A 57,671-nucleotide genomic window follows, 5' to 3' on the forward strand; every position below is an offset into this window, starting at 1 on the left:
ACAAGCGGTGAAAAAGTTAAAAATAACTTGGGATTTAGGCGAAAATGCTATTTACGACACCAAAGAATATAAACAGCAACTGGTTAAAAATGTTGAAAAACCAGCAACGTTAGCCGCTGAACGTGGTGATATTGAAAAAGCGTTTGGTGCAGCAAAACATAAAATGTCAGCCACTTATACCGGAGGACATCTTTCACATGCACCGATGGAGCCTAATGCGAGTGTCGTATGGGTGCAAAAAGACTCCTGTGAAGTATGGGCGTCAACACAAAGCCCTGCCGATATTCAAAAAGTATTAGGGCAATACTTAACACGCGAGCCAAAAGATATCGTGGTGCATGTAGCAATGGCCGGTGGTGCTTTTGGTCGTAAATTTAAGTGTGACTACGTTCATGAAGCCGCTGTTATTTCAGAAAAGACTGGTGTGCCAATTCAGCTAACGTGGACCCGCGAAGAAGATATGCGTACGGGCTATTATCACTCGATAAATGCCCAACACATTGAAGCATCTATGGACGACCAAGGAAACGTGACCGGTTGGTTACATCGCGCCGCCTTTCCGTCAATATCAACCTTATTTGACCCTTCGTTAGTTAGAACACCGGCGAATAGTTTAGAAGATATTACTAATCATTTATTTGGTATTGAGAATTGTCGTGTCGAATCAGGCGATGCCAAAGCTCATACGCGTATTGGTTGGTACCGGGCAGTTTATGCTATTTTCTATGGTTTTGCTTTTAGTACCTTTGCCGACGAATTAGCGTACAAAGCAAATAAAGATCCTTTGTCTTTTGTTAATCAACTTTTTGATAACAATAAAAATAAAGAACAGCAAGCAAACGTCAAACGAGCTAAAGATATTCTCGCCATTGCTGCTGAGAAATCAGGCTGGGAGAACCGTAAATCACTACCAAAAGGCCAAGCTATTGGTTTAGCGGTGCACTATAGTTTTCAAAGCTTTGTTGCCATGGCAGTACATGTTGAAGTCAACGGTGATGATATTAAAGTATTAAATGTAGACTGTGCGATAGATTGTGGCCAAGTACTTAACCTTGATGGCGCAACAGCGCAAATGGAAGGCGCCGTTGTTATGGGCATGTCATTAGCATTAAGCACCGAGATAACCTTTAGAGAAGGTGCCGTGGTTAATTCAAATTTTCATGATTACCCCGTTATGCGTATTACCGATATGCCAAATGTTAGGGTTCATATTCCTGATTCAGATGAAAGCCCAACAGGATTAGGCGAACCCGGTGTTGCTCCTTTTGCACCCGCATTAAGCAATGCTGTCTTTGCCGCTTCAGGTAAGCGCTATAGAGATTTACCTTTTAAACCGATGTCAGTGTAAGGATTAAATGAACGTTTTATTGTTAATTTTTTTATATTGTTGTAGCAATTTCGAGCAACAACACGTATTGCTCAGCAAGGACTTTTTCCTATGAGCAATCATTTATCGCACTTATTAGCGCAATGGTACCCGCATCGAGATAACGCTGATTGGGTACTTGCTACTATTTACCAGACCGAAGGCCCGTGTTACCGAAAACCCGGAGCTATGATGTTATTTAGTAGCCAAGGTGATCAATTAGGTATGCTAAGTGGTGGCTGTTTAGAGTCAGATATCGGTGTTAATGCCAGAAAAGTTATGCAAACAAACAAGTCAATGTTGGTTTGCTATGATGGAACTGACGAAGATGATTTATCTTTTCATCTGGGTATTGGTTGTGGCGGCACGATTTATATAATGTTGCAGCAAGTCCATGCCGCTAATGACTATTTATCATTGGCGCAAGTTTACGACGCACTTAAGCATCGTATTTCTGGCTACCTTTATCAAAGTATTGTCGAGCAAGGCAATGATGCGCAAGCTTATTTCGAAGCGAAAAAAGTCACGAATATAGCGGCAACAGCGACATTAATTCCCTCCCCCTTAAATAACGATGACAAAACAAACTGGTTAGCAACCCCGATTGTACCCGAATCTCATCTGCTTGTTGTTGGCGGAGGTATTGACGCACGTCCGCTGGTCAATATGGCTGAACAGTTAGGTTGGAAAGTATCGTTGTGGGATCCACGTCCCGCCAATGCTCGAAAAGAATATTTTTCAAATGTTAGCCATATTATAAAAGGCGAAGCCGAAGTACTGACCACCTTTGCTGCAGAAAAAGATGTTAACGCCGCCATATTGATGAGCCATAATGTCTCGATTGATGCCGCGGCGTTAAAGGCTTTAGCTAACACCAATATTCAATATTTAGCTTTGCTTGGTCCAAACAATAGAAAACAGCAAGTTATTACTCAGGCTGAAGTTGTCGAGCAATCTTTATCGTTTACATTCGCCGGCCCTGCGGGTCTTGAAATCGGTGGAACCTTGCCTGAGAGCATAGCCTTATCGATACTTGCCGAGTGCCATGCCAGCCTATTTAACAAAAGTGCTCAGTCGATTAGCCATGTACTTTAGTCGTCGCCATCGAACAATAACACCATGAAACGCCCCGATTATAACTTGAAAATAGTGCTACTGGCGGCAGGTAAAAGTGAACGCTTTAACGGTATCAAGGTACTCGCAAAAGTACAGCGACAAGAAACGTCAATAACTTTACTCGAGCATGCTTTACAACAACTGTTTTTAGCACTTAAGACACTGAATATCAGTAACAAAAATATTCGTGTCGCCACAGGGCGTTATCATCAAAAAATAAGCGAATTATTAGACGACCCCGACCTCTTATATTATTGCGAAGCCGCACATTTAGGCTTAGGGCATACTATTGCACAGTCTGTTGAACACATGCTAAATGATGCACAGGATGATGAAAGTAGCATCAGCCATATTTTGATAGCATTGGCTGATCAAGTTGCTTTAACTGCAGATGACTATATCGCATTAATAAAACAGTCTTTAGCGTTACCAAACACGTTAGTTTGTGCAAAAGCAGGGCAAGAATTCATGCCACCAGCTATTTTCCCCTCAGTTTATTTTACCGACTTAATGCTCTTAAAGGGTGATAAAGGCGCTAAGTCCGTTTTATATACTAATAAAGAAAACCTTCAAACAGTAAACCTTCCTCATACCGAAAAAGATATCGATACCCAGCAAGATTTGGCTGATTGGTATAGCAATACATAAACGTTCTAATATTTAAAACACAACCTCTTACATTATAGAAGCCTAATTTTTCGACAATTTAACGCTTTGCTGTTTTAATAAACTCATCTATTGGTTAGTTTAGAGTAAACCGATTAATTAGCGGGCCAGCCAAAACAGCAGGAAAATTTATGAACGCTTTTATAAAAATAATATCTGCCGCGTTATTTGCAGTTACCGCATCAAGTCAGGCAACTGACCTTACGTTAACCACCGACCAAGGCTTTGAATTAAAAGCGAGTTATTACCCGAGTAATAAAACCAGTGATCGCGCGGTATTGTTATTGCACCAATGTAATTATAATAGAACCATGTATAACGACATCGGCCAGCAATTATCAGACAAGGGCATTCATGCCTTGAGTTTAGATTTCAGAGGCTTTGGTGACAGTGCTAACGATGAATTTAGTGTTGAAAAGGTTCAAGCATTACCAAGAGAATCACGAAGTGCCGCTTGGCAAAAGGTGTCTAAACATTGGCCTAGTGATGTTCAACTCGCTTATGTTCATTTGAAAAGTAAAATGTCAGACAAAGGTATAGTCGGTGTAGTTGGCGCAAGTTGTGGTGGCTCTCAAGCCATTATTTTAGCAGAAAATAATCCTGTAAATCTCATTGGTTTTTTCTCATCAGGTCAGTCTGATGAAAACATTACGCGCTATAAAAAGATGCTAGCGGACAAACCTACTCTGATCATCGCTTCAGAAATAGATACCGGCACTTACCTTAGTGCGCAAAAATTATTTACGGCGTCTGAAAGCATGAATAGTAAATTTATTGCTTATAAAGGGTCTGCACATGGTTACCCTTTACTTGACAGTGATACGCAACTAGCCAGTTATATGGTGAGTTGGTTAGATAGTAATTTAGTGAAATAGCTTAAGAATAATTATGACAACAACTTTAAAAAAAATAACGATATTTATCGTTGGAATAACACTGATAGTTGGATGCAGTAACAACACCACAGCTAAAGATTTAACGAGTCAAAGCGTTAAAGAATACACCAAGTGCGTTGTTCATAAAAACAGTATTTGTAAAACTGATTTACACCCAAATAACGAACTTATTGCCACAGGAAGTTCAGGACCTAACGTTGAAATTTGGCATAGATATACCGGCAAAGTATTACAATCGCTTAAACACCCAGAAGGAGTGCCTAGCGTTAAATTTAGTCATGACGGCAAAATCCTCGCTACTGGCAGCTATGATAATAACGTAAGAATTTGGCAAGTTTCCAGCGGAGCGTTACTTAATACATTTTCTGGTCATCAGGGCATGGTCGTTAAATTAGCCTTCAGCCCCGATGGAAAAAGCTTAGCCAGTGTAAGCGCTGACGATACCGCCCGTCTTTGGAACTTAACGTCTGGTGAATCAAAAACCTTATCTGCACACGAAGGCGATGTATGGGGCGTGGCCTTCACTCCTGATAGTAAATCTCTGTTAACCGGTGGCGAAGATAACATTATTAATGTGTGGAATGCGTTCACTGGTGAGCATGTAAGAGCATTAAAAGAACATAACCAAGCGGTTTTAGATTTAGCCTTTAGTCACAACGGTAAGCTTCTAGCTTCCGGCGGCGATGACTATACGATAAAAATATGGGATACCACTAATTGGCAAGTACTCAATACATTAGAAGACGATTCATATTCTATCTACGACTTAACATTTAGTCATGATGACTCCTTTTTAGTAAGCGGTGGTCGCGACAAAGGCATGTTCAGTGAATTTCTTCAATATCAATGGGCATACGAGACTGATGAAAATGACATTACCGTTCGAATTTGGGATGTTAAAACAGGGAATGTAATACAAAGACTTAATGGCCATAAAAACGATGTTAGTAATGTAAATCTATCGTCTGACAGTAAAGTGTTGATCAGTTCAGGCGCGGATGGAAAAGTTGTGATTTGGGATACAACATCATTGCTAAAACGTTATTATTGAGAAGGCAGTGTGATATGAAAATTTTATCACACTGCACAATTATGATTTAGCGATGGACTTAACCTTCAAAATAGAGATTATTTTCGGCTAGGTTCAAAAGCATCGTATCTTGGAAGGTTTTCATCAAGATCTTCCCAGTTTGCTTTTGAGGTAGCAAAGTTATGCGAAATAGGTCTTTCTGAAATATCAGAATCAACTATACCTAAACGAAGTCTCAGCCTTGTTGGGTCTTGCTCATTTGAACTAAAAACAGGCGAACCACATTTTGAGCAAAAGTGACGGTTTCTACCAGGCTTGAAGGCAAAGGTTGTTAAAAACGCTTCACCTGAAGTGATCTCAAAATCAGCGGTATTAATAAAACCGTTGGTAGCAAAAGCCGTCCCGCTATTCTTTCGACATAATGAACAATGACAGTGAATGATATCACTTATTGCCCCACTAATTTTAAGGTTTATCGTGCCACACAAGCACTGACCTAAATACATATAATCCACCCTTTGGTTTGTTTTTATAAGACACTACATTCGCCTTGAGTCTTGGCAATCGTTATAGATTCTATCAATAAGTTGTGATTATTATCATCTAAAAAACAAGCAATATAGATAAATGGGCCGCTTTATCCCAAACCCAGTAATTATCTGATTATTATTACCGATATAAACCACAGATAGGGTTCACCTCCTCATAAATAACACGGCTACAAATAGCGCATTATTCATCGTGCTTTGTTAATGCATAAAAATGCCCTAATAAAAAAGCACTTAACCTTATCGGCTATTTATATTAAAATTGTTAGCTTAAGCAGCGATTGCCTGCACGTTTTATGCTTTAGGATTTTAATGCGTTTTTTTAAATTATTACTACTTTTCATCTTTATTTCAGGTTGTGCAACGATGACTTATATTGAGCTTGATGACCGTTACGGCTTTTCAAACCCAATTCATCGCAGCAATGTTACGACTATAACGCCACAACAAAGCGAGCTGTTTCATAATCAAGTGCGACCAATTTTAGAAAATCGCTGTATTGTTTGTCATGGCTGTTACGATGCACCTTGCCAATTAAAAATGGAATCTATTGCCGGTATTGAACGAGGCGCCAATAAAACTGTTGTTTATGATGGTGCCCGTTTACAAGCGATCCCGGTAACTAATATCCAAGGTAATCCTAAAACAATTGACCAATGGCGTAATGAAGAGTTTTATCCTGTTTTAAATGAACGCCAGCAATCACCACAAGCCAACTTAGCCAGCAGCTTGATGTATCAAATGCTACAGCTAAAGCGTAATAATCCCTTACCTGACGAGGTGATTTTATCGAAAGCATTTGATGTTAGTCTAAACCGCCAGCAAGAATGCCCCACCATAGATGAATTCAAACATTATCAAGAAAATAACCCTTTAGGTGGCATGCCTTACGCTTTACCTAATTTACCTGATGATGAATACCAACAGTTAACGCTATGGTTAGCTGAAGGTGCAAAAATGCCTGCGCCTACTGCACCAAGTGCGACTGAGCTTGTTATGGTTGAAAAATGGGAGACTTTTTTAAATGGCGACTCTAAAAAAGAACAGCTCGTTGGCCGATATCTTTACGAACACTTATATTTAGCCAATTTATATTTTGACGCTAGCCAGCAAAGCTTTTTTAATATCGTTCGTTCAAAAACACCACCCACACAAGCGGTGCAAATTATTACCACTCGTCGCCCATTTGAAGACCCTAACGTTGAGCGCGTTTATTACCGTTTACAGAAAAAACAAGCCACCGTTTTAGCAAAACGTCATATGCCTTACCGTTTTGATTTAGCGAAACTTACTCGCTATAAAGCGCTGTTTTTTAGCCCCGATTACACGGTAGAGAAACTCCCTGGCTATAAACTAAAATATGCATCAAACCCTTTTATTACCTTTCAGGCATTGCCTCTTGAATCTCGTTATCGTTTTTTGCTTGATGAAGCGCAATTTTCAATTATGAATTTCATTAAAGGACCGGTTTGCCGAGGTCAAATTGCCCTGAATGTTATTGAAGATCAATTCTGGGTGGCTTTTGAGAACCCAGAGAATATTGATATGTTTGGTATTAACAAGTTTTTAGTTGAACACAGCAAACTCTTACAATTTCCAGCAGCAACCAGCAGCAGCGTATTATCGATTCTAGATTGGCGCGAATATGCCAGTCGACAAAAAGAATATGTCGCAGCGAAAAAAGCCTTTATTGAAAGCCTTGATCTGCGAGCTGGCAATATTGACCTTGATTTAATTTGGAGTGGTGAAAATAATCCTAACGCTGCACTGACTATTTTCCGGCATTTTGACAGTGCTTCAGTGGTTAAAGGTTTTGTTGGCAAGCCACCCAAGTCTGCCTGGGTGATTGGTTACCCACTACTTGAGCGCATTCATTACTTATTAGTTGCTGGATTTGATGTTTATGGCGATGTTGCTCATCAATTAAAAACCCGTTTATATATGGACTTTTTACGTATGGAGGGTGAATCAGCTTTTTTAATGTTATTGCCCCAGAAAGTTCGAAAAGAGACCCACGACCTATGGTATCGCGAGACAAGTTCGGATGTTAATGACTATAATTTTTTAGCTAACTTCGCTGATTTGCCCGATTCGGGGATTGAATACCAAACTGACCAACCCCAAGCAGAGTTATACCAACTACTCAAAGAGCATACCGCAACAACACACAATAATAGTCATCAATTAACGTCGTCAATTAATGACTATAAATTCAAACGCCTGGAAAATTTAACTGGTGAAAGTGTTTCTTTACTACCAGAAGTCAGCTTTGTTGTCGTAAATGATAGCAACACAAGTCAGGTATTTACCCTGTTAAGAAATTCTGCCCATAGTAATGTAGCGCATTTGTTTGCAGAGAAAAAGCGTCGGCTACAAGCAGAAGATACGCTCACCGTAGCCAGAGGCGCCATAGGGACTTACCCGAAAGCGTTTTTTAATATTAGTCAGCAAGAAGTGGCTGAATTTATTGTTGCAATAGAAAATATGAAAACAAAAGATGATTACTTTAATTTGAAAAGTCGTTATGCGGTCAGACGTACCAATACAGACTTTTGGACGTTTTCCGACAAACTACATCAGCAACTAAACAATGATCAAGGTATTGAGTTTGGTTTATTAGATTACAATCGTTTGGAAAATAAGTAATAGCACTGAAAAAAAGGCAAAAAAAAGGCGTTTCTTGAAACCAAGAAACGCTTTATAAAAACATAAACACTAAGGGAAATAAACTCTCGTATAATAAGAGCCCCTATTGCCTGATAAGTTCAAATTAATTTAAATAAATTATTTATTTATTTCAGCGTGAAATCAAAAATAATTTCATAGCCCTCTTCACTGTATATTCCTCGACGATAACGCCATTTTGATAACGCTTTTCTAGCAGAGATATTAAGCTCGCGATTAACACTCGACTCGACAGTGCTAATATTTAAAACTTCACCTTGTGGCGAAATACTATAAGCCAGCTTTACGGTACCTGATTGTTGGGCTCTAATTGCGTCAACCGAATATTTTGGTTGCTCTTGATAGAGTGGCACCAAAGATAACGTGGGTGGTTTAATATCGGCGGTCACTGAAACAGTGACAACATCAATAGGCAGTGAAACAATTAACGTCTCCGGTCGATTATTAGCTCCCAGAGCAATTTCATTCTCAGACTGAGCAGGAACAACATAAGGTTGTTTCGGTGCTAATGGCGGTATAACAACCGCAATAAATTCATCTTCTGGGGTTATTTCTTGATATTCAACGACACTCAGCTCTATTGGCGATTTTGGCGCTGTTTGGAGGTTCGCTTGCTTAGAAAAATGACTTATCACGGCTAAAATACTAAATGAAGCCACAGCTCCTAAAAATAATAGGCTCAATAACTGCATCAGCGTATATCGCGATTTTTTACTTTTTTGCAAAGCTGACAAATGAATTTCTGGTGCAATGACTTGTTGCTTTCTTTGTTGATAAAGTGAGGCGATCTCTTCGTCACAGGATGGGTGTTTCATGATTTATCTTCCAATAAATTTTTAATATAAGTTCTGGCATAACGCAAACGGCTTTTAATCGTTTCAAAGCTTTCACCGGTTAATTCGGCAATTTGTTCAAGTGAAAAACCTTCTTGTTGAAAAATAAAAGCTTCTCGCTGGTAAAAAGGCAATAAGGTAATTGCTCGATTAAAAAGGGCTAATCTATCAATATACTCAAATTGTTGCTCCAGTGAGTGATTATTGGTCTGCGACAATAGTTGTATATCTGTGGCCGCACCCTGCTCATCAAGGGATTGTGTTTGCCAACGGTTTTGCCTTCTTAATTCATCAATTAAGGTATTTCTAGCAATGGTAAACAACCAGCTTTTAACATTGCTGTGTACTGGATGGCTCGCCTTAATGTTCATCACCTTTAACCACATCGACTGAATAATATCTTCAGCGGTTTCTTTATCAGATTGGCTCAATAGATAATGATAAATTGGCTGATTAAATTGCTTAACCAGCAAAGTAAAATATTTATCTTTGCTGGTGGCAATATAACGCGTTATTAATATTTCAGGGCTGATAGTTGGATTAAACCAACCCTTAACCATAGAAGGTAACTTCAAAGGCGCATCCTAACTTTGTTGGTCCATAGAAAAATCTAATTGTACGGTACGACCTTTTTGATAGACCGCTGCTCCATCAACCGATTTTGCCTGATATTTCCATTTTCTTAAAGCATGTCTAGCCGCTTTATCAAAAATACGTTTTGGCTGAGCGTCAATCACTGAGATATTAACAACTTTACCGACTTCATTAATATCAAAAGCTAATTGCACCCAGCCTTCAGTTCCTTTTCTCATGGCTTCTATTGGGTATTTAGGATTAACACGCACGATGGGGCGAGCCTCATTATTATTCATCCCTTGGTATTGCTTAAAGCCAGTACTACCTCCCGTCATTGAGATTGGAGCTGATTGGTAGGATAAATTGTGCGTGTCACTTGCAACATCAATCGTCACAACATTTCTTGGCATAGGCTCTGGTGGTGCTGGTGGTTCAAGCTTTACCTTATCGATTTCAATAACTTTTGAATCTTCAGGTAATTGTGCCACTTCAACAATAACATCGGTTAATGGCTTGGTAATATTTACACTGTCGCTACTGATTAAATACGCCATAAAAGCAAATAAACTAAAAGTAATAATAACTGCCAAGCTGATATAAGATAATAATTTAGCCATAGTAATTCCTTTATTTAACAAACAAAAAACAGATATAAGCGCTAAATTGCGACTTATACAGGTAAAACGTTTGGAAAAAGTAAAAGGGGTTAAATTATTTTTAACTAAAGGGATATTTATAAATAACCTGGTGATTACTCATCATTAACTATATTGTAAAATGAGGTTGGTTGGTTCCATAAAAATTACATTAGCTACTGTTCAAAATAGAAATAAAGAGTATAGTTAATGAGCGCTTATTGTTCTTTTATCTACCAAAGCGCTTTATTTAAGACAAGGAGCAGTTATGATGAATTCAAATATTTTCCTAGTAAACCTACCCGATCAGGTCTCTAAAAGTTTGCTTCCCGTATTACAGGGCGAAAATTTAGGACATGTTGAATCATTCATAGCTGATGACCTAACCCAACCTCTAAAAGTTGCTATAACACACACTGATTATCTCATTCTTTATATTGAAAAAATTGATGAAGAAAGTATTAGCAGACTTAAATTAAAACAAAATGTACCCACTTTATTGATAACCCGTTTTCTTAATTTTGAAATGGAAAGAACCGCTAAAGAACATTACATTGATATGGTGGTCAATGAAAATGATAGCGAATTAAGCTCTCTTATTTACGGTTTTATTAGACAACACGATATTTATCGTTTTCAACACGCACTGGTTGTGGATGACTCAAGAGTTGATAGCCGTATTGTTGCCAATATTTTGAGTAGTGAGTTTATTCATAACGACACTGAGCTTAATAGCGAGCAAGTAATAGAGCGTTTAAGATTAACACCCACAATTAATATTCTGATTCTTGATTATGAAATGCCCTCTAAAAATGGCTGTGAATTAATGCAAGAAATAAAGGAAACTTTTGTAGATCGATCTTTTATTTTTATTGGCTTAACCGGTAATAGAAATGGTGCGATTAAATTTTTAGCCAATGGTGCTGATAATGTTTTTATTAAGCCAATCGATAATGAACTCTTTATCTTAACGCTTAGAAGACTGATCTTTAATGCGCATAAAATGAATAAAGATCAATGTACTCTCAACGACTATAAAAAAATCATTAATAATATGACTAAAGAAATTTCTGACCCTATTTACGTGTTAACAACGGTGAACGATTGTTTATTAGAGGGAAAAGTCAGTAAGGCACAATACCAAAATTTTAAAGAACTTAGCCAGTTATCCAAAGAAAAATTAACCCGTACTTTTGACAGTTTTTTAAATTATTTTGCCATTTCTAACTATATGCAAAGCTCTGCTTTAAAGTCATCTTCGTTGCAATCAATGATAGCAACACAACTATACCTTGAATCAAGCAGAGATAAATTGCGTAATATTATTGTCAAAAAATCGATTGATGACGACATTAAAAACTTATGTGTTCCTGAAAAAATTGGTCAAGTTATCAATCAATTGACTCATGATGCCGTGATGCGGTCACAAAACGGTGGTGAACTTAAAATTCGACTTTATACAAAAAATGAGGATATTGTTTTTGAAGTAGAAGACGCCTCACCTTTAGATAAAGCCAATCCGCTGTCATCTGTAGGAATAGAAAAGTCCCCTGAAGGTCTAATACAAACACCTATTTTAAATCAATTACTTTGCCAAAAAATTATCAATGAATACGATGGTTCTATAGGGGTTCATCATGAAAATAGTGGCGACGTACATTTTTTTAAAATTCCCAAAAAGACATTTTATTTAGGTGAAATATATCATTAGCTTATGGCTTTATTCGTTAATCTTCTTGCTAGTAAAGTAATAAATTGATTATTTTACTATTTATTATCAACGAACAACGACAACCCACTCTGATTTTACTATAACGGTATCACCATATTTTGATGACAACATTTATAACAAATAGCTAAAATAGTTTATTTTATGTTGCTATATTGTTAAAGTGCAAACTCTTTAATACCACTTAACGTTTATACAAGTAACGTTAAACAACAAAATATAATTTATGTGTGTGCAGTCGATGAGTCGTAGTCGTAATCGTAATAAAGGTTTTACTTTAATTGAACTGGTCGTTGTCATCGTGATATTGGGCATATTATCTGCCACCGCATTACCTAAATTTATCAGCATATCAAAAGACGCAAAAATAGCCGTTTTAACCCAGTTTAGTGTCAGCGTAAAAGCCGCTAATAATTTAATCTTTTTAAAATCGAAGATGCCAAGCTATTCTACATTTCCAGTTCCTAGCCGCGCGGATTTAATTGATATAGATATAGACCGTAATGGCGTTATTGATCTTAATGGCGTTGATTTAAGGCTGTTGCACTCTTACATTGATAATCATGAAATTTACAAGCAGATTGATGTTTCTGAGGAGTTTAAGCTCTCGGGGGGCAAGGTTTTCGAAGAGCAAGGCGCAAACTTCGTCTTTATTGGTTACGATGTCAATGGCAACAATAAAGTCAGTGACGATAATTGCTATTTTAGATATACCCAAGCGCAATCTGCAGCAATAGGTCCGGCGTACGATATTATTGCTGACGGTTGCTAATTTAGGCAATCAGTAGACTCAATAATTCACTTATGCATTTGATTAATTAATTTCTTCAAATGCGACCACATAATAACCGTCCATTAGCGCGCTTTTCAATTCGGTATAAACTTTAAATCGCTTAACGCCATGGGCCTTGGTCTGAATATTCACTGTCACCGTAACAAAGCTATCTTTTTCAGCATCTATTGATTCCATACTCAGTTCCCATAAGCTTTCAACGACCTTCTGATAATGGGGATCTGGATAGGCTTTTTGCCACCAGTGATTTTTATCCGGTATATCGGTTAAATCCCAACCAATGATGTTAGTAAAGCTTTGGTTCAAATAAACAATAGTATGATTTAGCGCTTCTTTATTAAGCTCAACAACCATAATAGGCAGTGGTAACAGATCAAAAGATGTTGTTGGAATTGGCTTAAACAAAGTAGTACCTCTAACCTAAAAGGTTATAAAATTAATAAACAGGAAAATGCCACAGCTCTAAAACGCCATCACTATTACTGGCATTAATAAACTTGATCGTTTTGGCATCTTTGATGGTTTCGCTATCCCCATCATTCATTGCGACACTTAATACCGATGCTCGGCCATTTTCCATGACTGATTGCCACTGGGCAAGTAATGCGCCATCAGCCACTCGCCATAACTGTAATACTTGCCTGGGTGAGCCAGTTAAAAATAGTTGTTTGTCGGCAGAAAAAACAGAGTCATTCACTTCCATAAATTTTAAATAAGTATCTAATTCAGCAATGAGCTGGCCTGTTTGTAGGTTCCAAAACTTGCGATCTTTAACCGCGTCAATGCTAAAGCCAACCAAACCGTCGCTACTGATATCAACATGATTAACTCGACTGGCATGACTAAATTCAAACAGGGTTTTACCCGTTGAAGTATTCCATAACTGGGCCACTTTATCGCTTGAGCCGGTAAAAGCAATTTGACCGTTTTCAGACAGACTCACCGCGTTTATATCTAAACGATGTTTTTGAAAAGTAGTGACCTTATTCGCTTTGGTATCAATAATACTGGCTTTACCGCTACGAAATCCTAATAACAGTAACTGACCATTTTTAGATACTGACATATCATTAATTATATTATCTGCGACTTGCCACTCACCGACTATTTCAAGATTATCAAGAGTATATTGCTTTACAGACACACGATTAGAAAGATATAAGAACTGATTGTTATTACTGATATAAGCGATTTCAATATGTTGTGCATGATCCGCGGGAAGGCATTTAGGTAATATTGATTGCTGACTGTTTTGCCAAAGACAGACTCCATTACCATTAATAATCGCCGTTAACTTACCATCATCTGAAAGTGCTGTGGTTGCTATCGCTGATTTACTGTAACTGCTTTTGCTAACCGCTGCAGAATTATAGACGTCTTGTTGACTACAGGCTGATGCAAGTAAAGAAAGCATCAGTAATATCAGAATTTTCATTGCCTAATCATTTTATTTCATCTGTATGATACTGCTACTATCGCACATATTTAATAAAAAGCGGATGATTTTTGTTCACTGGCGATCAAGGGTATATGGCAACATTAGCAATCATTAAGATATGGCCATTAATCATTGGCGACCACAGGCTGACTGTTATTTCGACAAGCAAAGTTACATTAGTAACCAGTCATCAATCGGAAAATAATCATCCGCCGCGTTAATTAATGAGTTAGCGGTTAAAGCTGATACACCATAAACATGTGTAGTTACTCCATAACGCTCTTTAACTTTGCGAAGTAGTAAATCAAAGTCGCCATCGCCAGATAGTAATATAACGGTATCAACATCGCCGGCACTTTCCATGACATCAATGGTAATACCGACGTCCCAGTCACCTTTGGCAGAGCCATCTCGACGTTGAATAAACGGCTTAAGCTTTACCTCAAATCCAATATGTTTTAACGCTTTTTGAAATTTATGTTGAGCATCGTCACTGCGTTGAATGGCATAGGCATTGGCGATAACAATATCGCCCTGCTCACTAATTTGTTGCCAAAACTTTCGGTAGTTAAACTGCCTTTGAAAGCTATCACGGGTGGTATAGTAAATATTTTGTACATCTACAAATATAGCTATTTTGTTCAGTTGGCTTGTCATTTATTACTCGATGATAAAGGAAGGGTGTTGGTGATGGCCACCATTACCAAAAACCATAGGCAACATGCTACAATAAAGCTACTATTAAAAACATGTCTAAAAGTATAATAATTCAGAGAAAATTCGATGTCAGCCATACGTTCATTATTCTATTTCTTATTACGTTTCCCGATAAAATTGCTTGTTCGCAGTAAAATTGTTCCTGACAACTATTTAGAGTCAGAAGAAGTAAAACTTGAACAGCCACAGTTTTATGTTATTCGTCATCAATCTGCCAGTGATCTACTTGCCCTACGAAAGGCCTGTAAAAATTTAAAATTACCCGATCCACTAAGCCTGGTAACTGTTAATGGACAAAGTTTTTCACGTTTATTGTGCTTAGAAAAACCTACACCGCTTTTTCGTTGGCGAAAAGCAGGTCATACCGAAGCGATTACCCAAGGCTTCGAATTATTAAAGCAGCACAGCATCGACGAAAAATTAGATGCTCAGCTCATACCTGCTCATGTTATTTGGGGCAGAACACCAACCAAAGAACATAATAATGCCAATATAGGGACTGTTTTAGCGGATCAAGAATCACCTTCGTGGTTACGTAAGTTTTTCATTGTATTATTTTTAGGGCGTAATTCTATTGTCCGATTTAGTGAAGCGATTTCTTTTCGTCTTATGGCAGACAGGCATGGTACTACGCAAGCAAGTGCACAAAAATTAATGCGTATTGCTCGTTTTCACTTTTACCGCCAAACGATTGCAGTAACGGGCCCAAGGTTAATGCACCGTCAACAAATGTTTGCGACACTGCTTGCTAATCCATCGATAAAACGCTTAATCAGCGACGAAGCCAAAAGCAAAGCGATTAGTGAAGAGCAAGTGAAAAAACAAGCCCTCGCCATCATGGATGAAATTGCCGGTGATTACCGTGACTCTATGGTTCGCTTAGGCGCACGTATTTTAACTTGGCTGTGGAGTCGCTTATACAGCGGTATAAACATCAATAATGCAAAAGTGCTGCGAGATCTCGCTCAAGAAGGCCATGAAATTATTTATGTGCCTTGTCACCGAAGCCACATGGACTATTTACTACTTACCTATGTCATTTTCCAAGAAGGCTTAGTGACTCCTAGAATAGCCGCTGGTATTAATTTAAATTTTTGGCCAGCAGGCCCTATCTTCCGCAAAGCCGGTGCGTTTTTTATTCGTCGTAGCTTTAAAGGCAATCGCTTATATTCCACCATTTTTCGCGAGTATTTAGGCTTATTATTTGAACGTGGCTACTCAGTAAAATATTATTCTGAAGGCGGGCGCAGTAGAACTGGCCGTTTACTACCCCCTAAAACGGGTATGCTTGCCATGACGATACAAAGCTTGCTTCGTGGCATTGATCGTCCATTAACCTTAGTGCCAGTTTATTTAGGTTACGAGCATGTTATGGAAGTCGGCACCTATCATAAAGAATTAAGTGGTAGCCAGAAGAAAAATGAATCTATCTTTGGTGTTATTAAAGCGATTAAAAATTTACGAAATTATGGAAAAGGTTACGTTAATTTTGGTGAACCTATCAATATTAACCAGTTCTTAAATAAACAGGTCCCTAGCTGGAAAGACGATATCGACCCTATTGATCCACAAAAGCCAACATGGTTGACACCAAGTGTTAATATTCTGGCTGATCAAGTAATGACGCATATCAATAAAAGCGCCGCCATTAATGGTACGGCTTTAGTCGCACTTATTCTGCATGCTTGTAATAATAAAGCACTCGCTAAAACAGAATTAATAAGCCAGCTTGATTTATTTTTAAACTTACAGCGCAATGCGCCTTATAGTCAGCAGTTGACCATCCCCTGTGAAGATGGCCAGCAACTGCTTGAAGAGGTTATCTCTCTTAATAAAGTCACCGTAAATCAAGACAGTTACGGCGACATTATTTCATTATCTGAAACAGCCATTTTAGAAATGCGTTATTACCGTAATAATATTTTACATAGCTATATATTACCTGCGCTCATTTGCCGGATATTGGAACGCCATAGCAAAATAGATATCGACACTTTATTAGAACAGGTGCAACGGATCATCAGTTTAGTGAAAATTGATTTATTTTTATGGCAAAGCGAAAGTGATGTTGTGGAACAAACAGAGCAAATAATAAAATTTTTAATGGCCGAAGGTCTTATTCAAAAAAGTAAAAGTGGCTTTTTAAGCGTGGTAAATGACGTTGAACTGACCAGTAATATTCGTTTAATCGGCGAATGTATTAATGAAACCGTACAACGTTTTACCATTATCTGTTCATTAACACATCGTTTATCACCCATTAGTAAAAATGACCTTGAAGACAAAGTTGTTGCTATTGCTAAGCGCTTATCGGTATTAAATGATATTAATGCTCCTGAGTTTATTGATAAAAAAGCCCAGGGAATTTTAATTAAAGCCATGATTGAGCAAGGCTATATTAATAAAGATGAAAACGACCAGCTCGTTGACAGCAGTACTTTAGGTTTGTTGAAGTCGTCGGTCACTCAACTGATAGATATTGAAGTTTTACAGAGTATTATTCGTTAACTCTTGCACGAATAAAACGGGCTACATCGTCATCCTGAACGATTATCAGGATGACGCACCACAAGCATAATGTTGGATCTCATGATTATCGGACCCGTAGTAACTAGAGGTACTCTATTGATATGCCAATAAAAATCACTAAACCTACAAAATGATTATTCAAAAAAGCTTGAAAGCATTTATCACGCTCTCTATCGACAATTAAAATTTGTTGATAACAAAAAAATCCGGCCGCAATAACAAGACTCAGTTGATAAGGCCAACCAAATGCGAGCATTTCACCCACGCTCATTAACAAAGCTAGTGTAGCCAGTTGAAGAAATAGAATAATACGTTTGTCATGGCGACCAAATAGAATGGCCGTTGATTTTATGCCAATTTTTAAATCGTCGTCGCGGTCAACCATCGCATACATAGTATCGTAAGCTACCGTCCATAATAAGTTAGCGCTAAAAAGTAGCCAAGCAACTGTGGGGATTTCACCCATACCTTCGGCAAACGCCATAATCATCCCCCAGCTAAACGCTGCACCTAATACCACTTGGGGTAACTGGGTATAACGTTTCATAAAAGGGTAACTTGCTGCCAGTAACACCGCAACCACTGACAATTGAATGGTGAACCAACTTAAGGTTAAAACTAAGCCGAGCGCGATGCCAATCAACAAACCAAATAACGATAACGCATCGTTTGGCGTTAATATGCCAGTAACTAATGGCCTATGCTGGGTACGTTTTACTTGTCCGTCTACTTTACGATCTGCCCAGTCATTAATAACACAACCTGCGCTGCGCATAACAAAAACACCTAAGGTAAATACAGCTAGCCAATGTAAGGGTGGAAAACCATCGCCGGCTATCCATAATGCCCAATATGTTGGCCATAATAGTAAGTAGGTACCGATCGGCTTGTCGGCGCGAGTAATTTTTACAATGCCTTGCCACTTATCTGCAAAAGAATTTGTCATGTATTTTCCTGAAGATTTTTTATTTCTTTTTTATTTATCATAATTGATCAGTTTGATTAGTTTGATTAGTTTGATAAGCGAAGGCATTCGGTAAAAATATTTCAGCAACTAATAAAGGTTTATCATGCAGCATAAACGTTGAACGGCGTCCCCAGAGCTCGGTTTTAACTGGTAATTTAAGATGTTGTGCTAATGCTGATACGGTAGATATTGGAGAAAAAGACGAGATTTCAATGCATTTACGGGTTAACTCTTTTTTGCTAAACAGCACCTGTCCTAACGATTGGTTACCTAAGTGTGCTAACTGCTGCTCTTCACCGGTTAAGCTTTTTAAAGGCAGTAAGCTGCGGGCAAAGACTTGTGGCACATTGTCGCAATATAATATCACCTCACGCACTAACACTTGTTCACCTGCATTAATGTCTGCCGTTGCTTCTTCTCTTGTGCAAGGCTGAATTTTTTGCCCTAATACTTCAACACGAAAATGTTGGCAACATTGACTTAATCGAGCAGTCAACGAGCTTGGGTCGAGTAACCAACTTAATAGCGTTTCATTAAGCGATACTCCTAAAGGAGACTGCCATGCTGTATCGATAGTAATGGGAAATAATGGATGCGACTGGGTCATAACAACTAATTAATAACTATTTTATTAGACAATAACCTGCATATCATATCAGTATTGTTTAATTTATGCCGCTGGTAATTTGGTACACCTTGCCGACCAAATTCAAGTGGTGATTTCAAAGGTAGAAGAGCTCGCATCAATAGGCCACACGAAATAAGTTAGCCTATCAAACGGGTTATCCTTGAGGGGGTTTTAGCGCTTAGCGTTATAAAAATAAATAAAGCGAACAAATTTGCTAATAAAAGCTAATGATTCATTGTAATATAGTCGATAGTCTTTTCAATTCTCCAGTTAAATAGAGCGGCAAAATGAAAAATACCTTATTAATATTAGCGACATTATTGTCGTTCTCTTTTCCTTTATCTTCAGTAAAAGCGGCGGACTATGCTTACTTTGGTTTTGAACCCGCTATTATCACTAACTATGTAGCGGTAAAAAAGAAACTAGGCTATGTTCGTCTCACCGTTGAATTGATGATTGAAGATTCGGCAAATTATGAAACGGTTGAGCATCATGCACCGTTATTGCGCGATGCTATTATTGCTATTATTGGTCAGCAACCTGAAGCAAAAGTAAAATCGATTAATGGTCGCCACGAAATCCAGCGTTTATGTGAAGAAAAAGTGAAGAGTCTTTTGACACAAGAAACAGGTCAGCCGCTAATTAAAAAATTATTATTTACCCAGTGGCTAGACAACTAACAGTATATTAAAAGATCCCCGTAGGTCGGTAAAACTCAACCTACGGTTTTTTAATAAAGACCTAATGCCTTTTCATCAATAACACGTTGACTGCCGCTAACAAACAGCCACTTACTAATCCTAATCCGAATGAGCGCGCAGTATTTGCCATCATATTAACCGGCAAAACATTAGCCTAGCCCTGTTGATACAGACCTAATGCCTTTTCATCAATAACACGTTGACTGCCGCTAACAAACAACCGCTGACTAATCCTAATCCGAATGAGCGCGCAGTATTTGCCATCATATTAACCGGCAAAACATTAGCCTAGCCCTGTTAATACAAAACTAATGCCTTTTCATCAATAACACATTGACTGCTGCTAACAAACAGCCACTTACTAAGCCTAATCCGAATGAGCGCGCAGTATTTGCCATCATATTAACCGGCAAAACATTAGCCTAGCCCTGTTAATACAAAACTAATGCCTTTTCATCAATAACACCTTGACTGCTGCTAACAAACAGCCACTTACTAAGCCTAATCCGAATGAGCGCGCAGTATTTGCCATCATATTAACCGGCAAAACATTAGCCTAGCCCTGTTGATACAGAACTAATGCCTTTTCATCAATAACACGTTGACTGCTGCTAACAAACAGCCACTTACTAATCCTAATAAGTGCGCTGTATTTGCCATATTAACCGGTAAAACATCGGCATAGCCCAGTAAAAGCCAAAACAGTAAAAAGCCAATAATGGGCTTAGAGATCATTAAACCTTTTTCAGGTGCTAGCCAGCCATACCACCAAACATAACCCACTAAGCCATAAACCACACCAGACAGGCCGCCAAAGTTAGGACCTGAAACCATAAACTGCCCGAGATTAGAGAGCAGTGCGGTGATCAAAAATAAATTAATTAACGCCCCCTTCCCTAAAGTACGTTCAACACTGCCACCTAATTGCCACCACCACATAGTATTAAAGACAATATGTAACCATGAAAAATGAAACAGGGCGGGCCCTAAAAGACGTAATGGATAATCAAAAAAGGCCTCCATCGTTAACTTAGGATAGAAATGTAATAATTCAAAAGTAGGTCGAGCGAAACCCAACAAGCTCGCGATAAAAACTAACCAGCACAAAGCAAAAACAGTTAAGGTTACCACACCGGCATGAGCCAAAAACTGCTGTTTAAAGCTTGTTATTAATGACGGAGAGTTGTCTTGAACTTGTGAAACTTGTCCACTTTGCCATGCAGCTTGTTGATATTTTTCTTGGTAAGGGTCGGCAATAAATTCAGCAAAAATTTCTTTTGCTTGAGCTATTTTATGGCTTGCACAATAAATAACATAGTCGCTGTCATCCTTTTGCACTTTAGCATCGATATCTAAACTGGTTAAATAATTCGCAAACAACAAGGCAATGTTATGTTGTTTAACTTGTACTAAGGGACTTAGCTCATTTGCTGAATTATATTCCGACATTATGCTCAACTATTTAGTGTTCTATATCTTGTGGAAAACGTAATTGCCAATCAGTAAAGCCGCCATCGAGTGAATAAACATCACTGAAGTCTTGGCTAATAAGAAACTGTGCAGCTTGTTGGCTAGAAATACCGTGATAACAGCAAACAACAACGGGGGCATCTAAGTCGGCTTCACGAATGAAGTCGGCAAAGTTTTCATTACTCAAATGAATAGCACCAGGAATATGATTTGCTTGAAAAGAAGCCGCGTCACGAATATCAACAATGACATGAGTTTTATCAGTTAAACTCTCGTGTAAGGTGGCCAGTTGCATATGTTTGAAATTGGTTTGTTCAGTCATTTTTTATTTCCCTAAAAATTTACGCCGTTAATGTAGCATAATTTTACATCTAGACGTTACCATTCAAAACTCAGCAAAATACATATTGATTGGTAATAGCGATAAGACAACAAATATATTCTTTGTTGTTTACCATTTAAAGCATGTGCACTTATCGGTAACATAGACAATTAATAGCTTTATCGCTAACAACAATTTAATACAGGAAAACCCATGGGCTTTAAAATAGCAAATAATTCAATTCTCCGTTCAGATAATTACGCAGAGTTAGTACGTGGAAAAACCTATCCCTTTGAGAGAAAGGGCCATCAGCATCTTGCTGACAATGTTCCTCTATGGTTAACAGGTACTGACTGGACTGCTCGAGCAGAAATAAGCGTTGTAAGTCAGGCTATTGAAAATAACAATATTAAAGGGATATTTCGTGTTGACTACCTTTACCAGAAAGATGAGCAACAAATACTAACGAATACTTTTATTCGCATGTATGCAGGGCTAAATGATCCGTCTATCTATTTACTCTCATCAAATGCTGAATATCAACAAGCACTAAGTGCAGGTAAGCTAACGCGTGATTCGCTAACCAGCGAAGGTTTTATTCATGCGACGCCAAAAAGTCAGTTAAACCGTCTTGCCAATAAATATTATAAAGACAAAGAGCAGCCACTTATTTTGATTGTTGATAAAGAGTTAGTTATACCAGAAATAAAATGGGAACCTGCAAGCGGTGGCTTATATCCTCATATATATGGTCCATTAAACATCAATGCGGTCACTCGGGTTGAAAAAATATCACTTAATGAGGATGGAAATTTTTACCTCTAAAGATAGCCGCTTACTCACATTATCAATTGGCTAGTTAACCAAAAACAATAAAGCCAAAACACCGAGATGTTTTGGCTTTAACTCTTTCTTAAGCTCTAAAGCTGTTAACGAATCTTAGCGCCTATAGAACTTTCGCGATAGATTTTGCTAAGTAATCAACATTACTATTCGCAATACCCGCAATACTCATACGGCTTGAACCGACCATATAAATACTATATTCATCTTGTAACTGTTGCACTTGCTCAGGGGTTATACCTAAGAATGAAAACATCCCCATTTGACGGGTAATAAAGCTGAAGTCACGAGTCACACCGTTTTCGACTAACTTATCAACCAATAGTTGACGGTTACCATTAATACGGTCTCGCATTTCTTTTAATTCTACATGCCACTGGGTACGTAGTTCATCAGAACTTAAGATTGTTTCAACCAATGCGGCACCATGTGCTGGAGGCATAGAATAAATAACACGGATCACATAAAGTAATACGGACTGTGCAACATCAACTGCGGCAGATGTTTCGCCAATAATAGTACAAGCGCCAATACGTTCGCGGTATAAACCAAAGTTTTTCGAACATGAACTACAAACAATCATTTCTTTCGCGTGTTCGGCCATTAAACGCAAACCATAGGCATCTTCGTCTAAACCAACACCAAAACCTTGGTATGCCATATCGATAAGGGGTAAAAAACCAATGTCTTTAGCCACTTCAACAACTTGTTGCCACTGCTCATTGTTTAAATCCATACCACTGGGATTATGACAACACGCATGTAACAACACAGCATCATCGCTGCTGACTTCTTTTAATGCCGCTAACATGCCATCAAAATCAAGCGTTTTGTTTTCGTGGTCGTAATACGGATAGGTTTTAACGGTTAAACCAGCGGCTTCAAACAAACCGGTATGATTTGCCCATGTTGGGTTACTCACCCAAATAGTGGCACCAGCTTTACAAGACTTAATAAATTCAGCCGCAACACGTAATGCCCCAGTTCCACCGGGAGTAGAAACCGTGCGAGCTCTATTTTCAAGCAGCACTTTATGGTGACCGAAAATTAATTTACTCATCTCTTCATTGAATACAGGTGAGCCGGTAGGACCAATATAAACTTTGGTATCTTCGTGATCGTTACGATATTTTTCCGCCGCTTTCACACAGTCTAAAATCGCTGTATGACCTGCTTCATTTTTATAAACGCCCACACCCAAATCAATTTTATGTGGGTTTGAATCTTCACGATATTTAGCCAACAAGCCTAAAATAGGATCGGCTGGCAAAGCCTTTAAGCTACCAAACATGTCTCCGGTTACCTTATTCAATGACGGGATGTTCTTAATTGGGCGATTTCGCTCAACAAGAGAAATAAATCCCTGTGTTTAAAGCGCAAGCATAGCCCCAATAAGGTGAAATTTAAAGCGTTTAAACTAAAAAATTGCAGGAACTAATAGCACAAAAGGGACTAAGGAATAACAAGGATAACCTTGTTGTCTGTAATGACAAGTTTCGCAACAAATTATATCCAGCGTTTGTTGCGAAATAATCGCTGATAAAATCTTAGAAATTATTAGTAACTGCGGCGATAAAGCCAATAATACCACCAAATACACCTCCCCAAACAACCAACCAACCTAAGTGTTTGCGGATCATCGCTTGGATAATTTCCTTGACCAGTTGTGGTGTTAGTTCATTTAACCTTTGATCAATAATTTCACTGACTTTATCACGCATATCCGCCATAACACTCGGTTGCTCTAACTCATCCTTGAGGATATTGTTAAATTCTTCACTTTGTGAAATTTTACCGACGGTGATTTTCATTTTTTCAATAAACGGCTCTCGTAACGGCTGTAATGCTTCGCTGCCACCAACCATCGCTAACATGCCACCAAACGATGACTTTTCAATAACATCAACTAAGTCATCAAAAGCAGGATTCAAGTCTATTTTTTCAATGACGGGTGTTAAGTCTAAAGACACTAAACCACCTGAACCACCCGACAAAAATCGGTCAATATTTTCTTCAGTGAAAAACTGTTCCATCATCAGCTCTTTTATGGCTTTTTTAAAATCTTCAAAGCGCGCAGGAATAACACCAGAGCCATATAAAAAGGGTACTTTTTCAAAAAGCATATGTATAGCAATCCAATTAGTAAATGCCCCCGACAAGGCAAATAAGCCTATGGTAAAGAGTAAAGACTGCTCGAAAAAATAACCCGCTAAAGTAGCAAGCAAGGCGATAATATTAGTCATAAAGCTTTTATTCACTGAGTACCTCAAAATTAGTGTTGGTTTCTATCGCGCTATATTAACAATTGCATGGTTTTGCGCCAACTCTTTTACTGTATAGTAGCGGGTAAACAATAAAGATTAAGGAAACGTCATGAAAATCAGACTTATTTTAGCCATGAGTACATTACTGACTATTTTTAGCGCTGCTGCACAAACATCAAAAGTAGCTGATGAATGGCGAGCTTTAGATGTTGCAAGAACCGTATTACTGACACTACCACACGGAAAAGTTGTCATAGAACTGGCACCACAGTTTTCGCCTAAGCATGTCGAACAGTTTATAAAACTGACCCAATCAGGTCATTATGATGGTAATAAGTTCTATCGAGTGATCGACGGTTTTGTGGCGCAAGGAGGTCCTGAAGACGGCAGTCGTCAAGATAAGTTAGTACCAACATTAATCATGGAAGGTGACTTTACTACCGATGAAAACTGGCAGTTCACTAAAATTCAAAACAATGATTTATTCGCTGAACAAACAGGTTTTAAAGACGGATTTTCATTAGCTCATAACCCGAGTGAAAAAAAAGCTTGGTTAACGCACTGCCCTGGTGTCATTGCAATGGCTAGGGGGAATGACGCCGACTCCGGCACCAGTCATTTTTATATTGTTAATGGTCAAGCCACTCGCTATTTAGATCGAATTATGACTATCTTTGGTCGTGTGGTTTATGGCATGAACCACGTACAAGCCATAACTAGAACATCGGTTATTGAGGGTGATAAGCCTGTTGCTGAAAAAGATTATACCACCATGACAAGTATGAAAATGATGAGTGATGTGCCCAAAGAACAACAAATTTTATTAGCCGTAAAAAATACCGAGCACCCCGCTTTTAGTCAAATGATAGAAAAACAGAAAAAACGAGAAAATGCATTTTTCTACAAAAAACCACCACCCGTTTTAGATATTTGCCAAACGCCAGTGAAAAGCCGGATAATTAATTAAACCTTATCTAAAAGGTGGGGATGGCTTTGACCTTGAAAATGTTTTGCTATAAATTAACATGCAATGTAATAAATAATCTTGGTGAAATATGGACATAGCTAGATTAAAAAAACTATTATCTCATCAACAAGATATCTTATCTAAAATTGCCTTAGGTCGGCCTTTAAATGATGTGCTAAATGATATTTGTTTATCTATAGAAGAGCTTCTCGATGACAAGTCAGCGAGGTGCTCAATATTATCGATAAAGGACGAACAACTTTTTCACTGCGCTGCGCCAAATATTGATGATAAGTATTGTCAGGCTATTAATGGCGTACGCATTGGTCCAAAGGTAGGCTCTTGTGGGACGGCAGCATTTAGAAAGTCTCGAGTCATTGTTGAAGACATCGCAATATCCCCGTTATGGCAAGACTTTAAAGCACTCGCATTGAGCTATGGTCTTAAATCGTGTTGGTCAACCGCCATTATTTCCACACAGTCCAAAACTCTTGGTTCACTTGCCATTTATCATAGCTCTTCTAAATCCCCAACGGATAAAGATTTAGAGTTAATCGACTACTTCGTGCATTTTTCAAGCATCGCCTTAGAAAAAAATGTTGAATCACTTAACGCCAAACGACTGATTGCGGATCTACAAAAAAGTAATCAAAAATTCCAAGCTTTTACTCAGGTTATGCCTGATTTAACCTTAATATTGAGTGAAGATGGCGTATATACTGATATTTATGGCTCAGCTGATGAATTGTTATATGGTTCAGTTAACAAACTCATTAATAAAAATGTAAATGACGCCTTACCTAAAAAAGATGCACAGCCAATCATGTCGGTCATTGAAAAGACCTTAGCCACCAATGAAGTGCAAATTTTTGAATATCAGCTTGACGTTCTAAAAGGTAATATGACTTTCGAGGGGAGAACAGCCCCCCTTGACCATTATCAGCCAAACTTTCCTAATAAAAGGCATATCGTCTGGATAGCTAGAGATATAACGGTGCGTAAAGAGGCAGAAAAGGCGATTGAAAAACTGGCCTTTTTTGACCCATTAACCAACCTTCCTAATAGACGAATGCTCAACGAAAGATTGACAATGTGTATTGAAAGAATAAAACGTTCAAGCAAGACCGGCGCTTTATTATTTTTGGATATAGATAACTTTAAAAGGATTAATGACTCACTAGGACATAGCGCCGGAGATCAAATTTTAGTCGAATTATCGACAAGGCTTAGCGCCACTATAAGGGCATCGGATACTTTAGCTAGAGTGGGTGGCGATGAATTTATTATTTTATTGGAATATGTCGGTGAAAATAATGAGCAGGCCATTATAGAATCTGAAAAGGTCGCTCAAAAATTACACAGCGTATTCGATGAAAAATTTGAGTTAGGTGAATTAGCATTTCAGGTCAGTTGCAGCATAGGTATTAGCCTAGTTAACAATGGTAACTCATTAGTAGATAACATTTTGAAGTTTGCAGATACCGCTATGTATCGCGCAAAAATGAAAAAAGGTAATAGTTATAATTTCTATGATCCCGAATTACAAACCTTACTAGAAAAGCAGGCTGAACTCGAAACTGACCTTGTTAGAGCAATAGCTAATGATGAATTTTGTGCCTATTTTCAGCCGCAAGTAAACACCTCGGGTAAAGTCATTGGAGCAGAGGCACTTATTCGATGGAATCATCCCAGTAAAGGGCTGATCGCACCCAATGAATTTATACCTATTGCCGAACAATATGGGCTTATTCAAAAATTACAAAACATTGTTTTACTTGATATTTGTACATTAATTGCGCAACTGCGTACCGATAATATGATTGACGAGTTGTTCAGTGTTTCAATCAATATAAGTCATTGCCAATTTAACTCATCTACTTTAAAAACTGAGTTACTTAGTGCCATGGCTGGCTTCGATATACAACCATCACAGATTAAGTTAGAGATTACTGAGTCGATGTTGGCTGGAGATATTGATAATACCATTCAACAAATGCAAGAAATTAAAGCAAAAGGCTTTACCTTTTCCATAGATGATTTTGGTACTGGCTACTCTTGTTTAACACACTTAAGTGCTTTCCCGGTCAATGAACTTAAAATTGATAAAAGCTTTATCGATAAAATCTTAGATAATGGCACCGGCTTTAGTATCGTTAATACGATAATAACCTTAGCTAAAAGCCTTAACATAACCGTGGTTGCTGAGGGTGTAGAAGCGTTAGAGCAGCACGAGTTACTCAAAACGCTACATATTGATTCAATTCAAGGTTATCTAATTGCTAAGCCTATGACTAAAGGTGACTATCTAGCGTGGCATAAAATTAATATTAACCATCTCCAGCCGTTTATTAACACCACCCACTGATTTATAGCTGTTGATTCTACTTAAATTAATGCCGCTAAAAATTTATTTTTTTAGCGGCATTTTTACAATAGAAGCGATAATTCTGGTATCTAGGTCGCTAATGTAAACTACAAAAATTACCAGCCTTTAATAATAGACTACGTTTTAAAAGCTCGTTACCAGACGTTTTAACAATAAAAGTGGCGCTATTTTATTTGTATTTAATAACGATTAAACATTACCTTAGCCGTTAAACGCTTGCCCTAAAGCGCTAAGCGCATTGGCTCTTTTTTTAATGTTAACCGTCTCACGTTCAACCGTATTTGTTTGTTGAAGATTATTTTGAGAAGCATCACTGATGTTAATAATATTGCGGCTAATTTCCTGAGAAACCATACTTTGCTCTTCTGATGCTGTCGATATTTGTATGGCTAAATCAGAAATATCAGTGATCAATGAATATACCTTATCAACAACATCATGAGCTTCTGTTGCTTTTTCCACACAACTGTCCGCAGACTCTTTGCCTTTTGTCATAGTTTGCACCCATGATAAAAGTGTATTTTGCATTTCTGATATTGAGCTTTGTATTTGCTCTGTTGCCGCATGGGTTCTGCTTGATAACGCCCTAACTTCATCGGCCACCACCGAAAATCCTCGACCATGTTCTCCTGCGCGTGCGGCTTCGATTGCCGCATTAAGTGCTAATAAATTAGTTTGATCAGCAATGCCTTGTATTTCATGCATTATGCTGCCAACTTTTTCAACCTCACTGGCGAGCTCTGTTGCCGAAGACGCTGAATTTGCGACTTCTTCAGCCAATATATTGACTGTTTCCATGGTGGTGTGCATGGCTTTTGTGGCAATTTCACAATCTGAATGTGCTTGATTAACTTTTTGTGAAGTAAAGGTGGTGTTCTGGGCAACCTCGTCGATTGTTGCAACCATTTCTTCAACAGCTGTCGCGACTTGGTGTAATTCAGCCGTTTCTTGTTCAACACCTTCTTTAGCTATTCTCGCCGCTTGCTCAAGCGTACTCGCGCCTGCACTGAGTAAATCACTACTGTCGGTAATACGGCCTAAAATTGTTTTAATTTTACCTTCAGCCATTTTCAAATGAAAATCGGCAATACCTTGAGGTTTGCTTCCACAATAAATTAACCGTGAAAGACTGTCATAGTCTCTGCTGAGTTTTTTGAAATATTTAGGCGTATCGATAATTTCATTTTTATAAATTATAAAGGGTAGTAAAGGTAATAAAAACATCATGTATGGATAATAAAGAGCACTGAACAATGTTGTTATACTTGCGCCAAAGTAGGCTGCATTTTTAATACTGGCATTTTCGTACCACTTATTTAAAGACTTGCCCGCTTGTAGTGCTTGATAAGATAATATGGCATTACTTTTAGTTTTCTCGTCTAAGCGTGTTCTTACTGATTGAAAACCAACTAGCTGACCTGACTCAAAAATAGGGGTAATAAAAGCATCAACCCAGTAATAACGGCCATCTTTGCAGCGATTCTTAACAACACCTCGCCAAGGTAAGCCCGATTCTAAATTAGTCCATAAATCTTTAAAGGCAGCCTTAGGCATGTCTGGATGCCTTACAATGCTATGATTTTGTCCAACGAGTTCATCAAGGGAATAGCCGGCAATTTTACAAAAGTCTGGGTTCGCGTAAGTAATGACACCCTTTTTATTTGTTGTTGAAATTAACTCTACACCGTTTTCAAAATTAACTTCTTCATTAATAATCGATTGCTTTTGTCTTGTCATAGATAAATCCTTTTGTATGAATTTGTTGTTTTTATATTTTAGTTAATAAAATGATAAGATCAACAATATCAACAAAATATACTGATTTTGAAGGGATATTACATAAAAAAATAGGAAATTGAGCCACCTTGGCGTTTTAATAAAGGGAAATAGAGCAATCGATAGTTAGAGCACGATAAACCTTAGTACTTTTGTCTGCTGGTTATTTATACCAAATTTTTAAAATATCAAAAACACGCTCACCTTCGGGTGTCTGTACTACGACCTCGTCATCAACACACTTACCTATTAATGCCCTTGCCATTGGTGAATCAAGACTTATTTCACCTTTTTTAACGTCCCATTCATCAGGCCCCACCACTCGATAGGTGAGTTCTTTGTCGTCTTCATTAATTAGCGAGACCCAAGCACCAAAATAGACTTTACCTTCTTGCTTAGCATCATAATAGACAATCGTTAAGTCCTCGGTTCGCTTAACTAAAAATCTTACGCGTCGGTCAATTTCACGTAAACGCCTTTTACCATAAATGTATTCTGCATTTTCACTTCGATCGCCCAGAGCAGCGGCTTCTGAGACAGATTTAGTGATAAGAGGACGCTCTTCCTTCCATAAATATTTCAGTTCTTTATCTAAGCGATCCCAGCCTGCGCGGGTAATATAGTTACTTCGTTTCATATTTTTTAAACACGGATAAGCAGAATATTTATTGTGACAGGATTAAGCTGATCTGGCCATACTCAGCAATAAAAAGATAGCAGGTTTAAAATAAGCATCATCGCTCTTTGTAATCCGTAGCAACCCGACATTGTCTACATGGATCTAGGACTATGATTTGTCTAGAATAAAATGACGTGCAATAAGCACTAATGCAGCGAAGGCGTGGATGCCTAAGAGCTGTTATGAACGTTCATCCTGAACATAAAAAAGCCTTAACGTTTATCGTTAAGGCTTTATATCAATCACTCAAAGAGCAATAAGTCAGATTAGATTTCGTAATCAATCACTTCATAACCTAATGCTTTTAGTTGGGGTTTCAATGTTTTAGCATCACCAACAACAACCATTAACATTTCCGCTAAGTTTAAGTGTTTCTTTGCTAGCGTATTTATTTCTTCTGCACTGATTGTTTCAACAATCTCTGCTCGCTCTTGCACAAAACTTGGCTTTAAATCGTATTCTAAGATTTGCGCTAAGAAACCTAATTTTGCCCGTGGTGTTTCATATTTCAACGCATCTCTTTGATTAATTGAATTACGCATAAAGCTTAATTCTTCCGCGGTGATACCTTGTTCGTTGTAGCCTTTTATTTCGTTAACAAACTCAATAATTGATTTATCGGTAACATCAGCACGAACTTCAGCAGAGGCGGTAAATGTACCAGAGAATTTGTCAGCACTAAAACCAGAACGTGCGCCGTAGGTATAACCTTTATCTTCACGAAGGTTTAGGTTTATACGACTATTAAATGCACCACCTAAGGTGAAGTTCATTAAATAAGACTTGTAATACTCGCCGGTAATATCTTGAGTCATTGAGCGTTTACCAATGCGAATCGCGGATTGCGCGGCACCCTCTTTATTCACTAAATAAATAACACCCGCTTTTGTCTCAGGTTTAGCCAGTGTTAGCACTAAGCTTGATCCTTTACCTTGCCAGCTAGAAAAGACGTTAAGTGATTTAATTAGCGCTTTTTCTTTCAAGTCTGATACGACGATTAACTGACTATCACTTGGTTTTACTTGCTGTTCGTAGAAGGCTTTAACATCTGCTAAGGTAATATTATTGAGACTTTGCTCGGTACCTTGGCTTGAAGTTGCTGCAATGTTGTCAGCTTGCAATAATTGACGATAAGCTGTTGAGGCTAAATAACCTGCATCTTTCTTACTATTAATTGCGCCCTGAATAGCATTACTTTTGTTGCGTGAAAATTCCACTTCAATGAATGCTGGGTGCATTAATTTTTCATTAACCAGTGCCATTGTCGCATCAAGATTTTTAGTTAGTGTACTGACATTAACATTCAAGTATTGATTACCTGCATAGATAGCGATTGAACTACCTAATTTTTGTAATTCATTGCTCATTTCTTCGGCGCTACGTTTGGTGGTCGATTCATTTAATGCACTAGCAAGTAACGAAACAACGCCTGCTTTGTCTTTGTCAGAATAATAATGACCTGCAGGAATCTTTAACAATAATGATGTCGTTGGAGTTTCAATGCTTTGCGTACCCAGCACTTTAATACCATTGGCTAACGTTTTGTTCCACATCTGTGGTACAGCGACTGATTTATTGGCAGCTGAGATTGGCATTTTACTGCGATCAAAATTATCTTGCGCTTTGCGTACCACTAAACTCTCTGCTGAGGTTTCAGATGTCTGACCTTTACTACGCGGTGCAGGAATAAAATTATCTTGTGCTGCAATTAGATCCAGTTTGCCTTTAGGCACTATGCTCATGATCACCGCATGTTGGTCTTTAATATACTTTTTAAAGACCCGCATAACATCAGCCTTAGTAACATTGGCATAACGTGCGATATCTTTTTCGATGTAATTTGGATCGCCCTTAAATGTTTGATTAGCCGCAAGTGTACTCACTTTGCCTGAAACACTTTGTAAACCGAAGATGAAGCTTGCTTCCATACTCGCTTTAACTTTCGCTAGATCGTCGTCTTGTACGCCACGCTCTTCAAATTCAACTAAACTGTCGCGAATCACTTTTTCTATATCTGCTAATGTTTTTCCTGAAGCCGGGTGTGGTAACGCTAACAAAGTAAAGGTACAAGCTAGTTCGGCACAGGGATGCCCCACTGAAGCTTGAACCGCTAATTGATTTTTCACTAAGTTTTTATAAAGCAAAGATGTTTTACCGCCACCTAAAATACTTGATAAAACGTCAAGTGGGGCTTCATCTGCATGGCGAACAGAAACGGTTGGATAAGACATATACACTAAAGGTAAATGAACATTATCTTCCATAGAAATATAACGATCTTCGTTTATGGTGAATGTAGGTTTTTCAGGCATAGCGATTTCAGGTCCGCGTGGGATAGACCCGAAATACTGTTCCACTAAGGCTAACGTTTCTTTTGCGTCAATATCGCCACCTATGGTTAAGGTTGCGTTATTTGGACCATACCATTTTAAGAAAAATGCTTTTAGGTCGTTAACATTTACACGATCTAGATCCTCTAAGTAACCAATGGTTTGCCATGAGTAAGGATGCCCTGCCGGATATAACGCTTCAGCAACTCTCTCTCCTAATAAACCGTAAGGACGATTATCATAACTTTGTCCTCTTTCATTTTTTACAGTTTCACGTTGTACTTCAAATTTTTCTTGCGTTACCGCATCAACCAAAAAGCCCATACGGTCTGACTCTAACCACAACATTTTTTCTAGTTGGTTAGCTGGAACCGTTTGAAAATAATTAGTTCGATCACCGTTAGTTGTTCCATTTAAGGTACCACCAGCTTCAGTTATTAATTTAAAATGCTGTTCGTCGGCTACGTTTTCAGAACCTTGAAACATCATATGTTCGAAAAAATGAGCAAAACCTGACTTACCTAACTCTTCGCGAGCAGAGCCAACGTGATAGGTCATGTCAACATGAACTAAGGGATCAGAAGCATCTTTATGAAGAATAACCGTCAAACCATTACTTAAGGTATATTTTTGATAAGGAATAACAGTTTTACCCGCTTCTGCCGTTACTTGCTCAACAAAATTCACACCTGCTGGTAATGTTACTTCAGCCATGGTGGTGGTTGGCGCGGTTTGTTCACATGCTGCTAAACAAGTTAATAGCAATGGGATGCTCCATTTTTTCAATTTATGCTCCTTGGTGGCTTTATTATTTATATAAATATATTTTCTCGCGCTGAACTTCTGCGCCAGTATCTAACTCTAATATATGATTTGCTCACTTGCTTTGCCAATGATATTTCTGTTTTGCAATACTTTGTTACTTATTTGTTAACTTTTAAATTTAGAACAAAAAAAAGACAACGGCTGTTGTCTCAATGATTGTCAGGAAGAATATTAACTACTCTTCTGGTTTCTTATCTTGTTTTTTATCTTGTTCTTGCTGTTCTTTTGTTTCAGTTTTCACTGGTTCATGACCTTCGCCGCCACAGCCTCCGCAACATCCCATTGTATTTTCCTGTTGAATAATGTTGGTAAGATTATAGCTAAGCCTCAACTCGCCAAAATTGATCAAAATCATCAAACGTCTAATAACTTCATTCTTTTACTAACACCTAAACTTTTATAAATATCTTATTTAATGAATGTTGCTCTGCTAAATACTTGCATTAAACAACAAGTGATATCATAATGATATCACTTGTTAAAATCTTACTGAGAATAATATGATTACGGAAAAAGAAATCAAAGCGCCTAATGGCATTATGTTTATTTTTGTTTTATTGGCATTACAGATTGGTACTTTCACCTTGTTAATTAATAACATAATAAATAACAATGTCACACTTGCCATTATTAGTTTACTGGTCACCCTTGCTATTTTTATTTGCTGGTTTGGTTTTTTTATGGTCAATCCCAAAGAAGCTCGGGTTATGCAATTGTTCGGTAAGTACGCGGGTACCGTTCATGATTCAGGCCTCCGCTGGGCTAACCCTTTTTACACAAAAATGCGCGTCTCTTTGCGGGTTAGAAATTTCGAAAGTAGTAAACTAAAAGTTAATGACAAAAATGGTAACCCCATTGAGATTGCTGCGGTCATTGTCTGGGAAGTAACAGATACCGCTGAGGCCGTTTTCCAGGTTGATGATTATGAAGATTTTGTCTCAATTCAAAGTGAATCTGCATTACGTAATTTAGCCACAAGTTATGCGTACGATCATCACGAAGATGACGATATTTCTTTACGCAGCGATCCGACTCAAATTTCAGCAGCATTAAAAATTGAAGTGCAAGACCGGTTAGAAAAAGCTGGAGTCACTGTAATTGAATCTCGTATTAGTCATTTAGCTTACGCGCCAGAAATTGCCAACGCTATGCTAAGACGCCAGCAAGCCATGGCAATTATTGCTGCACGTAGAACCATAGTCGAAGGTGCTGTCGGTATGGTAGAAATGGCATTAACAAAATTAGAAGAGCGTCAAATTGTAGAACTTGATGCAGAAAGAAAAGCCGCTATGGTGAGTAACTTATTAGTTGTTCTATGTAGCGACGAAGCGGCACAACCTGTAGTAAATACCGGCAGCTTATACTAATCGTCAATTGAGTGAGAAATATTGTGGCAAAAAAAGCATATCCTCTTCGCATTAATGAAGAAATTCTTTCTGCCATGCAACGCTGGTCTGATGATGAATTACGCAGTTTAAACGCGCAAATAGAGTACGTGCTGCGTGATGCCTTAAGAAAGTCTGGCCGAACTAAGCCTAAACCGATAGAGGCTATTATTGATCCTAAAAGTTAATCTTGTTTTTAAATACCCGTAAACGGATGATCGACAGTGATACGTTATTAAGTGGTGTCGATCATTCATATACTGAAATATAATTACATAAGATATAGTTATCAAATTTTAGACAAAAAAATACCGATGACAATGCCATCGGCTTATAAGCTATGAGGAGAGCTTGAATATACAAATTATTACAACAAGCGTTCACAAAAGAACAACTACATTATAGAGTAATCATTCTACTTTTGTAAAGCGCTTTATGTAATTAAATTACATTTTAGTTTTAAAACCACCAAAAAATAATATTGCATAGTTAATGCGCCTGCTCCCAGTTATCACCAATACCTGCCTCAGCAATGAGGGGGACTTTTAACTTCACCGCATCATTCATAATTTCAACAAGCTTCGCCGTTGTTTCATCAACGATGTCTTGATGAATTTCAAATATCAACTCATCGTGTACTTGCATTGTCATTTGAATACGTGGGTCTTGCTGGATTTGTATCCATTCATCTACAGCTAACATCGCTTTTTTAATGATATCAGCGGCAGTGCCTTGCATAGGTGCATTAATAGCGGCACGTTCAGCGCCTTTTCTACGCATCGCATTTTTAGCTTTAATATCAGGTAAATATAAACGACGACCGAAGCATGTTTCCACAAAACCTTGCTCTGCAGCTTGCTGACGCGTGTCCTCCATGTAAGCCATAACATTAGGGTAACGTTCAAAATACTTATCCATATACTCTTGCGCGCGATGGCGAGGCACATCAAGTTGTTTTGCTAAACCAAACGCTGACATTCCGTAAATCAAACCAAAGTTTACTGCTTTAGCGCTACGGCGTTGATCAACCGTTACCTCGGCCAAATCGACACCAAATATCTCAGCCGCTGTTGCTTTATGCACATCTCGCCCTTCTGAAAAGGCAGAGACTAATCCTGGATCATCAGATAAATGCGCCATAATACGCAGTTCTATTTGAGAATAATCTATCGCGACAATTTTATGATCTTTGGGCGCAATAAAAGCTAAGCGAATTTTTCGACCCTCTTCACTACGAATTGGGATATTTTGAAGATTTGGATCGGTCGAAGATAAACGCCCTGTTGCCGCAACGGCTTGTTGATAAGAGGTATGTACTCGACCTAACTTGCACACTAACAAAGGAAGCTTGTCAGTGTAAGTCGATTTTAACTTACTCAATCCTCGGTTTTCTAAAATAACTTTCGGTAAAGGGTAATCTAACGCCAGCTCTTGTAACACTTCTTCTGCGGTTGAAGGTGCACCTTTGGGCGTTTTCTTAATAACCGGAATTTTTAACTCTTCAAACAATATTTTTTGTAGTTGCTTGGGTGATGATAAGTTAAACGTTTGTCCGGCAATATCGTGTGCTTGAATTTCTAATTCTTGTAAGCGCATACCAAGTGCATGGCTTTGTTCATTCAACAAATCAGAATCGATTAGTACACCGTGTTGCTCCATACGCGCTAAAATAGGTAACAAAGGCATTTCAATGTCGGTAAATACTGATAATTGATCTTTATTTTTTTCTAACTTAGCATAAATGGCTTGGTGCAAGCGCAAGGTAATATCGGCATCTTCGGCGGCATAATATCCCGCTTTTTCAATTTCAATTTGGTTGAAAGTTAATTTTTTAGCGCCCTTGCCAGCAACTTCTTCAAAACTGACCGTCTTGTAGCCTAAATATTTAGTCGCTAATGCGTCCATATTGTGGCGAGTCGCAACACTGTTTAAACAATAAGACTCGATCATGGTATCAAAAGTAATACCTTGCATTTCAATATCGTAACGTGAAAGCACGTTAACATCATACTTTAAGTTCTGACCGACTTTTGCTTGATTTTTATCTTCGAGAAGTGGTTTTAATTGTGCCAAGACCCAGTCACGGTCGAGCTGTTTGGGCGCATCAGGATAATCATGCATAAGCGGCACATAAGCGGCAGTTCCAGCTTCGACAGAAAACGATAAACCCACTAACTCTGCTTTCATATAATCGACACTGGTTGTTTCGGTATCAAAGGCAAAGAGATCAGCATTTTTTAATTTAGTCAGCCATGAAGTAAACTCAGCTTCGCTAAAAATAATTTGATAGTCAGTTTCAATATCATCTGCTGCAGGTGTTTCTTCTACAATCGAGTCAACACTTGAGGTTTGCTGTCCGGGTGAACCCGCAATAGCAGATTCACCATTTTGTAAGTCTGCTAATAACCGGCGCAATTCAAATCGAGTGTATAGCTCAGTTAATTTTTCAACATCGGCAACGCCTGGCTGTAATTGATCAGCGGTTTGCTCAAGCGGTACATCAAGTTTAATGGTTGCTAATTCATAAGAGAGGGGTAAAAACTCAAGTGCTTCACGTAAATACTCACCAATCTTACCTTTTACGTTTCCGGCATTAGCAATCACATTTTCTAAATTTTCGTGCTCAAGCAACCATTTTACTGCTGTTTTGGGACCACACTTATTAACCCCTGGAATATTATCGACTTTATCACCCATTAACGCGAGGTAATCAATAATTTGATCTGGGCGGACACCAAACTTTTCAATAACACCATCAACATCCATTTTTACATCGGTCATGGTATTAATAAGCGTGACATGCTTATCAACGAGTTGCGCCATGTCTTTATCGCCAGTTGATATAACGGTATCGATACCCGCTTTACTCGCTTGTTCTGCCAAAGTACCAATAACGTCATCGGCTTCGACGCCATCAATCACCAATAGCGGTAAACCCATAGCGGCAACAATTTCATGGATTGGTGCAATTTGAGTACGAAGATCGTCGGGCATTGGTGGACGATTCGCTTTATATTCAGGATACATGTCATTACGAAAGGTCTTTCCTTTCGCATCAAATATCACAATAACATTGCCATTTGGATAATTTTTTTTCAGACTTTTTAGCATGTTTAACACGCCAGTAATCGCACCGGTAGGTTGACCATCTTTTGTCGATAATGCTTGTAAATATGGAACATGATAAGCACGGAATAAGTACGAAGAACCATCTACTAAAATGAGTGGCGATAAAGCAGAATTTGTCATGATGATATGTGACTAGAAGTGAAATTTGGCTAAGGATGCCATACTCAGTACATTCTCTCCACTTAATCTATAAAATTAGTCGCAAAAGATCGTAAAAATTGTGGATAAGTATGTTGAAAACAACGTAGAAAACCATAACAACCAAATGGCTATTACGGTAAATTTGTAGGTAACATCTTATTTTTATTGAGAAAAGGTAGTTTGAAATTCCTTTTTCACATATTTATTATTATTTTTATTTATGTGGATAAAAATTTATCCTGTACGTTTTCAGCATCTTATTAATTGTGTGTTTTTTGTGCTGCTCAAATAAACGAGGTAAGAGAGTACCAGAATTTTCTCTCAATACCAGACAATTATTAAATTATTTTTAGTGGTATATTTCGGCTTTAAATAACTAAAAAACATAAGCGAATAACAGTAAGACTTAGCGCGATTTTAAAGATAAAAAAAGCTGAATTAATTTATCTTTAATTTGAATAAAAGCTCAAATAACCAAAAAATAAATCATCAAAAATATTGCTTTATTATTCTTGCTTTATTTTTATAATTAATATTTAATTTTTAATGTTGTTACGGGAGGTTTTTAGCTAAGCCATCTGGTCATACCTTTATTGAGTAGAGAAGATTACCGTGATACTGTAATTAAACTTAAGATATGGATGTCTTTTAGGCCAGTAGGTCACCCTTTAATTTAATTTGGTTTAATTGTTAGGTAAAACGCTTTTATCTAAGACATTTTAATAATAAATGCACACCTTTATCACATTAAGTAAATATCGGATTACAATTAAAGGATGAGCAACGTAACACAAGGCTTAATTAATGCTGAATCTCACCATAAAACAAAAAATCATCTTTGGTTTTACTACGATTGGATTATTATTATTAACGGCAAGTAGCTTTTTTTACTATTCATTAAGTAAAATTTCTGACGCCAATAATAATGTTGAAACATTAGCCGTTCCTGTGCAAAAACAAAGTGGCACGTTACAAGTTCAATTGCTGAAAATGATGAAGCAAGCGGCTGTCGCTTATACACAATCCGATGCTAATGAGTTACAGGAAAGTTTAGAGCAGTTTAATCATCTACAAAAAGATTACCAAGCAACTGTTCAGCTATTACGCCTGAAAGTGACTAAGCAAGCAAAAATGCAATCGGCTCTTGAAGAAGCACAAGTCCAATATCAACAATACTCAACCGATATTCAAGCAATGTTCTCAGCTAAAATAGGGCATCAGCAAGCAAAAAGAGACTTCCAAGCTGACTATAAAACTTTTGAAAATGCGCGTTATCAAGCAAGCACCTATATGCTTGATTTAGAAATTATTGAAGCGACGGGTCAGGAGAAGTTACTTGATGAAGTTATTGGTACAGGTACGCGCATTGATGACTCACTTTTTAGCTTAAAAAACACTATGTCAGGGCTTGACCGAATAGAATCAACAGACTTAGTGACTAAACACCAAGATGATATGATTTTTTTAATCAATAATATTGAAACTAATTTTGCTTATTTAGTCCAGCAAGCTGAGCCACTTAATGCTAATGAACTGTTAAATGACTTTAAGCAGAACTTGACGCTGATGCAAGAATCAATTCAACAACCAGGTCGTTTATACCAACTACAACTACAAACAATTAATCTACAATATCAAGCAAAAGAAGCTTATCTTTCTGCAACCCAATCTTATAATTTAAGCTATGCCAAGCTAGATGAATTAGTTTTATTAGCGAATAAACGTTTTGCTCATTTTCAAAACAATGCCCAAGAAGAAATTGAAAGAGGAAAAACTTTAGCCATCGTTTTAGCGTTAATATTTATTGTTATGGCGAGCTTTATTACTTATGTCACAACTAAAGCCATGATTGGTCCATTACGGGCAGTAAACAAAGCCTTGGCATTAATCGCTAGTGGTAACTTGTCAAAGCGCATGGAAAAACGCAGTGATGATGAGTTTGGCGGGCTGATTACTAATATTAATAAGTTATCTGATGATCTAACTCAATTACTTAACGCCATTAATAAAGACGCCCATTCGCTTGATGAATCTGCGGCGTTAACCAATCAACAAAGTTTGTTTATATCAGAATCCGCCAGTCAACAAATTACCCGTATTGATAATGCCAAACAGCTTGCTGAACAAATGTTTGCTAGTTCAAGTATGGTAAAAGATGAAGCAGTGACTACCGCTTCCCATGTCACTGAAGCATCACAACGCAGCCAAGACATTAATAATATTGCTAACGATAACAGCCAGCGTATTAAGCAATTATCAACTCGACTGGGTGAATCAGTGGAAGTCATGGAATTACTTAGCCAGCATAGTCGCAGCATAGGTAGTATTTTAGATACCATTGGTGGTATTGCTGAGCAGACTAACTTACTTGCTTTAAACGCGGCTATTGAAGCAGCAAGAGCCGGAGAGCAAGGTCGTGGCTTTTCAGTGGTTGCTGATGAGGTAAGATCATTAGCTTCTCGCACTCAGGCGTCCACCGCTGAAATACAAGTGATGATTAATAATTTACAAAAAGATACTACTATTGCGGTCAAGGCGATTTCTGAAGGCCAAACACAAGCCAGTGAATGTGTGGCTCAAAGTCAGCAATTAAGCCATGCTATTAACCAAATTGAGGACACCTTAAAAGCAATTGACTCGATGAGCAAAAGTATTACTACTGCAGCACAAGAGCAGTTGGTTTATAGTGAGCAAATAGAACAAACAATGAATGAAACGGCTGATGCGGCAAATAAGAATGCTATGGAAGCGAGTAATATGCACAAAAGAAGTGAAGATGTCAGTACTTTAGCGCATTCTCTAACCAGCTCAGTAGAGCGTTTTACACTTTAAGCGGCGGATTTATTAGCGCTAGTTAAAGTAGTGTCGAGCGTCATCATTAATAGCCAGAAGATGACGCCAACACAACTTTGTATGGTGTGGTTAACGCCACTTAATTCATGGTAACAAACTCTTCTGCACTTGTTGGATGTATCGCAATAGTGTTATCAAAGTCGGCTTTAGTTGCGCCCATTTTCATGGCAACCGCAAACCCTTGCAACAATTCATCACTACCAAAGCCAATACTGTGAATGCCAACAATTTTTTCTTCTTTACCAACACAAATAAGTTTCATACGCGTAGGATCACGATAATCTTCAGTCATCGCCTGATACAAAGCAGTGAACTGTGAATTGTAAACCTTAACCTCTTCTACGCCGTATTCGTCAAGCGCTTCTTTTTCAGATAGGCCAACCGTACCAATAACTGGGTGACTAAACACAACCGTGGCAATATTTGAATAGTCTAAATGCTCGTCAGGTTTATTATTAAATAAACGTTCACATAAGCGACGACCTGCGGCAACAGCGACCGGTGTTAATTGTGCACGACCAGTATTGTCACCGACTGCATAGATACCTTTAACATTCGTATTTTGGTATTTGTCTGTTGAAATAAAGCCTTGTTCGTTCATTGCGACGCCAGCCAACTCAAGATTAATTTTATCTGTTGCTGGCTCTCGCCCTATTGCCCAAATTAAAGAGTCAACAGGCCCAACAGACTTACCATTTTCCAAATGGATGGTCAGTTGACCATTATCGTGTTTTTCAACATGACTGGGTGTACTGTGGGTATGCAGTGTTGGACCATGTTTTGCCATTTGTTCGACTAACGTGTCACTGAGCATATCGTCAAAACCACGTAGTGGCTTTTCTTTACGCACTAATAAATGTGAGGTGGTGCCTAAAGCATGAAATACGCCAGCAAGTTCTACGGCAATATAACCTGCCCCAACAACCGCAACACTTTTAGGTTGTTCTGTTAATGCGAAAAAGCCGTCAGAATCGATACCATGCTCTGCACCTTCAATACTTGGAATGCTCGGACGACCACCGGTAGCAATAACAATATGGTCAGCGGTAATTTGTTCGCCATTAACTTCGACAGTGTTTTTATTGATAAATTTGGCAAAACCATCAATGACAGTAACACCGTTACTGGCAAAACCACGAGCATAGGCTGCATGAATGCGCTCTATATAAGCTTCCCTGTTTTTAACTAACGTGCTCCAATTAAAACCTTGTAACGGCGCATTAAAACCGTAATCAGCAGAGTAGTGTAACGCATCGGCAATTTGCCCGGCATACCACATGGCTTTTTTCGGCACACAACCCACATTGACACACGTGCCACCAATTTGCTTAGCTTCTATTACTGCTGCTTTTTTACCGAGCTTTGCTGCGCGATTTGCAGAAGCAATACCGCCACTTCCTGCGCCAATGGCAAGAAAGTCAAAATGTTGAGTCATGTTATTATTCCTAAAAAAATGTATGAGTTATATATGTGGCTAAACAAGCGTTATTCAAGCCAATTAGCTATTCTGGCTTATTCACTTTTATCGCGATAATGTCATCATGCAAAAATTGTTCAATTTTCGCAGCTCCAACTGGCTTACTATAAAGGTAGCCTTGGATAAGGTGACAGTGTTTTTCACCTAAAAATTTCAGTTGTATTTCATTTTCTACACCTTCGGCAATACAAATCATTTTCAAGTTTTTTGCCAAGACTAACGTCGCAGCAACAATCGCTTCATCAGCAGAGTTAATGCCAATGCCAGAAATAAAGCTCCGGTCAATTTTTAATATTTTTAAAGGTAGCTTCTTTAAATAAGACAAGGATGAGTAACCGGTACCAAAATCATCTAAAGCAAGTACCACACCTAATTTATCAAGCGCGGTCATAGTTGCAATAGCTTTATCAGGATCAGAAATAAGCATGCTTTCAGTGACTTCAAACTTAAGCGCTTCTGGAGGTAAATCATGTTCTTGTAAAATATTTTTTAAATAATGAATTAAATTGTCTTCAAGAAAGTGCTGAACAGACAAATTAATTGATAAATAGATATCAGGGCGAATTGCCCGCCATTTTTTCAAATCTATTACACCACGTAAAATAGCCGCTTCAGTCATAGGTATAATCAAACCTAGATCTTCTGAAAGTGGAATAAAATTATCGGGTGGAATTAACTTGTCGCCACTTTGCCAGCGTAATAATAATTCGGCGCCAACGGCCTTACCTTTATATGAGTCAACAATAGGCTGATAATAATTAATAAATTCGCTGTTTTCAAAAGCCAACTTAAGCGTTGATTCAGCAAGTAACCGCTCACTTGCTTCAACATTCATACGGGGTGTATAAAATTGAAAGGTATTACGGCCAAGTTGCTTAGAATGATACATAGCGACATCGGCGTGACGAAGCAACTCATCACTATCTTTGGCATCTTCGGGGAAAAGTGCAATACCTATACTAGCACCAACACTGATGGTATTGCCGTTTAATAGCACCGGCTCGCCAACGGCAGTAATCACCTTCTGTGCAACTCGACCCAGCTGACCATGGCCGCGAAAAGACTCTAGCAGAACAACGAATTCATCACCGCCAATGCGAGCAACGGTATCATCAACCCTCAGAACTGCTTTTAAACGCCTGGTGACTTCTTGTAAGAGCAAATCGCCACAGTCATGACCCAATGAATCATTAACTTGTTTAAACCTGTCTAGATCAATAAAAAACAAAGCAATGGATTGTGACATGCGGGCAGAATAGTCCATTGCATGTTTTATTCTGTCGAGCAATAATGAACGATTAGGTAAATCCGTTAAATGGTCATAATTGGCTAAATAACGCAGCTCTTTTTCTGCATGCTTTTGCGCGGTTATATCGGTAAAAATACAAACAAAATAAATACTATTCGTTGACTCATTAAGGCTGGCACTGACCGTTAAAATAACATGGAATTCTTCACCAGCCTTTGTTGTTATTAGCTCTTCACCTCGCCAATCATCCCCAGCCTTTAAATGAGAAAATAAGGTCTTATAAAACTCAAAGCGATCGTTGGTTAATCCAAATAATTTCGCATCGAAAGCGAACTCTTCATCTTGCCAAGCAAAAACCTCACGCAAGGACTCATTCGCGATGACCCGACTAAAGTTGTCACTAATAATTAAGACCCAATCTTTGGTTTTCTTAAAAGCTTCACCATAGAAGTGAGCACGTTCGGCGTCGGCTAACGACTGGGTAATATTTGTATACGCGCCGGTAATTCTGGTTGGCTTGCCTTTAGTGTCAGTTGCCACAATTTTTCCAAGGTCTTTAAACCACAACCAATGACCATTGGATTTTTTCATTCGGTAACTGCATGAAAAGCTTACCTTAACATCAGCCGCACCCAAAAACTGTAACCATCGTGAATGAAACAATTCACGTTCATCTTTGTGAATTAACGACAAATGCTCATTAAAGCTATAAGAATATTTAAGGTCACTATAACCTAATTCTTCAGAGGCTCGTTTAGCGAACATTAAGTTATTATCGCTTTGCCAATCCCACACTTCACTATTACTACCAGTTAAGGCTAGCTGCAATCTATTTTCTCGGTATTTTACCTCTTCATGTGCGGCAAGTAATAAACGCGTATTTTGTTGGCGCTTTGCATACCACAGCATAAATAAAGTCAACAAGAGCACAATATAAACTAAGTAAGCTAGCGGCGAAGACCAAAGAGCATATTTCACCACGAAGTTAATAACAAAAGCTTCAGAATATTTTTTAGTTTCAGCTGATTGGATACGCACTACCAGCGAATGCTCCCCTGAAGGTAAGCTCGGAAAAGTAATGTGATTTTCAGTGGTTAATGGATAACTTATGTTATCAGCACCTTGTAACTTGTATTCAAACAGGAAATTATTCGTGTTGTTGTAAGATAATGGCGAGAAGTCAATACGAATACCGACATCATCATAGTTTAACTGAACGGTATCACCATTACTCAGCACAAAAGGCAAAGCTAAATCACGTGATAACACGTTAATATTAGTGGCATGTACACTCAGTTGCTCATCATCTTGTTTTGTCTTTAAAACCAGAGGGTCAAAAATGGTTAAGCCGTTCATGGCACCATAGGCAAATGTGTGATTATACATTTCGTAGAAAGCACCACTATTGAACTCTTTACCCACTAAACCATCACTGATACCAAAATTACGAAGATGGTGTGTTTCAGCGTTTAGCATATAAATACCGTTATGGCTGGAAAACCAAAGATCACCTTCAGGGTCTACCATTAAACCGTAAATATTGAGTCCCACATTGGAATTATTTTTGTCATATACATATTTTTTTTCAAACGTTTTACTGTCTAAACCGACCAGTTCTTTACCAGCAAAACTAAACCATAGCAGGCCTTTTTTATCAAAAGCCACATTTTCTATAGATATCCATTCACTTTCTTTAATCTTAGGATTTTGATAAATCATGGTACTTGTTCGTGTTTCAAGATCAAAAAACCATAATGAATTATTGGTAGAAAAAAGCATTTTATCACTATTAGGTAAATAGCCGAGTAAAGTAAAAACCTTATCTTCCGCAATGCTCGCAGTCATTTCATCAAGTGGGTCAATAGCGCCCGTTGTTAATGAAATGCGATTGACACCTTTTTCCGTAATACTCCACAACGTATTATAACGATCATAAAAGAAATCATACTGACCTAACGCAAGCAGCTCTTTTACTTTAACGTCATACGGAATATCAATAATTTTTTTGAGCGCTATATCAAATAACACCACCCCTTTACCGGTAGAAAGCCATAAGCGTTGCTCCAAATCTTCATAAAGATGATCTATGTTCCCACGATGATAAATCGTTTTAGGGGTCTCGGTTGTTAAATAGTGCAACATGGTATCGTGACGCGTATCGAGTAAATTAAGACCATTTTGAGTGCCTATCCATAACTGTTCAGGGTCACTCCTTTTCGCCGTAATAGACCAAACAAGGTTGTCTGTTAAACTTTTTTCACTGTCTTTTTTATAACGATAGTTGGTTACTAAGCTCAGTTTAGGATTCCATTTATAAAGACCGGTAGCCTGAGAGCCCAACCAAAACACCCCTTGTTTGTCTTTCATAATAGCAACTACATCACTGCTTTTAATATGGTCAAAAAACTCATTAAACGAAAAAAGAAATTCTGTGGTGTCTGTTTTTGTATCAATAGCAGACAACCCTAAATGACTGCCTTGATATACGTTATCGCCATCGTCATAAAACTGCCAACTTGAAACACCGTCAGTTACCATTTTGTAAGTGGGTAATTGAAGATCACCCACTAAATAATTGTTAATTTTACTAACCGGCAAGCTATAAACACCATTGTCTGTACCCAAATACAAATGATTATTCGCACTTACATGCAAGTTAAATACTTTATTCGCCCCTACCGCACTAAAGCTGTCTGAGCTAATTTCAGTCGCGGTAATGGCAGGTAATTTTTTCCATTTTTTAGTGTCAACATTTAAGGCAAAAGTGCCAATACGTGTCGCAATATATAAAATATTTTGATGTAACAATATTTCATAAATATTATTAACCGCAGGAAGCTCATTTGATAAATCTAATAGACGCGTACTTTTTTGAGATATTTTGTTATACACGATGATAGTTTTTGCACTGGCAATAAAAAAGTCATTATTGTTGCCCTCGACCATATCCGCTATATAATAATCTTTATTTAGCGGATCTGTTTGTAGAATTTTTTGGTAGGTATCTGTTTTTTTATTGTAAGTAATTAGCCCTTTATCAACGATGTTGATCCAAAGTAATTTGTCCTTATCTTGAATAATCCGGTACGTTTCATAATTTTCAAAATCATTATCTGGCCCAGGTAAACTGCGAAAATTATAACCGTCATACATATTCAAACCATTTTCAGTGCCAACCCAAATAAAACCTTCATCATCTTGAAAAATAGTTTTAACCGAGCCTTGAGACAAGCCATGCTCAACTGACAAGTTTTCTAAATATAAATTATTCACCTCTGCTTGTGCAGTATTTGTGAAAAGCATAGCGCACAGTAAAAAAAGTGAATATAAGGAATTCACAGAAAAAAAACGAAACATAACACCTCGAGAAACTCATGACGAAGACAAATCATATATTTTTAGTATAAGTAAAATACAATTAAAATAAATATTTATCCGAACTAAAAGGGTAAATAAAGAGCCTAATTAACAATAACAAACAACGTATTAACATAGACAGTAGCATTTATTTTTTTAAGGTGATCAATTTTAAGTAAAATAGATTGAAAACAAAAAGCGCTACACCTTGAATCTTTCCCATTAAGGTCTTACATCTACATCATCATTTAATAAAGAATACCGCATTATGAGCAATCCATTATTAACAGTTTCAGATTTACCCCAGTTTTCTCAAATAAAGCCTGAACATATCAAGCATGCTGTTGAGCATGCGATAGCAGAATGCAAAAAAGTGATTGCAGCAGTGCTTGAAGAAAAAACATTTACCTGGGCAAACTTAGTTATGCCTACGGACGAAGCTGACGATACGTTAAGTAAGCTGTGGTCGCCGGTATCCCACATGAATTCGGTGGTTAATAGTGACAAACTACGTGACGCATACGAGTCATGTTTACCACTGTTATCTGAATACAGTACTTTTGTGGGCCAGCATCAAGGGTTATATCAAGCCTACCAACAATTTGCCAACAGTGATGAATATTCACAATTAAGTATTCCTCAAAAGAAAGTCATTGAGAATGCCTTACGTGATTTTAAATTGTCGGGCATCGCATTAAACGATAATGATAAAAAACGATACGGTGAAATCGTTACTCGTTTATCGGAGTTAAGCTCAACATTTGGCAATAATGTACTCGATGCTACGCACGCTTATAGCGTTAATATTACCGATAAAAGTGAACTTACTGGCTTACCTGACAGCGCTATAGAAGCCGCAGCAGAACTAGCAAAAGAACAAGAAAAACAAGGCTGGCTATTCACCTTAGATATCCCTAGTTATTTACCCGTAATGACTTATTGTAGCAATGCGACATTACGTGAACAGCTCTATCGTGGCTTTGTTACTCGCGCTTCAGACCAAGGTCCCAATGCCGGAAAATTCGATAACAGCGACATCATGAACGAGCTATTACTACTTCGTCATGAATTAGCACAGCTATTGGGCTTTAATAACTTTGCTGAGAAATCAATTGCTACCAAAATGGCATCATCAACCTCTGAGGTTTTAGACTTTCTAGAAAACCTAGCGGTAAAATCGAAGGTTCAAGGTCAACAAGACTTAGATGAAGTTAAAGCTTTCGCTGAAAAAGAATTTAACCAAACAGACTTACAAGCTTGGGATCTGCCCTACTATAGTGAAAAATTAAAGCAAAGCCGTTATGCTATTTCAGACGAAGAATGTCGCCCTTATTTTCCAGAAGAAAAAGTTGTAGCTGGCTTATTTGAAGTTGTTCATCGTTTATTTGGCATGACAATTAACCAAGTAGCTAACATCGACACTTGGCACAAAGATGTGAAGTTTTATCAAGTATACGATCGCGATAATAATTTGCGTGGCCGCTTTTATTTAGATTTATACGCCCGCGCCCACAAACGTGGTGGCGCATGGATGGACGATTGTAAAAGTCGTCGTGAATTAGCCAATGGTGATATTCAATACCCTGTTGCCTACCTAACCTGTAATTTTAATAAGCCTATTGGTGATAAGCCTGCGCTATTTACCCATGACGAAGTGGTTACTTTATTTCACGAATTTGGCCATGGTATTCACCATATGCTGACACAAATCAACACCAGTGGCGTTTCAGGTATCGATGGTGTGCCGTGGGATGCAGTAGAGTTGCCTAGCCAATTTTTAGAAAATTGGTGTTGGCAGCCAGAGGCATTAGCCTTTATCTCAGGACACTACCAAACGGGTGAACCACTACCGCAAGCTATGCTTGATAAAATGTTAGCGGCAAAGAATTACCAATCTGCGATGCAAATGTTACGTCAATTAGAATTCAGTATTTTTGATTTTAAAATGCATAAAGATTACCAACCTGCACAAGATAACTCTGGGTATATTCAGCAAACATTAAATCAAGTGCGTGAAGAATATTCAGTATTGAAAGCCGCCGACTTTAATCGCTTTCAACATGGTTTTGGTCATATTTTTGGTGGCGGTTATTCAGCCGGTTACTATAGTTACAAATGGGCAGAAGTATTATCTGCAGATGCCTTTAGTCGTTTTGAGGAAGAAGGCATTTTTAACCCGAAAGTGGGTAATGATTTCTTAACTAATATATTAGAAAAAGGCGGGTCTCAAGAACCCAGTGTCTTATTTAAAGCCTTTCGTGGCCGTGAGCCTGAGATTGATGCTTTACTCAGACATTGTGGTATTGAAGGATAATGAGTGGCCCTAAATAATGGAAAAATTTGACTCACTTTATCAACGCGCCGCCGAACGTAAAGGTGGTGCGGCTATACTCAACCTCTTATTAGGTGATAACCAACAAGATCATTTAGTTGCCAAGTTAGGAGACGATAGAATTTTATCGGCCTTTAGCAAAAAGATCTTTCAAAGTGGTTTTGTCTGGCGTGTAGTAGAAAATAAATGGCCAAACTTTGAAGAAATGTTTTTTAATTTTGATCTCGCTAAAGTCTTAATGATGCCTGAGGAAATGCAAGAACGTAAAGCGGCAGATGCGCGAATTATTCGCAACTTTAATAAAGTAAAAACTATTCAAGCTAATGCCCATATGATGTTTGATGAAATACATAGCGATAATAGCCAGCACGATAGTTTTGCTAAATTTATTGCGGCATGGCCAAGCAATGACATGATAGGTTTATGGGATTACTTAAAGAAAAAAGGTCAACGTTTAGGGGGCAATACTGGCCCCTACGCTTTACGTGCTATCGGTAAAGATACCTTTTTACTTACCCGTGACATTGAAGCCTATTTCCGTGCCAATAAAATTATTGACGGCGGACTGCAAAGTAAAAAAAGCTTAGTTGCCATTCAAAATGCTTTTAATCAATGGCAAAGTGAAAGTGACTTATCACTGAGTCAACTCAGCCGCTTAGTTGCCTATGCAACCGGCGATAACAATGTTCAAGTAGAGTTTGATTAATGGATATGTCTAGAATAGCGGTTGGGTACCTTGATAAAACCGATGTTGATTTAGCTAAAAAAATTGCTAAAAAATGGCAATTAGCCTATATCGGTGACAGCGCTTCAGTTACTAAGCATCCAAACTTACTGTTTTTATTACAAGTCAACTTTCAAGAATTAGAACTGATCAAGCTTGATGAGCCTAAACTCGGTGGTATTAAAGTAGACTTTGTTGATGGCGCGGTTGCCCACCGACGAAAATTTGGTGGTGGACGCGGCCAAGATATAGCTAAAGCGATTGGACTAAAACATGGTTTTACTCCACATGTACTAGACGCTACCGCAGGCTTAGGACGAGACTCTTTTGTATTGGCTACCTTAGGTTGTACAGTAACCATGAAAGAACGTATGCCTATTGTCGCAGCACTGCTAGAAAATGGCTTAGAGCGCGCTAAATTGAACAGTGAGGTCAGTGATATTGCCAGTCGTATGTCACTAGTTCATGCGGCAACGATTGAAGAGTTGTCATTCACTCAACAACCTGATGTTATTTATCTCGACCCTATGTATCCACATCGTGAAAAATCGGCCGCAGTGAAAAAAGAAATGCGCGTATTCCAATCACTCGTCGGTGAAGACTTAGATGCGGATGATTTGCTTGAACCGGCATTGAAATTAGCAAAGTACCGTGTTGTGGTTAAACGTCCAAGCTATGCGCCACCATTAAATAACAAATCGCCTTCAACCAGTATAAAAATGAAAAAAAATCGTTTTGATGTTTATGTCAACCAAGCGATCCCAAAAAATAATTAGCGATACTCGTTTACAACGTACTCCCTATCTAGTGCTGAAAATCTTTCAAAATGGTATGGGCTAAAATTGTAAACGAACTTCCTTCCAAGCCCATCCAAGTAATTACCTACACGGTTTACCCTTTCGTTCAATCTATAGATCTATAGTTTATGATTTCTCAGTGTAAAATCAGTTAGAAAAACAATCATAATTTCTGATATTCAACCAACACTCTAAATGAGCACTCTGTCCACATTGTTGAGGATAGTGGTTGGCTTTCTTTAAGTCAGCAGTCGCTAGTTGCTGACATTTTTTAATATATTTTAGAACTTCATAGTGAACACTTTTTAACTTTCTGGCCTTATGATCGGTTAATATCAGTTTATTTAAAAGTCGACCGTTTTAACATCACCTTTGATAATGCCTACTGTAGCTACATTTCCAACAGGAGAAGGTATGGTTAAGGCGTTATATTGAATGTTGTCATCGATATTTGTACCACACATTAGTGCAACAGTGTAACTTCCTGTTGGAACAAACCCTATGCTGTAAGTTCCATCTACGGCTACTAGTGTTGAAATAAGTGGTGCCGTCGCTGTCGGTGCATCACCGACGAAAGTTTCATCATCTGCATCATAACTATCACCTAATTCGGTTGGTTCACCTTCATATAGATAAACGATACAGCTACCTAAATTAGTATTATCAGCAGAAACATTACCCTTCAATGTTCCATATTCGCTAACAATGTGAACGCCATGAGGTTTAATAATAAAACCATTTTTTGTGGGTGCATTACCGCGCATCACTAATGACTCGCGTAAACTAAATTCAATAGTATAAGCTGGGGTATCGCCGACTTGGATAGAAGTTGACGCAATTTCAAAATCTCCTAAACGTAGTCTAGAGCTAGGGACTTTAATAGAGTATTCGGTCGCATCATTTTCAAGCAGTACATATGAGCCGGCATCGACTACCAGTAATTCCATCGAATAGGTGCCTGGGGCCATAGTTACACCTTGAGCTTCATCAACAATTTTAAGTTGGTCTGTACCCTGAAAATCAAGTAAGTTAACTTTAATGGTTTCTACAATTTCATTATTGTCATTAGTAAATTCAGTAATGACTGTAGTCTCTGTCCCTGAAATAGTAATTTCATCTATTTCAATAAAGACTGAATCCGCCTCATCAATAGGTGCATCACTAATCCCTAAAGAAAATTTTGCTTGCTCAGAGGGTTGTGGTGATGAATTATCACTGCCCCCACAAGCGGAAATTGCCAATATAATAGGGGTGAATAAAAATGGAATTGTAAAGTTTTTGTTAAACATAATATTTACCTTTATTGCTACTTTAGTTAATTAAATTAATAAGTCTAAGGTAAAGTCATACTATGCAAAGCTGGTGCTTTGTTGTTTCATTAATATATTAACAAAACTCACTGATAGACTTTTTCTATAGAAAAAATGAAATCGATTATAGATTCAATTTCACGATTGTCTTTTGACAATTTATCAATTACCAAGTGATTATAATGTAATCACTTACAACATGATAGATATAGTGTTACCAACAAAAATTAATGGCCCTATGCCGTTTACTAGATACTCGAAAGGTAAAACTCATATTACATGGCAACAGTGTAAACGACGTGGTTATTTTATAAATTAATGATGAAACACATATACAAAGACAAGTGCTGGAAGTTGTGGGATTTTTAAATCTAACATATAGTTGTTTATACTTACCTAAAAGTATTATCTTACTTTTATTGTTCAGAGCTAATAAGTAGTGGTATTAATTTGAAATATACTCAACCTAAAAAAAGTTACTTTAATGTAATCAATTTTATAGTTGCTGTTATTTTAATATGTCCAATGATTAGTTATGCAAAATTTAACAAAATAACACTCGATCAAATTACGGTTAAGGACGGGTTATCCCAAGTATCTATTAATAGCATTAGTCAGGATGATGATGGGTTTCTTTGGATATCAACAGAGTCTGGCCTTGAACTATATGACGGATATACCTTCACTAAAATAGAAGGACCTGATAACGATTTTTCACAATATAGTGCAGGAAAAACAGTCCAATCAGCGAATGGATTAATGTGGTTACACCTCTATGGTAAAGGTTTGTATAGCTTTAATAAAAGCACTAATGAGTTTGACCTACTCTTAAATAACAATCAATTAGAGTCTGATGATTGGGTTATGGATTACTTGCCACAAAAAGATGGAACCGTTTGGCTTGCGACAAGTAAATACATAGCGACTATTGATGTTAAAACTAAAGTTTATAAACAAATTGTTAACTTAAAAAAGTATCTAGGTGATTCTGCAATATATCAAATCATTTTACATAACAACTATCTATATATAGCCAGTAAAGAAGGCACTATTGTTTATCAATTATCAACAGGCCAAGTAGCTAAATTACCTCAAATCACCAAGATAACTGCGCAAAGTGCTGATCTAAAACCTATACAAGCAAATAAAATTTATACCTTAAGTATTCTTAATCAGACCTTGTTTTTGGGAACAAACGATGGTGTTTACTCATTAAATATTCAACAAATCGACTCGCTTTTTGCAATGGGAGAAGATAATGAATTACCGCAGTATCAAACTATTTTTAAACATCTATCGGTCTGGGATTTTTTTATAGAAAAGGAACTATTAATTATTGGTGCTGCGGATGGGCTGTATCGATATAACGCTGTTACGCAGCAAGGACAATTTTTATTCAGCTTTGATGAATATGCTCCCTCTTTTGCGAATAATACGGTTAAGTCATTAATTGTCGACCAAGATGGCTACTACTGGCTAGTGAGTAATAGCCAAGGTTTGTTAAAATGGAATCCTAACTTAGGCTTAGTTGAGAATTATAATTATTACAAAGGTCGTGACAACAGCTTAACCAGTAATAATGTTACGGGCATTTTGCCTGATAAAAACGATGATAACTTATTCTGGATTTCAACCGATAATGGCTTAAATTTACTAAATAGAAACACCCAACACGTTGAACAATTCTTCGCCCTGAAAAACTCAAAGACGACATTTACCGCAAGCAATATAGTTTCATTACACTATGGTAGCAATAAAACTATTTGGTTAAATACTTCTGTAGGATTAAGACTTTTTGATATTAAAAGCAAAGCAATCATACCAATACCTTTTGAAGCAAGTTTTTTAGAAAAGCTAACTGTTGATTACCCCGTTTATTTCACTACCGATAAATACCTTTGGTTCACTCAAACGGATCAACTACTTATGATTGATCAAGAATCTGGTCAATCAACTGATTTCAGTAAAGTAATGACTGATGCTGGCATTAAAGATATTTGGTTTTTTTTCAAATCACCAAATCAGGATAAAGAAATTTGGTTTAGTACAACAAAAGCATTATGGATGTTTAATACTCAGTATCAAACGTTTAAGAAAATATATGAACATATCAACATGAGCGAAACTGAGTGGTCTTTTATTGATAGTTTTGTAGTTGATGCTGAAAAATCTCTGCTATGGGTAGCCCATACATCAAAAGGTATTTATGGTATCTCCCTAGAAACACAGGAGGTTCTTCATACTTTCAACAATCAAAACAGTATTCTAGACAACAATCTATATGGTCTACAGCAGGACTCGCAAGGAGACCTTTGGATCTCAACTCATGATGGTATTTATTCGATTGATACACGCTCTTTTCATATCAGAAAATTTGGTATTCATCATGGCTTTTTAGGTATGGAATTTAATGGTGGCGCGCATGCAAAATCATCAACCGATGAATTGGTTTACGGTTCGGTGAATGGCGTTTCTTTTTTCGATCCTTTGGCCTTAAAAGAAAAAGGCCTGACCAAAAATAAAAATGTTTTTGTCACTAAAGTTGATTTACTTACACGGCATTTAGAAGATGCTTATATATTTAACTCAAATAAGGTAGTAGAACTTAAATATGACGATGTGGGCATTAGGGTTGATTTTACCACCTTTGATTTTTCAAAATCTAAAGACATAATGTTTGAGTATTCTTTAACAAGTAACAGCACGGTGAACTATCCTTCGACCTATGAAAATCATATTATTTTTCCAAGTTTAGAGTCAGGGAAGCATACTTTAGCTATTCGGGCTAAGTCGCCTATTACAGGCGATTATTCACCACTAACTTATATTAAATTTAACGTTTCTTATGCACCTTGGGCATCACCTACCGCCTATATTCTGTATTTTATTTTAGTTATCTCTGCATTCAGTTTTTGGATAAATAAAAGACGTAAACAACGTGATGCTCTGTTGGCTGCTCATGAACAAGTTGTCTTTAGAGAAAACCGTTTACAGCTAGCATTAAAAGGTAGTAACAGTGACGTATGGGATTGGCACGCTCAGACGAATAGTTTTTCTGCTAATCGTTTTAAACATAATGTAAGCCTAATAGAAAATGCCTATACCTTCCCTATAAAAGTATTTATCAATGATATTCATCCAGATGATAAAGCGACCTTTCTTGCTGCTTGGCAACAATTTATTGATAAAGCTGATGTTAATGTAACCTTTACTTTTACCTATAGACTAAAAGGCGAACATAATGAATGGCGATGGTATAAAGATTTAGGGAAAATTGTAGAAATTGATGATAATAAAAAGCCTATACGGGTTACGGGTTCCTATACCAATATCACTCAATCTAAGGCTGATGAAGAACGTGCCCAATATTACGGAGAAGCATTTAGACATACAAAAGATTGGGTATTAATTATTAATCAAGATTTCACCAAGGTGACTTCAAATCAAGCAATGAGGAATATATTTGGCTGGGAAGAAGAACAGCCATTTAATGACTCATTAATTGGTATAGACAGAAAAAAGATAAAATATTATAGCGATGTAGCATTAAGTTTAGGTGTAAATGATCATTGGCGTGGAGAAGAGCTTGTTACTTCTGCAGCAGGAGATAAATATAATGTACTGGTCAAAATTAATGTTGGTATAAATAGTAATAACAGTCTTCATTATATTATGGTGATGACCGATATTACCGCTCAAAAGCTCGCTGAAAGCGAACTACGCTATATGGCTAATTACGATCACTTAACGGGGCTACCTAATCGGAGTTTACTCATTGAGCGGATTGATCATGCAATAGAATTATCAGCAAGAAACAAAAATATTTTAGCGATATTTTTTATTGATTTAGACCGCTTCAAACAAGTCAATGATACGCTAGGTCATGATGTTGGTGATCGATTATTGAAAGTTATCACACAACGATTAACCAAAGTCTTTCGTCAAGAAGATACTCTGGCAAGACTTGGCGGTGATGAGTTTGTCGTATTGCTAGAAAGCTTTTCATCAATAGATAAGCTTTCACAAATTGCACAAAAAATTATCGATACCATTGAGCAACCGATAACACTACAAGATACTATGGTCTGTATTGGTTCAAGTATTGGTATTTCTATTTACCCTGAAGATGGCATGGATTCAGCTGAGCTTTTAAGAAATAGCGATATTGCAATGTACTGTGCGAAACAAAATGGTCGAAATATCTATCAATATTTTGAACCATCAATGACTGAAGCAGCAGCTAAACGACTTGCTCTTGAAGCAAATTTAAAGCAAGCCGTAAAACAGAAGCAATTTATCAATCATTACCAACCCATTGTTGATGCACATTATGGCAAAGCGGTTGGCGTAGAAATGTTAATGCGCTGGCCTACCGACAACGGCATGATTTCTCCCATGGAGTTTATTCCTTTAGCCGAAGATTTAAATCTTATTATTTCGATGACAGAAGTAGCGTTAAACACAGCATTACAAGACTTAATAGTATGGCGTAGCTTTCGAACTGATTTTTATTTATCCATTAATATTTCTGCTAGTCATTTTAGTAAAGGAGAACTTGTCACTTTTATTACGAGAATATTAAATGAGTTTGATTTACCTACCTCAGCAATAAAACTAGAAGTTACTGAATCTGCATTTATCTCTGAACCTGAAAAAGCGATTGAGAAAATGAATCAGCTAAAAGCTATAGGTATCAAGTTATCGCTTGATGATTTTGGCACCGGTTATTCGTCTCTATCTTACTTAAGATTACTCCCGTTAGATGTTATAAAAATTGACAGAAGCTTTATCTCTAACATTGGTGAAAACAACGCAGACGAAGCGATAATAGAGGCGACGATAAGCCTTGCACAAAAATTAGGCATGAGTTGTGTTGCTGAGGGTGCTGAAACCAAAGAACAAATTGACTTCCTGGTTTCTAGAAATTGTCATTACATTCAAGGGTATTTTTACAGTAAACCCGTATCCAGTGAACAAATTATTTCATTGTTAGAAATGAATAAACCTGAGTATATATCACCTAGGTGATTTTTTTAAACGTGATCTCTTGCGTTTAATAAAGCTGACACCCACTTTATTAGCAGATTTTCACGCATATGAGTACACCAGACGCTCCTCCTTTAACTACTTGATTGTAATCACATATATGGCTAACTGCTCAACTTTATGAGTAACTGCTTTTGTTTCTTTGATAAGTGTTCG

The 57,671-nt window shown here is 37.7% G+C and carries 40 protein-coding genes (1 of these 40 only partly in view); 20 read left to right on the forward strand and 20 right to left on the reverse strand.

The features are described 5' to 3' along the window. The 5 genes from H4J76_RS10925 to H4J76_RS10945 form a co-directional block, all read left to right on the forward strand. A protein-coding gene (locus tag H4J76_RS10925; protein ID WP_182230589.1) for a xanthine dehydrogenase family protein molybdopterin-binding subunit crosses the window boundary here: on the forward strand, nt 1-1,348 show its 3' portion. The gene continues 830 nt to the left of window position 1, outside the view; the window shows 1,348 of its 2,178 coding nt (coding positions 831-2,178); the start codon falls outside the window, past its left edge; it ends in the stop codon at nt 1,346-1,348. Nucleotides 1,349-1,438: 90 nt separating this feature from the next. Then, on the forward strand, nt 1,439-2,461 hold the full coding sequence (locus H4J76_RS10930; RefSeq protein WP_182230590.1) for an XdhC family protein: 1,023 nt from the start codon (nt 1,439-1,441) through the stop codon (nt 2,459-2,461). A gap of 24 nt (nt 2,462-2,485) precedes the next feature. Next, on the forward strand, nt 2,486-3,130 hold the full coding sequence (locus H4J76_RS10935) for an NTP transferase domain-containing protein (RefSeq protein WP_182230591.1): 645 nt from the start codon (nt 2,486-2,488) through the stop codon (nt 3,128-3,130). A gap of 149 nt (nt 3,131-3,279) precedes the next feature. Further along, nucleotides 3,280-4,023 (forward strand): dienelactone hydrolase family protein, encoded by a 744-nt coding sequence (locus H4J76_RS10940; protein ID WP_182230592.1) that lies wholly within the window; start codon nt 3,280-3,282, stop codon nt 4,021-4,023. A 13-nt stretch (nt 4,024-4,036) separates the two neighbouring features. Beyond that, nucleotides 4,037-5,095, forward strand: a complete 1,059-nt coding sequence (locus H4J76_RS10945) for a WD40 repeat domain-containing protein (protein WP_182221446.1) — start codon at nt 4,037-4,039, stop codon at nt 5,093-5,095. A 77-nt stretch (nt 5,096-5,172) separates the two neighbouring features. Here the strand turns inward: H4J76_RS10945 and H4J76_RS10950 are convergent, their stop codons facing one another. After that, on the reverse strand, nt 5,173-5,580 hold the full coding sequence (locus H4J76_RS10950; protein WP_182215367.1) for a GFA family protein: 408 nt from the start codon (nt 5,578-5,580) through the stop codon (nt 5,173-5,175). Between the two features lie 354 nt (nt 5,581-5,934). On the opposite strand from H4J76_RS10950, the gene H4J76_RS10955 reads away from it, so the two are divergent. Beyond that, nucleotides 5,935-8,268, forward strand: a complete 2,334-nt coding sequence (locus H4J76_RS10955; protein WP_182230593.1) for a fatty acid cis/trans isomerase — start codon at nt 5,935-5,937, stop codon at nt 8,266-8,268. A 146-nt stretch (nt 8,269-8,414) separates the two neighbouring features. Here the strand turns inward: H4J76_RS10955 and H4J76_RS10960 are convergent, their stop codons facing one another. Genes H4J76_RS10960 through H4J76_RS10970 form a run of 3 tightly spaced genes read right to left on the reverse strand, consistent with a single transcriptional unit; the run spans nt 8,415 to nt 10,333 of the window. Beyond that, entirely contained in the window at nt 8,415-9,122 is a 708-nt protein-coding gene (locus H4J76_RS10960) for an energy transducer TonB (RefSeq protein ID WP_182221444.1), read from the reverse strand. Beyond that, the gene (locus H4J76_RS10965) at nt 9,119-9,715 is read right to left on the reverse strand and encodes a sigma-70 family RNA polymerase sigma factor (protein WP_182221443.1); all 597 of its coding nucleotides are present in this window, start codon (nt 9,713-9,715) and stop codon (nt 9,119-9,121) included. The genes H4J76_RS10960 and H4J76_RS10965 overlap by 4 nt, the downstream gene beginning before the upstream one ends. Before the next feature lie 9 nt (nt 9,716-9,724). Continuing rightward, nucleotides 9,725-10,333, reverse strand: coding sequence for an energy transducer TonB (locus H4J76_RS10970; protein WP_182215360.1), 609 nt, complete (start codon nt 10,331-10,333; stop codon nt 9,725-9,727). 286 nt (nt 10,334-10,619) lie between these two features. On the opposite strand from H4J76_RS10970, the gene H4J76_RS10975 reads away from it, so the two are divergent. Both H4J76_RS10975 and H4J76_RS20180 read left to right on the forward strand, forming a co-directional pair. Continuing rightward, entirely contained in the window at nt 10,620-12,062 is a 1,443-nt protein-coding gene (locus H4J76_RS10975; protein WP_182230594.1) for a response regulator, read from the forward strand. A 259-nt stretch (nt 12,063-12,321) separates the two neighbouring features. Beyond that, nucleotides 12,322-12,852 (forward strand): type II secretion system protein, encoded by a 531-nt coding sequence (locus tag H4J76_RS20180; RefSeq protein WP_182221441.1) that lies wholly within the window; start codon nt 12,322-12,324, stop codon nt 12,850-12,852. A 42-nt stretch (nt 12,853-12,894) separates the two neighbouring features. On the opposite strand, the gene H4J76_RS10985 is transcribed toward H4J76_RS20180, so the two are convergent. The 3 genes from H4J76_RS10985 to H4J76_RS10995 all read right to left on the reverse strand — a co-directional run bounded on the left by H4J76_RS10985 (nt 12,895) and on the right by H4J76_RS10995 (nt 14,956). Next, nucleotides 12,895-13,278 carry a PAS domain-containing protein gene (locus H4J76_RS10985; protein WP_182221440.1) on the reverse strand — a complete coding sequence of 128 codons (384 nt, stop codon included), beginning with the start codon at nt 13,276-13,278 and terminating at the stop codon, nt 12,895-12,897. Nucleotides 13,279-13,309: 31 nt separating this feature from the next. Beyond that, nucleotides 13,310-14,308, reverse strand: coding sequence for a WD40 repeat domain-containing protein (locus H4J76_RS10990; RefSeq protein ID WP_182221439.1), 999 nt, complete (start codon nt 14,306-14,308; stop codon nt 13,310-13,312). 174 nt (nt 14,309-14,482) lie between these two features. Next, nucleotides 14,483-14,956: an NYN domain-containing protein gene (locus H4J76_RS10995; RefSeq protein ID WP_182221539.1), complete on the reverse strand. Its 474-nt coding sequence runs from the start codon at nt 14,954-14,956 to the stop codon at nt 14,483-14,485. Nucleotides 14,957-15,094: 138 nt separating this feature from the next. On the opposite strand from H4J76_RS10995, the gene plsB reads away from it, so the two are divergent. Further along, entirely contained in the window at nt 15,095-17,536 is a 2,442-nt protein-coding gene (plsB, locus tag H4J76_RS11000) for a glycerol-3-phosphate 1-O-acyltransferase PlsB (protein WP_182221438.1), read from the forward strand. Between the two features lie 103 nt (nt 17,537-17,639). Here plsB and ubiA read toward each other — a convergent pair whose 3' ends face one another. Both ubiA and H4J76_RS11010 read right to left on the reverse strand, forming a co-directional pair. After that, nucleotides 17,640-18,503 carry a 4-hydroxybenzoate octaprenyltransferase gene (gene ubiA / locus H4J76_RS11005; RefSeq protein WP_182215350.1) on the reverse strand — a complete coding sequence of 288 codons (864 nt, stop codon included), beginning with the start codon at nt 18,501-18,503 and terminating at the stop codon, nt 17,640-17,642. Nucleotides 18,504-18,540: 37 nt separating this feature from the next. After that, nucleotides 18,541-19,131, reverse strand: coding sequence for a chorismate lyase (locus tag H4J76_RS11010; protein ID WP_182230595.1), 591 nt, complete (start codon nt 19,129-19,131; stop codon nt 18,541-18,543). A gap of 308 nt (nt 19,132-19,439) precedes the next feature. Between H4J76_RS11010 and H4J76_RS11015 the strand changes: the two genes are divergently transcribed. Beyond that, the gene (locus H4J76_RS11015; RefSeq protein WP_182215347.1) at nt 19,440-19,832 is read left to right on the forward strand and encodes a flagellar basal body-associated protein FliL; all 393 of its coding nucleotides are present in this window, start codon (nt 19,440-19,442) and stop codon (nt 19,830-19,832) included. Between the two features lie 597 nt (nt 19,833-20,429). On the opposite strand, the gene glpG is transcribed toward H4J76_RS11015, so the two are convergent. Continuing rightward, the gene (gene glpG / locus H4J76_RS11020; protein ID WP_182230596.1) at nt 20,430-21,302 is read right to left on the reverse strand and encodes a rhomboid family intramembrane serine protease GlpG; all 873 of its coding nucleotides are present in this window, start codon (nt 21,300-21,302) and stop codon (nt 20,430-20,432) included. 13 nt (nt 21,303-21,315) lie between these two features. Then, complete coding sequence (glpE, locus tag H4J76_RS11025; RefSeq protein ID WP_083277969.1) at nt 21,316-21,645, reverse strand: thiosulfate sulfurtransferase GlpE; 330 nt, start codon at nt 21,643-21,645, stop codon at nt 21,316-21,318. Between the two features lie 213 nt (nt 21,646-21,858). On the opposite strand from glpE, the gene H4J76_RS11030 reads away from it, so the two are divergent. Then, nucleotides 21,859-22,470, forward strand: coding sequence for a DUF952 domain-containing protein (locus tag H4J76_RS11030; protein ID WP_182215344.1), 612 nt, complete (start codon nt 21,859-21,861; stop codon nt 22,468-22,470). 121 nt (nt 22,471-22,591) lie between these two features. Here the strand turns inward: H4J76_RS11030 and H4J76_RS11035 are convergent, their stop codons facing one another. Both H4J76_RS11035 and H4J76_RS11040 read right to left on the reverse strand, forming a co-directional pair. Continuing rightward, entirely contained in the window at nt 22,592-23,779 is a 1,188-nt protein-coding gene (locus H4J76_RS11035) for an amino acid aminotransferase (protein WP_182172491.1), read from the reverse strand. A 256-nt stretch (nt 23,780-24,035) separates the two neighbouring features. Further along, entirely contained in the window at nt 24,036-24,746 is a 711-nt protein-coding gene (locus tag H4J76_RS11040) for a DUF445 family protein (protein ID WP_182215342.1), read from the reverse strand. A 115-nt stretch (nt 24,747-24,861) separates the two neighbouring features. On the opposite strand from H4J76_RS11040, the gene H4J76_RS11045 reads away from it, so the two are divergent. Both H4J76_RS11045 and H4J76_RS11050 read left to right on the forward strand, forming a co-directional pair. Beyond that, a complete protein-coding gene (locus tag H4J76_RS11045; RefSeq protein ID WP_182215340.1) occupies nt 24,862-25,719 on the forward strand; it encodes a peptidylprolyl isomerase in 858 nt (285 codons plus the stop codon). Nucleotides 25,720-25,807: 88 nt separating this feature from the next. Continuing rightward, nucleotides 25,808-28,084 (forward strand): EAL domain-containing protein, encoded by a 2,277-nt coding sequence (locus tag H4J76_RS11050; protein ID WP_182215339.1) that lies wholly within the window; start codon nt 25,808-25,810, stop codon nt 28,082-28,084. A gap of 222 nt (nt 28,085-28,306) precedes the next feature. Here H4J76_RS11050 and H4J76_RS11055 read toward each other — a convergent pair whose 3' ends face one another. The 3 genes from H4J76_RS11055 to H4J76_RS11065 all read right to left on the reverse strand — a co-directional run bounded on the left by H4J76_RS11055 (nt 28,307) and on the right by H4J76_RS11065 (nt 33,604). Further along, nucleotides 28,307-29,842, reverse strand: a complete 1,536-nt coding sequence (locus H4J76_RS11055) for a PAS domain-containing methyl-accepting chemotaxis protein (RefSeq protein ID WP_182215337.1) — start codon at nt 29,840-29,842, stop codon at nt 28,307-28,309. 202 nt (nt 29,843-30,044) lie between these two features. After that, nucleotides 30,045-30,518, reverse strand: coding sequence for a transcription elongation factor GreB (gene greB, locus H4J76_RS11060; RefSeq protein ID WP_182215336.1), 474 nt, complete (start codon nt 30,516-30,518; stop codon nt 30,045-30,047). Nucleotides 30,519-30,826: 308 nt separating this feature from the next. Next, entirely contained in the window at nt 30,827-33,604 is a 2,778-nt protein-coding gene (locus tag H4J76_RS11065) for a pitrilysin family protein (RefSeq protein WP_182215394.1), read from the reverse strand. A gap of 611 nt (nt 33,605-34,215) precedes the next feature. On the opposite strand from H4J76_RS11065, the gene H4J76_RS11070 reads away from it, so the two are divergent. Both H4J76_RS11070 and H4J76_RS11075 read left to right on the forward strand, forming a co-directional pair. Further along, the gene (locus H4J76_RS11070; RefSeq protein ID WP_070375218.1) at nt 34,216-35,082 is read left to right on the forward strand and encodes an SPFH domain-containing protein; all 867 of its coding nucleotides are present in this window, start codon (nt 34,216-34,218) and stop codon (nt 35,080-35,082) included. A 23-nt stretch (nt 35,083-35,105) separates the two neighbouring features. Then, nucleotides 35,106-35,288, forward strand: a complete 183-nt coding sequence (locus tag H4J76_RS11075; protein WP_220465239.1) for a hypothetical protein — start codon at nt 35,106-35,108, stop codon at nt 35,286-35,288. Between the two features lie 301 nt (nt 35,289-35,589). On the opposite strand, the gene polA is transcribed toward H4J76_RS11075, so the two are convergent. Further along, entirely contained in the window at nt 35,590-38,349 is a 2,760-nt protein-coding gene (gene polA / locus H4J76_RS11080; protein ID WP_182215334.1) for a DNA polymerase I, read from the reverse strand. 825 nt (nt 38,350-39,174) lie between these two features. On the opposite strand from polA, the gene H4J76_RS11085 reads away from it, so the two are divergent. Then, entirely contained in the window at nt 39,175-41,202 is a 2,028-nt protein-coding gene (locus H4J76_RS11085) for a methyl-accepting chemotaxis protein (protein WP_182230597.1), read from the forward strand. Between the two features lie 100 nt (nt 41,203-41,302). Here the strand turns inward: H4J76_RS11085 and gorA are convergent, their stop codons facing one another. Continuing rightward, complete coding sequence (gene gorA / locus H4J76_RS11090) at nt 41,303-42,658, reverse strand: glutathione-disulfide reductase (RefSeq protein WP_182215330.1); 1,356 nt, start codon at nt 42,656-42,658, stop codon at nt 41,303-41,305. Nucleotides 42,659-42,725: 67 nt separating this feature from the next. After that, complete coding sequence (locus tag H4J76_RS11095) at nt 42,726-47,252, reverse strand: EAL domain-containing protein (RefSeq protein ID WP_182230598.1); 4,527 nt, start codon at nt 47,250-47,252, stop codon at nt 42,726-42,728. A gap of 322 nt (nt 47,253-47,574) precedes the next feature. On the opposite strand from H4J76_RS11095, the gene prlC reads away from it, so the two are divergent. From prlC to H4J76_RS11110, 3 genes are read left to right on the forward strand one after another with little or no spacing between them, the layout of a single operon-like run. Beyond that, a complete protein-coding gene (gene prlC / locus H4J76_RS11100; RefSeq protein ID WP_182230599.1) occupies nt 47,575-49,620 on the forward strand; it encodes an oligopeptidase A in 2,046 nt (681 codons plus the stop codon). A gap of 16 nt (nt 49,621-49,636) precedes the next feature. Further along, nucleotides 49,637-50,344 (forward strand): DNA-3-methyladenine glycosylase I, encoded by a 708-nt coding sequence (locus H4J76_RS11105; RefSeq protein WP_182215325.1) that lies wholly within the window; start codon nt 49,637-49,639, stop codon nt 50,342-50,344. Between the two features lie 5 nt (nt 50,345-50,349). Beyond that, entirely contained in the window at nt 50,350-51,138 is a 789-nt protein-coding gene (locus H4J76_RS11110; protein WP_182215390.1) for a class I SAM-dependent methyltransferase, read from the forward strand. A gap of 365 nt (nt 51,139-51,503) precedes the next feature. On the opposite strand, the gene H4J76_RS11115 is transcribed toward H4J76_RS11110, so the two are convergent. Beyond that, nucleotides 51,504-52,448 (reverse strand): DUF4382 domain-containing protein, encoded by a 945-nt coding sequence (locus tag H4J76_RS11115; protein WP_182215323.1) that lies wholly within the window; start codon nt 52,446-52,448, stop codon nt 51,504-51,506. A 471-nt stretch (nt 52,449-52,919) separates the two neighbouring features. On the opposite strand from H4J76_RS11115, the gene H4J76_RS11120 reads away from it, so the two are divergent. Then, a complete protein-coding gene (locus tag H4J76_RS11120) occupies nt 52,920-57,497 on the forward strand; it encodes an EAL domain-containing protein (RefSeq protein WP_182215322.1) in 4,578 nt (1,525 codons plus the stop codon). Nucleotides 57,498-57,671: the final 174 nt, after the last annotated feature.

This window comes from Colwellia sp. BRX9-1 (assembly GCF_014077195.1).
Lineage (GTDB): Bacteria > Pseudomonadota > Gammaproteobacteria > Enterobacterales > Alteromonadaceae > Colwellia_A.

Excerpts from the sequence above, each read along its gene's own strand:
- H4J76_RS11065 (WP_182215394.1), bottom strand. The coding sequence starts at position 33,604 with ATGGCTGAAGTAACATTACCAGCAGGTGTGAATTTTGTTGAGCAAGTA.
- greB (WP_182215336.1), bottom strand. The coding sequence starts at position 30,518 with ATGAAACGAAGTAACTATATTACCCGCGCAGGCTGGGATCGCTTAGAT.
- H4J76_RS11030 (WP_182215344.1), top strand. The coding sequence starts at position 21,859 with ATGGGCTTTAAAATAGCAAATAATTCAATTCTCCGTTCAGATAATTAC.
- H4J76_RS10935 (WP_182230591.1), top strand. The coding sequence starts at position 2,486 with ATGAAACGCCCCGATTATAACTTGAAAATAGTGCTACTGGCGGCAGGT.
- H4J76_RS11045 (WP_182215340.1), top strand. The coding sequence starts at position 24,862 with ATGAAAATCAGACTTATTTTAGCCATGAGTACATTACTGACTATTTTT.
- ubiA (WP_182215350.1), bottom strand. The coding sequence starts at position 18,503 with ATGACAAATTCTTTTGCAGATAAGTGGCAAGGCATTGTAAAAATTACT.
- H4J76_RS11095 (WP_182230598.1), bottom strand. The coding sequence starts at position 47,252 with ATGCTTTTCACAAATACTGCACAAGCAGAGGTGAATAATTTATATTTA.
- H4J76_RS11035 (WP_182172491.1), bottom strand. The coding sequence starts at position 23,779 with ATGTTTGGTAGCTTAAAGGCTTTGCCAGCCGATCCTATTTTAGGCTTG.
- gorA (WP_182215330.1), bottom strand. The coding sequence starts at position 42,658 with ATGACTCAACATTTTGACTTTCTTGCCATTGGCGCAGGAAGTGGCGGT.
- H4J76_RS10955 (WP_182230593.1), top strand. The coding sequence starts at position 5,935 with ATGCGTTTTTTTAAATTATTACTACTTTTCATCTTTATTTCAGGTTGT.
- H4J76_RS11110 (WP_182215390.1), top strand. The coding sequence starts at position 50,350 with ATGTCTAGAATAGCGGTTGGGTACCTTGATAAAACCGATGTTGATTTA.
- H4J76_RS11105 (WP_182215325.1), top strand. The coding sequence starts at position 49,637 with ATGGAAAAATTTGACTCACTTTATCAACGCGCCGCCGAACGTAAAGGT.
- H4J76_RS10975 (WP_182230594.1), top strand. The coding sequence starts at position 10,620 with ATGATGAATTCAAATATTTTCCTAGTAAACCTACCCGATCAGGTCTCT.
- H4J76_RS10940 (WP_182230592.1), top strand. The coding sequence starts at position 3,280 with ATGAACGCTTTTATAAAAATAATATCTGCCGCGTTATTTGCAGTTACC.
- prlC (WP_182230599.1), top strand. The coding sequence starts at position 47,575 with ATGAGCAATCCATTATTAACAGTTTCAGATTTACCCCAGTTTTCTCAA.
- H4J76_RS11055 (WP_182215337.1), bottom strand. The coding sequence starts at position 29,842 with ATGACAAGACAAAAGCAATCGATTATTAATGAAGAAGTTAATTTTGAA.
- H4J76_RS10990 (WP_182221439.1), bottom strand. The coding sequence starts at position 14,308 with ATGAAAATTCTGATATTACTGATGCTTTCTTTACTTGCATCAGCCTGT.
- polA (WP_182215334.1), bottom strand. The coding sequence starts at position 38,349 with ATGACAAATTCTGCTTTATCGCCACTCATTTTAGTAGATGGTTCTTCG.
- H4J76_RS11115 (WP_182215323.1), bottom strand. The coding sequence starts at position 52,448 with ATGTTTAACAAAAACTTTACAATTCCATTTTTATTCACCCCTATTATA.
- H4J76_RS11010 (WP_182230595.1), bottom strand. The coding sequence starts at position 19,131 with ATGACCCAGTCGCATCCATTATTTCCCATTACTATCGATACAGCATGG.
- H4J76_RS11085 (WP_182230597.1), top strand. The coding sequence starts at position 39,175 with ATGCTGAATCTCACCATAAAACAAAAAATCATCTTTGGTTTTACTACG.
- H4J76_RS11050 (WP_182215339.1), top strand. The coding sequence starts at position 25,808 with ATGGACATAGCTAGATTAAAAAAACTATTATCTCATCAACAAGATATC.
- H4J76_RS10950 (WP_182215367.1), bottom strand. The coding sequence starts at position 5,580 with ATGTATTTAGGTCAGTGCTTGTGTGGCACGATAAACCTTAAAATTAGT.
- plsB (WP_182221438.1), top strand. The coding sequence starts at position 15,095 with ATGTCAGCCATACGTTCATTATTCTATTTCTTATTACGTTTCCCGATA.
- H4J76_RS10970 (WP_182215360.1), bottom strand. The coding sequence starts at position 10,333 with ATGGCTAAATTATTATCTTATATCAGCTTGGCAGTTATTATTACTTTT.
- H4J76_RS10930 (WP_182230590.1), top strand. The coding sequence starts at position 1,439 with ATGAGCAATCATTTATCGCACTTATTAGCGCAATGGTACCCGCATCGA.
- glpE (WP_083277969.1), bottom strand. The coding sequence starts at position 21,645 with ATGACTGAACAAACCAATTTCAAACATATGCAACTGGCCACCTTACAC.
- H4J76_RS10960 (WP_182221444.1), bottom strand. The coding sequence starts at position 9,122 with ATGAAACACCCATCCTGTGACGAAGAGATCGCCTCACTTTATCAACAA.
- glpG (WP_182230596.1), bottom strand. The coding sequence starts at position 21,302 with ATGTCGGAATATAATTCAGCAAATGAGCTAAGTCCCTTAGTACAAGTT.
- H4J76_RS20180 (WP_182221441.1), top strand. The coding sequence starts at position 12,322 with ATGAGTCGTAGTCGTAATCGTAATAAAGGTTTTACTTTAATTGAACTG.
- H4J76_RS10945 (WP_182221446.1), top strand. The coding sequence starts at position 4,037 with ATGACAACAACTTTAAAAAAAATAACGATATTTATCGTTGGAATAACA.
- H4J76_RS11015 (WP_182215347.1), top strand. The coding sequence starts at position 19,440 with ATGAAAAATACCTTATTAATATTAGCGACATTATTGTCGTTCTCTTTT.
- H4J76_RS11070 (WP_070375218.1), top strand. The coding sequence starts at position 34,216 with ATGATTACGGAAAAAGAAATCAAAGCGCCTAATGGCATTATGTTTATT.